The organism is Carboxylicivirga linearis (genome assembly GCF_018271995.1).
Lineage (GTDB): Bacteria > Bacteroidota > Bacteroidia > Bacteroidales > Marinilabiliaceae > Carboxylicivirga > Carboxylicivirga linearis.
In genome coordinates this window covers 519,043-562,246 of record NZ_JAGUCO010000002.1, presented here as the reverse complement: position 1 = coordinate 562,246, position 43,204 = coordinate 519,043, and the positions used below count along the sequence as shown (strand labels likewise).

The 43,204-nt window shown below is 35.5% G+C and carries 39 protein-coding genes (1 of these 39 cut by a window edge); 22 read left to right on the top strand and 17 right to left on the bottom strand.

What is annotated here, in order from left to right:
• Positions 1-154: 154 nt before the first annotated feature.
• A complete protein-coding gene (locus KEM10_RS05630; protein WP_212214551.1) occupies positions 155-1,426 on the bottom strand; it encodes a DEAD/DEAH box helicase in 1,272 nt (423 codons plus the stop codon).
• A gap of 276 nt (positions 1,427-1,702) precedes the next feature.
• Entirely contained in the window at positions 1,703-2,719 is a 1,017-nt protein-coding gene (locus tag KEM10_RS05625; RefSeq protein WP_212214550.1) for a pirin family protein, read from the bottom strand.
• Between the two features lie 107 nt (positions 2,720-2,826).
• Here KEM10_RS05625 and KEM10_RS05620 point away from each other — a divergent pair, with 107 nt between their 5' ends.
• On the top strand, positions 2,827-3,276 hold the full coding sequence (locus tag KEM10_RS05620; protein ID WP_212214549.1) for a GNAT family N-acetyltransferase: 450 nt from the start codon (positions 2,827-2,829) through the stop codon (positions 3,274-3,276).
• Between the two features lie 79 nt (positions 3,277-3,355).
• On the opposite strand, the gene KEM10_RS05615 is transcribed toward KEM10_RS05620, so the two are convergent.
• Both KEM10_RS05615 and KEM10_RS05610 read right to left on the bottom strand, forming a co-directional pair.
• Positions 3,356-3,949, bottom strand: a complete 594-nt coding sequence (locus KEM10_RS05615; RefSeq protein WP_212214548.1) for an ester cyclase — start codon at positions 3,947-3,949, stop codon at positions 3,356-3,358.
• A gap of 268 nt (positions 3,950-4,217) precedes the next feature.
• The gene (locus KEM10_RS05610; protein WP_212214547.1) at positions 4,218-5,504 is read right to left on the bottom strand and encodes an acetylxylan esterase; all 1,287 of its coding nucleotides are present in this window, start codon (positions 5,502-5,504) and stop codon (positions 4,218-4,220) included.
• A 318-nt stretch (positions 5,505-5,822) separates the two neighbouring features.
• On the opposite strand from KEM10_RS05610, the gene tdh reads away from it, so the two are divergent.
• The gene (gene tdh, locus KEM10_RS05605; protein WP_244825568.1) at positions 5,823-6,854 is read left to right on the top strand and encodes an L-threonine 3-dehydrogenase; all 1,032 of its coding nucleotides are present in this window, start codon (positions 5,823-5,825) and stop codon (positions 6,852-6,854) included.
• A 40-nt stretch (positions 6,855-6,894) separates the two neighbouring features.
• On the opposite strand, the gene KEM10_RS05600 is transcribed toward tdh, so the two are convergent.
• Positions 6,895-7,086 carry a DUF6132 family protein gene (locus tag KEM10_RS05600; protein WP_212214546.1) on the bottom strand — a complete coding sequence of 64 codons (192 nt, stop codon included), beginning with the start codon at positions 7,084-7,086 and terminating at the stop codon, positions 6,895-6,897.
• Positions 7,087-7,135: 49 nt separating this feature from the next.
• On the opposite strand from KEM10_RS05600, the gene KEM10_RS05595 reads away from it, so the two are divergent.
• From KEM10_RS05595 to KEM10_RS05580, 4 genes are all read left to right on the top strand, one after another.
• Positions 7,136-8,356 carry a hypothetical protein gene (locus KEM10_RS05595; RefSeq protein ID WP_212214544.1) on the top strand — a complete coding sequence of 407 codons (1,221 nt, stop codon included), beginning with the start codon at positions 7,136-7,138 and terminating at the stop codon, positions 8,354-8,356.
• 170 nt (positions 8,357-8,526) lie between these two features.
• Complete coding sequence (htpG, locus tag KEM10_RS05590; protein WP_212214541.1) at positions 8,527-10,581, top strand: molecular chaperone HtpG; 2,055 nt, start codon at positions 8,527-8,529, stop codon at positions 10,579-10,581.
• A 162-nt stretch (positions 10,582-10,743) separates the two neighbouring features.
• On the top strand, positions 10,744-11,319 hold the full coding sequence (locus KEM10_RS05585) for an acetate uptake transporter (protein ID WP_212214539.1): 576 nt from the start codon (positions 10,744-10,746) through the stop codon (positions 11,317-11,319).
• Between the two features lie 170 nt (positions 11,320-11,489).
• A complete protein-coding gene (locus tag KEM10_RS05580) occupies positions 11,490-12,410 on the top strand; it encodes a CPBP family intramembrane glutamic endopeptidase (protein ID WP_212214536.1) in 921 nt (306 codons plus the stop codon).
• A 74-nt stretch (positions 12,411-12,484) separates the two neighbouring features.
• Here KEM10_RS05580 and KEM10_RS05575 read toward each other — a convergent pair whose 3' ends face one another.
• From KEM10_RS05575 to KEM10_RS05565, 3 genes are read right to left on the bottom strand one after another with little or no spacing between them, the layout of a single operon-like run.
• Positions 12,485-13,111, bottom strand: a complete 627-nt coding sequence (locus KEM10_RS05575) for a DUF4097 family beta strand repeat-containing protein (RefSeq protein ID WP_212214534.1) — start codon at positions 13,109-13,111, stop codon at positions 12,485-12,487.
• A gap of 52 nt (positions 13,112-13,163) precedes the next feature.
• Entirely contained in the window at positions 13,164-13,862 is a 699-nt protein-coding gene (locus KEM10_RS05570; protein WP_212214532.1) for a response regulator transcription factor, read from the bottom strand.
• Between the two features lie 5 nt (positions 13,863-13,867).
• A complete protein-coding gene (locus KEM10_RS05565) occupies positions 13,868-15,472 on the bottom strand; it encodes a sensor histidine kinase (protein WP_212214530.1) in 1,605 nt (534 codons plus the stop codon).
• A gap of 159 nt (positions 15,473-15,631) precedes the next feature.
• Here KEM10_RS05565 and KEM10_RS05560 point away from each other — a divergent pair, with 159 nt between their 5' ends.
• On the top strand, positions 15,632-16,594 hold the full coding sequence (locus KEM10_RS05560; protein ID WP_212214528.1) for a hypothetical protein: 963 nt from the start codon (positions 15,632-15,634) through the stop codon (positions 16,592-16,594).
• Between the two features lie 63 nt (positions 16,595-16,657).
• The gene (locus KEM10_RS05555; protein WP_212214526.1) at positions 16,658-17,311 is read left to right on the top strand and encodes a DUF3298 and DUF4163 domain-containing protein; all 654 of its coding nucleotides are present in this window, start codon (positions 16,658-16,660) and stop codon (positions 17,309-17,311) included.
• 460 nt (positions 17,312-17,771) lie between these two features.
• Here KEM10_RS05555 and KEM10_RS05550 read toward each other — a convergent pair whose 3' ends face one another.
• From KEM10_RS05550 to KEM10_RS05515, 8 genes are all read right to left on the bottom strand, one after another.
• A complete protein-coding gene (locus KEM10_RS05550; RefSeq protein WP_212214524.1) occupies positions 17,772-18,518 on the bottom strand; it encodes a tetratricopeptide repeat protein in 747 nt (248 codons plus the stop codon).
• On the bottom strand, positions 18,518-20,338 hold the full coding sequence (locus tag KEM10_RS05545; RefSeq protein WP_212214522.1) for a BatD family protein: 1,821 nt from the start codon (positions 20,336-20,338) through the stop codon (positions 18,518-18,520). The genes KEM10_RS05550 and KEM10_RS05545 overlap by 1 nt, the downstream gene beginning before the upstream one ends.
• Before the next feature lie 32 nt (positions 20,339-20,370).
• Positions 20,371-21,132, bottom strand: coding sequence for a tetratricopeptide repeat protein (locus KEM10_RS05540; RefSeq protein WP_212214519.1), 762 nt, complete (start codon positions 21,130-21,132; stop codon positions 20,371-20,373).
• Positions 21,133-21,156: 24 nt separating this feature from the next.
• Entirely contained in the window at positions 21,157-22,212 is a 1,056-nt protein-coding gene (locus KEM10_RS05535; RefSeq protein ID WP_244825567.1) for a vWA domain-containing protein, read from the bottom strand.
• A gap of 25 nt (positions 22,213-22,237) precedes the next feature.
• Positions 22,238-23,230 carry a vWA domain-containing protein gene (locus KEM10_RS05530; protein WP_212214516.1) on the bottom strand — a complete coding sequence of 331 codons (993 nt, stop codon included), beginning with the start codon at positions 23,228-23,230 and terminating at the stop codon, positions 22,238-22,240.
• 11 nt (positions 23,231-23,241) lie between these two features.
• A complete protein-coding gene (locus tag KEM10_RS05525) occupies positions 23,242-24,288 on the bottom strand; it encodes a hypothetical protein (RefSeq protein WP_212214513.1) in 1,047 nt (348 codons plus the stop codon).
• The gene (locus KEM10_RS05520; protein ID WP_212214509.1) at positions 24,288-25,154 is read right to left on the bottom strand and encodes a DUF58 domain-containing protein; all 867 of its coding nucleotides are present in this window, start codon (positions 25,152-25,154) and stop codon (positions 24,288-24,290) included. Before KEM10_RS05520 ends, KEM10_RS05525 begins: the two co-directional genes overlap by 1 nt.
• A 124-nt stretch (positions 25,155-25,278) precedes the next feature.
• Positions 25,279-26,274 carry an AAA family ATPase gene (locus KEM10_RS05515; protein WP_212214506.1) on the bottom strand — a complete coding sequence of 332 codons (996 nt, stop codon included), beginning with the start codon at positions 26,272-26,274 and terminating at the stop codon, positions 25,279-25,281.
• Positions 26,275-26,637: 363 nt separating this feature from the next.
• Between KEM10_RS05515 and KEM10_RS05510 the strand changes: the two genes are divergently transcribed.
• Both KEM10_RS05510 and KEM10_RS05505 read left to right on the top strand, forming a co-directional pair.
• On the top strand, positions 26,638-27,492 hold the full coding sequence (locus tag KEM10_RS05510; protein ID WP_212214503.1) for a histidinol-phosphatase: 855 nt from the start codon (positions 26,638-26,640) through the stop codon (positions 27,490-27,492).
• Between the two features lie 25 nt (positions 27,493-27,517).
• Positions 27,518-27,712, top strand: a complete 195-nt coding sequence (locus KEM10_RS05505; protein WP_212214500.1) for a (2Fe-2S)-binding protein — start codon at positions 27,518-27,520, stop codon at positions 27,710-27,712.
• A gap of 78 nt (positions 27,713-27,790) precedes the next feature.
• Here KEM10_RS05505 and KEM10_RS05500 read toward each other — a convergent pair whose 3' ends face one another.
• Positions 27,791-28,999 (bottom strand): S-adenosylmethionine:tRNA ribosyltransferase-isomerase, encoded by a 1,209-nt coding sequence (locus tag KEM10_RS05500; RefSeq protein WP_212214497.1) that lies wholly within the window; start codon positions 28,997-28,999, stop codon positions 27,791-27,793.
• 272 nt (positions 29,000-29,271) lie between these two features.
• Between KEM10_RS05500 and KEM10_RS05495 the strand changes: the two genes are divergently transcribed.
• The 12 genes from KEM10_RS05495 to rlmB form a co-directional block, all read left to right on the top strand.
• Positions 29,272-30,288, top strand: coding sequence for a DUF2027 domain-containing protein (locus KEM10_RS05495; protein WP_212214494.1), 1,017 nt, complete (start codon positions 29,272-29,274; stop codon positions 30,286-30,288).
• A 378-nt stretch (positions 30,289-30,666) separates the two neighbouring features.
• Positions 30,667-34,149 carry a sensor histidine kinase gene (locus tag KEM10_RS05490; protein ID WP_212214491.1) on the top strand — a complete coding sequence of 1,161 codons (3,483 nt, stop codon included), beginning with the start codon at positions 30,667-30,669 and terminating at the stop codon, positions 34,147-34,149.
• A gap of 72 nt (positions 34,150-34,221) precedes the next feature.
• On the top strand, positions 34,222-35,283 hold the full coding sequence (locus tag KEM10_RS05485; protein WP_212214488.1) for a hypothetical protein: 1,062 nt from the start codon (positions 34,222-34,224) through the stop codon (positions 35,281-35,283).
• Positions 35,284-35,543: 260 nt separating this feature from the next.
• On the top strand, positions 35,544-37,826 hold the full coding sequence (mbhE, locus tag KEM10_RS05480; RefSeq protein WP_212214485.1) for a hydrogen gas-evolving membrane-bound hydrogenase subunit E: 2,283 nt from the start codon (positions 35,544-35,546) through the stop codon (positions 37,824-37,826).
• 10 nt (positions 37,827-37,836) lie between these two features.
• A complete protein-coding gene (locus tag KEM10_RS05475) occupies positions 37,837-38,262 on the top strand; it encodes an MnhB domain-containing protein (RefSeq protein ID WP_212214483.1) in 426 nt (141 codons plus the stop codon).
• Positions 38,253-38,591: an NADH-quinone oxidoreductase subunit K gene (locus KEM10_RS05470; protein ID WP_212214480.1), complete on the top strand. Its 339-nt coding sequence runs from the start codon at positions 38,253-38,255 to the stop codon at positions 38,589-38,591. The genes KEM10_RS05475 and KEM10_RS05470 overlap by 10 nt, the downstream gene beginning before the upstream one ends.
• Positions 38,592-38,616: 25 nt before the next feature.
• The gene (locus KEM10_RS05465) at positions 38,617-40,107 is read left to right on the top strand and encodes a complex I subunit 5 family protein (RefSeq protein WP_212214478.1); all 1,491 of its coding nucleotides are present in this window, start codon (positions 38,617-38,619) and stop codon (positions 40,105-40,107) included.
• 3 nt (positions 40,108-40,110) lie between these two features.
• Positions 40,111-40,437, top strand: coding sequence for a Na+/H+ antiporter subunit E (locus KEM10_RS05460; RefSeq protein WP_212214476.1), 327 nt, complete (start codon positions 40,111-40,113; stop codon positions 40,435-40,437).
• Positions 40,434-40,736 (top strand): monovalent cation/H+ antiporter complex subunit F, encoded by a 303-nt coding sequence (locus tag KEM10_RS05455; protein WP_212214474.1) that lies wholly within the window; start codon positions 40,434-40,436, stop codon positions 40,734-40,736. Before KEM10_RS05460 ends, KEM10_RS05455 begins: the two co-directional genes overlap by 4 nt.
• A complete protein-coding gene (gene mnhG / locus KEM10_RS05450) occupies positions 40,696-41,025 on the top strand; it encodes a monovalent cation/H(+) antiporter subunit G (RefSeq protein ID WP_212214471.1) in 330 nt (109 codons plus the stop codon). Before KEM10_RS05455 ends, mnhG begins: the two co-directional genes overlap by 41 nt.
• Before the next feature lie 87 nt (positions 41,026-41,112).
• Entirely contained in the window at positions 41,113-43,062 is a 1,950-nt protein-coding gene (locus tag KEM10_RS05445; protein WP_212214469.1) for an ABC-F family ATP-binding cassette domain-containing protein, read from the top strand.
• A gap of 3 nt (positions 43,063-43,065) precedes the next feature.
• On the top strand, positions 43,066-43,204 hold the start of the coding sequence (gene rlmB, locus KEM10_RS05440; protein WP_212214467.1) for a 23S rRNA (guanosine(2251)-2'-O)-methyltransferase RlmB. It continues 596 nt past the right edge of the window; only the first 139 of its 735 coding nucleotides appear in the window; the start codon lies at positions 43,066-43,068; its stop codon lies off the right edge, out of view.

The following is a 43,204-nucleotide window of genomic DNA, read 5'->3' as shown; positions in this document are numbered from 1 at the left end:
GCGCAGCCTTGATTTTCTTTTGCTTCTGTTTTCTTGTATCAAGGCAAGAAAATGAAGTGGGGATTGGGGCAAAGCCCCATTTTAATGATTACCCAATATAAACCATACAGAGCCAAAAAAAGGATGTTCTAAAGAACATCCTCCTGTAAAGTACTTACTTACCTCTTTTTCGTCGGAATTTAGGATTTTGATCGCCGCGTTTTTTATTACGATTGGCAAAAAATTCCTGCTTCTTACGTTGTTTCTCTTTTTCAAATTCCTTCTTTTCCTCGCTGTTCATAGGTTTATCGGTCTGAGGAAAAGGATTATCGCTGACAACTTCAATTTTTTGCTTAATCAACTTCTCAATATCCTTAACATATGCGTTTTCTTCCGGCTCGCACATGGAGATGGCTATTCCCTCTTCGCCTGCACGTCCACAACGTCCGATGCGGTGTACATACGTTTCGGGTTCGTTGGGGATATCATAGTTAATAACAAAACGCAACTTGTCAATATCAATACCTCTTGCTGCAATATCTGTAGCAACCAGCACTCTAATTCTACCTTCTTTAAATTGCTTTAAAGCCTTTTGTCGCTGATTCTGACTTTTATCTCCATGAATGGCTGCACTCTCAATTTTTTTATTGCGAAGATTACGCACAATTCGGTCGGCTCCATGTTTGGTTCTGGAAAACATCAATACCTGCTCCAATTCATCGTTTTCAAGAATATGAAACAGCAGATTCTTCTTTGAACTTTTGTTGGTGGTGTATAACTGTTGTTGTATAGTTTCTGCAGTTGACGATACCGGATTAACCGTAACAGTCTTGGGGTTGACAAGAATCTGTTGCGAAAGATTTTTAATTTTTGGCGGCATAGTTGCAGAAAAGAATAACGACTGACGCTCTTTAGGCAACTTAAGCAATAGTTTTTTTATATCATGGATAAATCCCATATCCAACATACGGTCTGCCTCGTCTAATACAAAATATTTGATGTCGCGTAACGAAATATGTCCCTGATCCATCAGGTCGAGCAAACGGCCGGGTGTTGCAATTAAAATATCAGTTCCTTTTCGTAGTTGTCGTACCTGAGGGTTTTGCGGCACTCCACCAAAGATGACCGTGTTCTGCAAGTGACTGTATTTTCCATATGCTTTAAAGCTGTCACCAATTTGAATAGCCAACTCGCGCGTAGGAGTAACCACCAAAGAAGTGATTTTTCTTTTTCCTTTGGTTTGGCCAATTTCTTTTATCAAATGTTGAATGATTGGAATGGCAAAGGCTGCTGTTTTACCGGTTCCGGTTTGAGCATTACCTAATATATCTGCTTTTTCAAGTGCAAGAGGAATAGCTTTAGCCTGAATGGAAGTGGGCTCTGAATAGTTTTCATCCTTCAATGCTTTTAAAATGGCAGGATGTAATTTTAAATCTTCGAATTTCATTTATTGTTTTCTATGGATAACAAGGGCTCACAAAATAATAGTGGTGAATTAAGAGCACATTGCTACCATAGCGATGCCTTGTTGTTTTATTATAATGGGGCAAAGATACTACAATTAATGACTACAGCATTATAAAGTAGTTTTAGCTTTAAACAGACGTGTAGCTGTTAACTATGCTGATTAACTAAAAAGTAAAAACCGGGTGTGCATACTTTTTTAGTTAAGTATGATATACCACCCGACTTTTAATTAGTTTAAAGAGGTATCATTATTTTCTTATTTTACTTCTTCTCTGCCATCAGCATAAATGGCAAAACGTCCTTTCTCTCTGGGTTGAACCACTTCACCATTAGGCCAGGGCCATCCTCCAAACTGAGTTTTCTGATAATCCATAAAAGCCTGCCTGATACCAGCTTCATCATTCATAACAAACGGACCGTGTTGAACTACCGGCTCATTAATTGGTTTTCCTTGAAGAATCAACAAAAATGCCTCATCATCTCCATTAATTATTTCAATATCTTGCATTGCATCCAAGTCGGCTGAATGATATTTTTTTAAAGTGGTTTCGGCAATTGTTATTTCAGAACCTTTATAGAAATAAACTGATCTTTTAATCCCTTCAGCACCTTTAGGAAGATTAAGCTTTGCATTTGCTTCCATTTTTATTAACCAAATACCTACATAATTTTCATGGTCTGTCGCCCATGAGTCGGGGCCTGGATCTGGTGCCTGAGTGTCATTAAACACTCCGGCTATTACGGTAATTTCACTTGATTTTCCTTGATCATCAGTAATTTTTTCTTTGGGTATATCTTCAGACCAAAGCATATTATAATAAGGAGTAACCTGTTTTTTAGCTTTAGGTAGATTCAACCAAATCTGAAAAAGCTCCAGAGGATTGGGTTTGTCTTTATAAACCAATGGAAACATCTCCGCGTGTTGCAAACCCGATCCTGCCGTCATCCATTGAACATCTCCATTACCATATCTTCCGGTTGATCCGTTAGAATCGGAATGATCTACAAAACCTTCCAAAACAACTGTTACTGTTTCGAAACCACGATGGGGGTGAGCAGGAAATCCCGGAACCGTTTGTCCGTGATACATGCGCCAATCATTCTCCTGAGCAAAATCCTGACCAATACTTCGGCCATTTAATGATGCATTGGGTCCGAGTTGATCATTACCTTTGGGGTATTGATCGTTATGATGTACACAAAATAAAAAAGGATCGTTGGTAACCCAGGTAAATCCTAATGGCTTTATATTACTGACTATTGAATTATTCATGATTGCAATTTTTAAGTAAATAAGGAGAGAGGCATTCTGTTTGTTCATTCGATTTACTTATTTTAGTAATCATTAACTAAGACTGAAATCCAAGTAATTAATTACATATGCAAATTAAAAGAACGCACGCAGAAGATCCTGATTTTATTGAGCTGGTAAGGTTATTAGATGCAGATCTGGCCAAACGCGATGGAGATGAACATGCTTTTTATGCACAGTATAATAAGATTGACAATTTAAAGTATGTGGTTGTTATAGTTGATAAGGATAAGCCCATATCCTGCGGTGCCATAAAACATTATGATGAGATATCGATGGAATTAAAGCGTATGTTCACTTTGCCTACTGTACGAGGAAAAGGAGTTGCTTCATTGGTTCTGCAAGAATTAGAAATATGGACAACTCAGTTGGGATATTCACGGTGTATACTAGAAACCGGTATTCGTCAGCCTGAAGCCATAGCCTTATACAATAAGAATGGGTATAGCTTAATCCCTAATTACGGACCTTATATCAATGTGGAAGATAGTCGTTGTTTTATGAAAGAGGTAAAGTAAGAGAGGGTAAACGGCCTATGTAATTATTTAGTTAAAATAGCCGCTTACCTGCTCGGAGAAAAATCTGTTAATGATTCAATTATTCAGCTAAACCTAACTGGCGCATATAGGTAAGATTATCCCAATATAGATATTCTTCATACATCACACCTTCCTCATTCCAAAGACCAATAGTCACCATTGAAATCTTATAGGAGTTGCCGTTAGGTTCAATAAATTGACCGTCACCAATAGGCATAGGTTCTGTAAATGTGCCTTCCATTACACCCATAACTGCTGTAATGTTACCCGAACCAATAGCAATTGGATGTTGCTCAATGCGGGTATCGGGAGCGTATACAAACATAGCTGCTAAATCTTCAATATGTCTGTCTAAACCGGTAGTTGTACTTCCATCAGGCCAGTGTACTAAAATGTCTTCAGCATGGCTTTCGTGTAATCGCGTCCACTCCTGGTTAGTAAATACTTCGAAGTCCAGATCATCGAATTTAGCCAGCAACTCCTCAATGTTTGCGTTTTCGGCTGTATACTTTGCAAGTTCAGCTTGTAGTGCTTCAATTTGAGCTTTGTAATCGTCTTCTTTTTCTTTGTCTAAGTCATCTTTACAACTTACTGCAAATACTGATACAAATAATAATAAGCTCAATGTTCTGAAAATCCAATTTGTTTTCATGATTTAAATATTTAATGATTAATAATTATTGTTCATTCTTTTGTTTTAACTGAACATTGCAAAGATAGATGGAGACTGTGCCTCATGAACTTGACATTGGATAAGAAATAATATTGATGTATGGTAAGTGTATTTAATGATGTGGGTAAAATATGATGGTATTTAATGTGAATTATAGCCAAATAAAAGCCCGACATCTCTGTCGGGCCCACTCTTGTACTTAGGTTTGTTAACCTATTAACCGTATATGAAAGTCGAGTACAAATTGTTATGGAATATTACCGTTTTTTAGTGCCGGAAACCAAACCTTATCGCGCATGTGATTAAAAGGTTCTTGCGATTTATTTACATTTTGATGAGGTGAATCCACCAGTATCATAACTTCCTTGTTTTTCTTTTTTAATTGATTAAGCCCGGCAATAACCCCTTCTAAGGGACATACTTCATCAATTAATCCAACGCCTACATAAACAGGACATTTAATATTAGATACAAAGTTTGCCACATCGTAATATTTGCTGGTTTCTCTGACTTTCTCTGCATCACGTCCTCCCCAGGTGCAGTTGTACCATTGTGGCCAACCTCCTTTACGATTAACACTTGGCCCCATCATATCAAAACCAGCTGGTACCAATGCAACGCAGCTGGTAATATCAGGATGTAACCCTGCAGTCATCAGAGCCTGCATTCCACCCTGACTGGTGCCGGTAACCACCAAGGTTTCGCCATTCCAGTCTTCTCGTTGTGTTAAATATTCTGCTGCCTGATAGCAAGAAAGATACATTCTCAGAAAATAACTCTCGTCTTTATCCTCATTGCCAATCATCCAATAATCCTTTAATTCGTTTTTAAACTGATTGTCGTAAAACTCTTTTTCATTGTCAATTGGTAAGTCATGGGCAAGAATATTTAAAACCAACCATCCATCTTTGGCGTAGTATTGCACCCAATCTTTTTCGAGCGGATAAACACCAGCCCATTGGACAACCAACATGGCAGGAAGTTTTTTTCCATTGGTGGGTTTTACTAACTGACCTTGAATATGAGCTCCGCGAATGTTGTCCATTGTTATTTTATAATAATCGACTCCATCAACGTCAGAAGTTCCTTTCTTTAGTTTGGCATTATTAGGTGTTTTTTCAAGTTCTTTCACCTTCGATTCCCAAAACGCATCAAAGTCTTTGGGTTTCTTATCCGATAGTTTTATTTTGTTGGGATCGGCAATGGCACCTCCTTTGGCGTATTTAATTTCATTTTCTGCATTTTTCCAACCTATTTTAAGTAATACACTACCAGGAGAATCAAATGTGTATGAAATAATAGTGTCGTTGGGTTTAAGCAAACCTTCAGAAATTGAATTCAATGCTCCTGGAAGAATCGAATAATGCAATGAATCGAATCGGGCATCGCTGGCGAAATGAACATTCCATTCAACAGTTTCGCCTTTTTTATAGATTCCATCTGAATGATTAGGCTGTATTTTAACCTGTGCTTTGAGGGGATTGTTAGATAAAATTGCTATTAAAAAAATAGCTACATAAAGAGATTTTTTCATTTACTATCTGTTTGATTCCCGAATTTAAGGCAGGTTTTACTAATCAACAAAAACATAAGCTATTTTTAATTGTAGAAATAAGGCATTGTTCAATACTTTTTTATCATTAGGGAAAAAGTACATCAATGTTATATCTCAATTAGATGTGGAAATAGAATATTGAGATTATTGATTTTTTATTGTAGGTTAAGAAGGCATATTTTATCGAAAATAAATAAAAGAAGTGATAATAATCATAAACACTTCTCAAAACCCTTTTGCAACTTTGTTTTTTAATAATGCTGTAAGATAATTTTAACAAGTTAGAAAACATCAGTAATGGCAACAATGAAAGCGCTTGTAAAATCAAAAGCCGAAAAAGGCATTTGGTTAGAAGAGGTTAAAGTTCCGGAAATAGGACCCAATGATGTATTGATCAAAGTGAAAAAATCAGCCATCTGCGGCACTGACTTACACATATACAAATGGGATGAATGGGCTCAGAAAACCATCCCGATTGGAATGACAATTGGGCACGAATATGTTGGGCATGTTGCTCAGGTAGGTAGTGAAGTAAAGGAATTTAAAGAAGGAGACAGGGTAACCGGCGAAGGACATATTGCCTGTGGTCATTGCCGTAATTGTCGTAGAGGTCGTCAGCATATTTGCGAAAGAACCATTGGTATTGGTGTTAATATTGATGGATCATTTGCTGAGTACGTAAAAGTTCCTTCCAGCAATGTAATGAAGATTAACAAGCAAATACCGGATGAAATTCTAGCGATTATGGATCCATTCGGAAATGCTACTCACACAGCGTTATCCTTTCCTTTAATTGGTGAAGATGTGTTAATAACCGGAGCTGGTTTAATAGGAAGTATGGCAGTTTCAGTAGCTCGTTTTGCCGGGGCCAGATATGTTGTGGCAACTGAAACAAACAAATTCAGAGCAGAACTAGCTAAGAAAATGGGAGCTACTCGTGTGGTGAATCCGATCAAAGAAGATTTAAACCAAGTGATGAATGAATTAGGTATGATTGGTTTCGATATTGGTTTGGAGTGCTCCGGGTCACCCGTTGCTTTTAATCAACTAGTAGCTAGTATGTATAATTCCGGTAAAATTTCACTTTTGGGTATTTTACCTCCAAAAACAGAAGTGGATTGGAATAACATTATCTTTAAAGGTTTGACATTAAAAGGAATCTATGGCCGTGAGATGTTCGAAACCTGGTATCACATGGAGCAGATGCTAATGTCAGGTTTAGATTTATCACCTATTATTACACATCGATTTGCAATTGATGATTTCCAAAAAGGATTTGATGTGATGGAAGAGGGGAACTGTGGTAAAGTTTTATTAAACTGGGATTAGATAAATACATAAAAAAAGCTTAGCTGAATGCTAAGCTTTTTTATTTAATAGTCCAAACCAAACCTATTATACTACCATAAAGAACACTGTTAGTCGGATCTGAAGTAATGGGGCAAGAGCCCGAATTACAACCTATGAAATGATAATAAGCATATCCGCCAGCTGCTCCAATAAGCACTCCAATTAGGTTTCGGAGTTTTAAGTTTCTTTTTATTTTCTCCCAAATCTTCATTACTTTCGATTATCATATTTAACACATGCAAATATATAAAAATCTATATATGTACAAGCGTTTTTGGCTTTTCTTAACTTTATTAATATCAATTAATGCTGTAGCACAGGAAAAAACTCAATGGGTTACATTGCTTGATAGCATGCAAAATGAAAAGGATTTTAATAAAAAGAAATTTCAATTAAATCAGATTGCCGATGAAATTATTCAGCAGTGGAAACAAAGTAGTATTGATGAAATAAAGTCGTTAAGTAATAAATTATCGATTGCTAAAAGTGAAGATGGAAAGATTGGTGTTATTGTTTATTGGGCAATTACATATGCTAATACTTTGCAAATTGACTGGTTGGTAAAGGAAGATTTTACCGGAAACGGTAAGATATGGCATTTTAAAAAAGAAGTGAAGGTTAAACCATCAAAAACGTACCCCAAACTGTTTGCTACAATAGTGGATGATAATATCAATCAATTTTATAATCTGACAATATCCAATCATGCTGGAAGAGTGTATGTAACTACTGAAGATTTGCTAACCAATTGCTGGTTCGAAAATCTGTTTATTCAAGAGTCAGATGCAGCCAAAGATTCAATTAATAGCATCTTATTAGGTCGATTAAATAAGTTATGGAAAAATCCGGGTTTATTTGAGTCGGAACTTACCGGACTGAATCGAATGAAGACCATTCTTTCAGATGATAAAAAGGTTAAGATATCAACTTACAATATCGAAAAAGAAGGATTTAAGCATGAATTTTATGGTGCTGTACTCACCAAAACACAAGGTGTTGTTAAAGTTTATAACCTTACAGATGCATCGGATGATATTCGATCGCCTGAGCGGGCATCATTAAATGAGAAAAAATGGTATGGTGCCATATATCTTGATATTATCGAAGCTAAGTATAAGGATAAGACCTACTATACTTTAATTGGGTATAAAGGGCATGATGAATTTGTAAAAACAAGATTGTTGGATGTATTGATAATTCAGAATAACCGACTACGTTTTGGTGTTCCTGTTTTTAAAGAAGATCGATTAACCCGAAATCGCATGATATATCAATATTCGGCAGGTGCTACTATGATGATGCGATACGATGATAAAATGAAAATGATTGTAATGGATAATCTAGTGCCTACAGAGTCTTTCTATAAAGGTGTTTACCGATTTTACGGACCCGATTTTTCTTATAATGGGTTTAAATTTCAAAAAGGGCATTGGGAGTTTATTGAAGAAATAGACTTGCGTAATCCTAAAATCAATCATTAATATTCCATATTTCCGGCTTTTAATATTGACAAAAGGTCAAAACAATCTGTCATTTGTTCTAGTGTAGAAATGTCAAAACTGTCGCTTTGGCATGTTTTGGTATTTGGCATATGCTTTGAGTAGCTTGATGCGTTAAAATGATTTATTAAAAAATTTAAATATTAGTAACGATGCAAAAAGGACATATTGGGGTTACTACCGAGAACATTTTTCCCATCATTAAAAAGTACCTTTATTCAGATCACGAAATTTTCTTGCGTGAGTTGGTTTCTAACGCTGTTGATGCCACACAGAAACTAAAAACATTATCTTCTGTAGGTGAGTTTAAAGGTGAGATAGGAGAAACTCCTGTAAGAGTAATACTTGACGAGAAGAAAAAAACAATTACCATTTCCGACCGAGGAGTGGGAATGACTGCCGAAGAGATTGATAAATATATTAATCAAGTGGCTTTTTCAGGTGCCAATGAGTTTCTTGAAAAATATAAGAAAGATGCCAATGCTATTATTGGGCATTTTGGTTTAGGTTTCTATTCTTCGTTTATGGTTTCGAAAAAGGTTGAAATTATTACGAAATCATTTAAAGAAGATTCACAAGCAGTAAAATGGAGTTGTGATGGAAGTCCTGAATACACTTTAGAAGATGCCAAAAAAGAAGACAGAGGAACAGATATTGTTTTATACATCGATGATGAAAATAAGCAATATGCTACTAAAGCTGAGATCGACAATCTTCTGAAAAAATACTGTCGTTTCCTACCGGTAGAAGTAGTCTTTGGTAAAGAAACAGAGTGGAAAGATGGCAAAGAAGTAGAAACAGGCAACGATAATGTTGTTAACGAAACTAAGCCTTTATGGACTCGCACTCCATCTGAATTAAAGGATGAGGATTACAACAAATTCTACCGCGATTTGTATCCAATGTCTGAGGATCCGTTATTCAACATTCACTTAAATGTTGATTATCCTTTTAACCTGACAGGTGTTTTGTATTTCCCTAAGTTGAAAAACAATGTGGAGGTTCAAAAGAATAAAATTCAGTTGTATTGTAACCAGGTTTACGTAACCGATTCGGTTGAAGGAATTGTACCTGAATTTTTGACCTTGTTGCATGGTGTTCTTGACTCACCTGATATTCCATTGAACGTTTCTCGTTCTTACCTACAGAGTGATGGTAACGTTAAAAAGATTTCAAGCCATATCACCAAAAAAGTGGCAGATCGTTTAGAGGAAATCTATAAGAAAGATCGTGAAAACTTTGAGGCAAAATGGGATGATCTTAAGATTTTTGTTGAGTACGGTATGCTTACTGAAGAAAAATTTTTCGATAGAGCTAAGAAATTCTCACTACTAAAAAATACTGAAGGTAAGTGCTTTACTTTTGATGAATACAAAGATATTATTAAAGGTAGCCAAACCGATAAGAACAAACAGTTGATTTATTTATATACAACTGACATTCAGGGACAGCATAGCTTTATTGAAGCGGCTAAAAATAAAGGTTACGATGTATTGGTAATGGATGGTCAGTTAGATAGCCACTTCATTAACCACCTTGAAAGTAAATTTGAAAACTCAAGCTTTGTTCGTGTTGATGGTGACGTAGTTGATAAACTAATCCAAAAAGAAGACGAGGCTAAGTTGGATTTAACAGAACCTCAAAAAGCTGATTTAACAACTATTTTCAGCTCACAAGTACCAAATGTTGATAAGGCAAACTTTATTGTGACTTTTGAAGCATTGAGCGAGAATGACGCACCGGTAATGATTACTCAACAAGAGTTTATGCGACGCATGAAGGAAATGAGTGCCATGGGTGGCGGAGGAATGAATTTCTACGGCGAAATGCCTGATAGCTACAATTTGGTGGTTAACGGAAATCATACTTTGGTAAAACAAGTGTTGGATGCTGAGGAAAAAGAAGTGGGTGAGAAAGTATCTTCAACTCGCAGTAAAGTTGAAAGCTTAGAGAAGAAAAAAGCTGAACTTGAAAAAGCCAAAGAAGGTAAAAAAGAAGAAGAAATACCTCAGGCAGATAAAGATGAGTTAGAAGATTTGACTAAAAAGATTACTGACTTAAATGCGAAGAAGGATGAAGAACTATCTAAATTTGCTTCTAAAAATAAAGTAGTATCTCAATTAATCGACTTAGCTTTATTATCAAATAATATGCTTAAAGGTGAAGCATTAACCAAGTTTGTTAAGCGTAGTATTGATTTGATCTGATAATAGAAGAAATAACAGAATAATTAGCCTGGCAGCATTGTTGTCAGGCTTTTTTTTGTTGGGATATAAAGCATTAAAATATTTACTGAATACTTATGTTGGAATGAGTTTTTAATTATAATAATTATCTAATTTTGCGCCTTCAAAAAATAATAGGACAAAATGGAACAGAACGTTTTTATTGCAAAGGATGTAACCAATAATCCTGCGCCTCTTGGTTTAACAGGATTTGGCTTGACTACAATGCTTTTAAACTTGCACAATGCTGGATTGTTTGGGTTAGATACCATGATAATGGGAATGGGAATCATGATGGGTGGTTTGATTCAAATTATTGTAGGTATCATGGAATGGAAAAAAAATAACATGTTTGGTCAGATGGCTTTTACTTCTTATGGTGCTTTCTGGATTTCACTTGTGTTTGTATGGATACTTCCGAAAATGGGATTAGGAGATGCTCCATCATCAACTGCTATGGGTTATTACCTTGGCGTTTGGGGAGTATTTACTTTAGGATTATGGATTGCAACTTTAAAAATGTCAAAAACAATGATTTGGCTTTTTGGTACAGTTGTCGTTTTGTTTGCTTTACTGTCATTAGCTAGTTTCACAGGTAGTCATCTGATTCATACTATTGCCGGTATTGAAGGGGTTATTTGTGGTGCAAGTGCATTATATATTGCCATTGCAACCTTATTGTTGGAAACGTATGGTAGAAAGGTTTTGCCTTTACCCTAATCTGAAACAAGATATTTAGAACGCCCTAATATTCTTAGGGCGTTTTTATTTGACGTTAATCCTAAAATATTGATAACTGATCAATAAGTATATAACGAAAGATTAGACTGTATTAACTTTATCCGACATTCGTAATCTTTAGTACCAGAAAAAAATAGTCAAATAATTTTATGAAACATTTAGAGAGTGCCCTGAAGACTAAAAATGATTGGTGGGCTTATCTGGTAATTATTGTTGTATCTTTTTTTATAGCGCAGGTTGTTGGTGGAATACCTTTAGGTATAGTTCTGGCAACAGCTGATGGTGGGATGCAAGCCTTAAGTGAGGGAAATGTAATTGATTTTACTAGTTTAGGAATTAATTCATCTTTTGGTTTGGCTTTAATAGTCATTCCTTTTATAGTTTCCTTTTTTACGTTAAAAGCTTTAGTAAAACCTCTTCATCAAAGATCATTTACTCAAGTTATAAACGGTAGAGGTAAAGTTCGTTATCGTCGTATTTTTTATGGCTTTTTAATTTGGGGCATCATTACAGTATTTTCAATTCTGGTTGATTATTATATGAATATTGGTAATTATCAGGTACGATTTGATCCTAAAGCATTAATAGTATTAACACTGGTAGCTTTCTTAATGCTTCCATTTCAAACTTTTTTTGAAGAGATATTTGTTAGAGGGTATTTAGCACAAGGGGTAGGTGCTTTAACCAAAAACAGGATAGCCGTTTTAATTATCCCTTCCATGGCATTTGCCTTGTTGCATGCCGTTAATCCAGAGGTTGTGAAGCACGGGTTCTGGTTAATGATGTCGCAATATTTTGCCATTGGGTTAATTTTTGCACTTACGTCTGTGTTAGACGATGGTATTGAATTAGCAATGGGTGCACATGCAGCAAATAATATCTTTGTAAGTATTTTGGTTACTAGTAAAAGTAGTGCTCTTCAAACTGATTCGTTGTTGCGAGATATGAATGATGTTGTTAGTTGGGATGATTTATATTCGGTATTATTATTGGGGCTTGTTTTTATTGGTCTATTTGGGTTTAAATACAAATGGAAGTGGAAAACCTTAACGAAGAAAATAGAGCTCTGATTGAGTAATAAAATACAAAACCGACATTGAAGAATCGAATGTCGGTTTTTTTTATGTTTTGACTTATGGTTGATTTATCTTACACTACCTGAAATTGTTGAGATGTTGCGATTGCCTTTGAGGTTATTAATTCGGAAATCACCTGAAATAGAAGAACCATCAAAATTACCATCTACATCAGAAATAGACTGATCGCCAGAGATGGAACTTAGCTTTAAATTTCCTTTAATATCTTTTACCTCAATATCACCAGATACAGTGTTTCCTTTTAAATTACTGCCAATCTTTTCTGCTAAAACATCACCCGAAACAGTGTTGAATTTTACAAACTTCTGACCTACCCCTTGGATAATTACATTACCACTAACAGTATTTAAACTAACATCTGTCATGGCCGGCATTGTCAATTTAAATTTCCCCGAAGCATTGCCTTTTGATCGTTTAGGGTGTTCAACAGAAACATATAAAGTTGTACCCTTTTTTATTGCCTTAATTTCGTATTCCTGGTTGGAGTTCGAGTAGCGGACATAACCATCAACTGTTACCTTATTTCCTTCGCTTTCATAGATTTCAATATCGCTAAAAATAGTGTTGATTTCTACAGTTGTTATGTTTTCAAACGACTCATTAATGGTTACCTCCTGAGCGGATGTATACCTACCAACTGATAAAAGAATTAGAATGAATAAAAATTTTTGCATCTGTCTTTAAATTTTTGTTACCAGTTATACGACGCTTACAGTTGTTTAATAGTTACAGTTGTATGGTACTTAGTTGATAACCACTTCCATGAATATTTATTATTTCCACATTAGGAACGTCTTTTAGGTATTTTCTTAATTTGGTAATATAAACATCCATACTCCTGGTTGTAAAATATCCGGTTTCACCCCATACTTGTTTTAAGGCAGTATCTCTGGCCAATACTTTGTTTTCAGTCTGGCATAATAACATTAGTAAATCTGCTTCTTTGGGCGATAATTTATGCTTCTGGTCGCGGAATTCTATGTAACGAAGCGAGTGGTTAAACTTAGCTTCACCAATGTCATAAAACTCCTTGGTTTCCTTACTTTCGCTTGATTTTTTACGGTTAAGGATGGCATTTAACTTGTAAATTAAAATTTCAGAATCAAAAGGCTTGGTGATATAATCATCTGCTCCGGTTCTAAATCCTTCCAGTACATCTTCCTTCATTACTTTTGCGGTTAGAAAAACAATAGGAATATCTGCGTTGGTTTCCTTTATCTGGCGGGCAATAGTAAATCCATCAACATTGGGTAGCATAACATCAAGTACGCAAATGTCATATTCCGATTCTTTGAATTTTTGATAGGCTAACATTCCATCTTTCACCCAGGTAACTAAAAATCCATTTATTTCGAGGTAAGCTTTCATGACCGTACCAAAATTACGATCATCTTCAACCATAAAAACCTTCTTAACTTCTGCCATGTGTGTTATTCGTTATAAGGAAGAAAAATACTAAATTCTGTTCCCTGATTGATTTTACTTTTTACTGATATTGTTCCGTCATGAGCTTCCACAACAGCTTTTACATAGCTTAAGCCCAAACCAAAACCTTTGATATTATGAATATTTCCACCTGTAGCGCGGTAGAATTTTTCAAATATTTTATTTTGCTGTTCTTTGCTCATTCCTATACCTTTATCCTTCACTTTAAGTACCAACCCATTATTGGTGTTTTGCGTTGATACATGTACTTCTGGTGTCTTATCGGAATATTTTAAAGCATTTTCAAGCAAATTCACAACTAAGTTACCAAAATGTACCTGATCCACTTTAAAAACCGATAATTCGGCCTTGAGCTGATGAGTGATTGTTCCTCCAGTTTCATTCATCAGTAATTGTATACTATCGATGGCCTGAAGAATGATTTCGTGAATATCCTGCGGACTCTTAACCACACTAAAGTCTTTCTTTTCTATCAGCGACATTTGCAATACCCTCTCCACATGGCTGTTCATTCTACTGTTTTCTTCCTTTATAATTTTAAGAAAGTTTTTCATTTGGTTCTCGTTTCCTAAAATCATTGGATTTAAAATGCTATCGGTGGCCAGACTTATGGTTGCAATAGGAGTTTTAAACTCATGGGTCATGTTATTGATAAAGTCGGTTTTTATCTGCGAAACCTTTTTCTGATTTAATATCATTCGAATGGTTAAGAAAAAGGTGATCAAGATAAAAATGGTAAAGATGGTTGACAGAAATAACATCCATCCTTGTGTTTTGTATAAGTAGGTTGCCATATCAGGAAAATAAACAACCAACTCATATGGCGAAATGCTTCTGAAAATATCACGGGGAAAAAGGTTAACAGCAATAGCTGAATTTTTTTTGGCTGTTTCAAGATCAAAATCCGAGGAATGGTATTGAAGTAGTTTTCTCGAATATTGATCAAATACACCGTATTCAAAATCGGTATCTATACCATTCTGATTAAGTTCGTCGTTAATTACATCTGATATATTCTTCAGATTCAATCTGTTTTGTAGTGGATTATGACGGTTTTTTATTTCATACTGCATTTGATTAAATATCTCTATCAATGCATTGTCTTTCTTGCTTACACCTTCCAATACATCGTTAATAGAGTCTTCAATTTGGTTCATTTGAACCTCCAGGTCCTGAAGGTTGATAGAGGGACCGCCTGCGCTTATCCATACTTTTTGTTCTCTGCTGTTAGGACCAATTTCAACATGCGCCTCTATGCGAGCTCCATTCTTAGTAATAACAGTATCTTGCTTAAATTTATAGGTGCCGTTCGAAAGTTTTTGTTGTATCACCACTTTGCTTGAATCAATAGTCCTCTTAGAGGGGCGAATTGTATTCATGTTAGGAAAGAAGCTGTTATAAAGAAACTGTGCATTGTACTCCTTTTCCAGCCTTTTAACTGTATTATCAAGAGCTTCGTAGGCACTAACATGAAATTTTTCGCGTTGAACTTTAATTGACTGCTTGATCCAAAGATATTGAGCAGCAATAATTCCCAACAGCGAGAGACTCATTAATAATATTAATCCAAGTATTGACTTACGTTTCATAGGCATTGCTTTCAGGTGTAAAGATAATAGATTACCTTATGCATCAGAAAGAACTTAACTTTTCATTAACTCTTTTTAACCGAAGCTTAACCGTATTGAAATCAGGGTGTTTGTAGCTTTGTAAACAGTAAGGAATGGTTTTAATTAATACTCCAAATTATGGCAAAAAACTACAAAAAAAGAAATCCTTTGTCGATATTGATATTGGCATTGATGATGATAAGTTGTTTTTCAACTTTTGCTCAACAAAAAGTAGTAAAGGTGAAGGTGGTGACGGATGGTGACTCAGCTACTGTTAAAATTGATTCAACATTTACAGAAGAGGTGATGGTCTTTGATTTTGATGAAGACGCAATGCATATGAATATTGATAGTATTGTAGAAGCACATACAAAAGGTTTGGATAAGAAAATGCAAGTGCTAGCCTTTAAAATGGACTCTTTGACTGATATGGATTTCAATTTCAATTTTGAAGGCAATATGGAAGAGATGCATAAGGAAATTGAGAGAATAATGAAGGAGAAGGGTATTGAAATGGAAGATTTGGAAGGTTTTGATATTGCTGAACCTCATAAAATGATTTTTATTGGAGAAGGAGTTGGTGAAAATACTGTTGATGTAGAAAGTTTTGTGGATGAAGAAGGTAATCATGTAAAGGTGATAAAGAAAACTATTCAGGTTAGAGATGGGGAAGAAGGAGATGATAAAACCTCCTATGTAATTAAATCGGTTAGGGATGGAGCACCTGTTAAATGGCACACAAAAACTACTGTTTCAATTGAGCCCATTCCTATGGACGAAGTAGCTTTTTTGAAAAAGATAGGTGTATCGACAAAAAAATTATTAAATGAACCACTTGATGTAAGGGAATTTCAAGTGAAGGTGGAGAAAAAGATAGAAAATGAGTTGAAACAAACTTTACTGCATATTGAGTGTATTTTACCCGAAGGTGGAAAATATGATGTAGAAATGATTAAAAAGGATGGTGAGATTGCCAGTAAAGAAGAAAAAGTACCATCGGGTGAAATGAAAAAGGAATTTGAAGTAACAGATGAGGAGTCTCCTTATTATCTCATCTTATCGAAAAATAATAAAATCTTCGGAAGAAAGATTACTTTATAGGTTTTAGGTTTAAGTTTAGGAAGAACGTTTGTAAATTGATGACATAATTTACAAACGTTTTTTATGAAATTTACTTTAATTCTGGCGGCTTCATTACTTCTGTTAGCATCATGTAATTGTACAAGAACTTCAAATGATGAATGGAGATATGAAGTCAAGCAAGTATCTGAAGAGACAGATAATTTTAAGCAGTTATTTAATTACCCTGTTTTTAACAATGAGTTTATTGATGGTATTGTGTTAACTGAAATTGAAAAAGAAAGTAAACAATTTAAATCGGATATAGGGGTAGAGCGTATTTCCGAAAATTGGAAAAATGAACAAGTGGTTAATGTAGAGGTTTTTACGTCAAATGATGGAAAGGTGTCTTTGCTGTTTTATAATTATCTGTTTACTGGAGGTGCGCATGGAAATACATTGTTGAAATCCTACGTAATTGATGCTAATACTAAGGAGTTGATTGATTTAGCAGATGTTCTTAAAGGTTCATATTTTGAAAATCTTCAAGCACAAAGCCGGAAACAGCTGAAGAAGAAGTTAGGTTATGAAGGATTTGTGGATGAAGGTACAGAAACCTTAAGCGATTTTTCTCATTTTGTTCTGTCAAATGATTCAATACAATTTTACTTTCCTCAATATCAGGTGGCATCCTATGCCGACGGTATACAAGAAATATCTTTTTCTCTTCAAGAATTACTAAAAGAAGGAAATAAATAGTTTTTAAAAACTGTAATTATTCCATAGAACGAACAAATTTCCAAATAATGGAATGAGTGGAGGCGGGTGATTTTATTAAATATCAGTATATCAATGTTATATAATTTTTGGCAAGGGTATTGAAATACTACTCGCAAAGATTAATGATATGGTTTCAATAACAATAGTTGGTATAGTCTTAGGAATGTTCATGTGTTGGTACATTATAGACGAACTGGTTATTAATAAAGATAAGTAGATTGATGCAGACCACGCCCGTGGTCCATCAATCGGTAGTTTGGGTGTTTTATGAAAAACCTCTTCATCAACGGATGAAAGAGGTTTTTTGCTTTTTACTAGGTATCTTTTAAATCTTACTTATGATATACTATTAAAAAGAAAAGACCTGTCAAAATGTATCCACATTCCAACAGGTCTTTCATATTCTAAATAATCAAAGATCTATCGATTCTTCTAGATGTTAGATGATAGTTATAGCCTCTTCTTTAATCCATCCAATATTGCCATTACCCATTTCAATTTCCTTCCAGGAGCCAAGGGTACTTAATATTTTTATTTTTGTTCCTTCATGTAGAATAAATATTTCTGTTCCACTTTCATCTGGTGAACTTTTAACCGTAACCGTTGGACTAAATACAATGGCATGATCACGGTTAATGAGTTTATCTCTTTGTTTGTACGCAAATGATAGCGTTACAATTACATGAATTAGAAATATTATTCCGAAGTAAAAACCAATCTTTTTTAATACTACTGAACGTGAATAAATGAAAAAAGCAGCTCCAATTAAGGTTAATATAAAGCAGCCTATTCCCACATAAGCCCAAAAGTCTGATGTTGCTTTGTTACGAAATGAGGTGATCCATTTAGTAATAAAAATCTCCCCTACGTCTTCAATTTTATCAGCTGTTTGGCTGTATGCTAATTCAAGGTTGTACTGTATATCTTTATCGTGAGGCTTAAGGAGTAATGCCCGTTCATAATTTAATATAGCATTGGCCAACTCACCGTTTTTATAATAGGCATTACCCAGGTTATAATACAGGTTACCACTTTCCATGCCGGTTTGAAGGATCTCGTTATAGCTTGAAATAGCCTCCTCAAATTCACCATTAATATAATGATTATTGGCTTTTTCAAATCTTCCGTCTTGAGCAGATAAAGCAAGCGGAATAAATAATAGTATGGATAAAATATATCGTTTCATTATTTTCTTTTTATTTGATTTTCCAACTTACTTATAGTATTAATTGTTTTTTGATACAATTTGTCCATTTCACTGGTGCCTGAAGCTGGAGCATAACGGGCAAATTCACATGTATCCATAATATCAATAATTTCAGTAATTACATCTCTTTGTACATTTGAATTACTAAGCTCATCACTAATATTATCTTTTGAAAGTTTAGCCAATGGAATGGTTAATTTATCACTCATATAGCCCCATAAAGCTCTTAGTAACTCTTCATAAAATGCTTCTTTTTGTCCCGCTTTAAGGAAATGAGCCGATTGTTTCAAGCGTTTTTTCGCTACTTTATTAGCTCGCTTGGTTTTGGTTAATTGAATATTGGCATTTTCCTTTATTTTCTTACGGTAAACAATAAAAAGTAAAATAAACAGGAAGAATGGCGCTAATAATAATGAGAAGAAACTTAAACTACCCAATATAAAGGTGCCTATTGGTTTTAACCTGGCATTACCTGTTTTAATAAAACGGATGTCTTTACCAATAAACTTTACATTTTCTTTGGTAACGGTTGATCTAACAACAGTACTGTTTCCGGTTTCGCCACCTTCACCTTTTGCTACATTAATGGTAATATCTTGCGAGTTACTTGTTTTGTAAGTTCCGCTTGATGGATCAAAATAGCTAAACTTGATTGATGGAATGGTGAATGTTCCGGCATGTCGAGGAATAAGCAAATACTCATATGTTTTGCTTCCTTTCATACCTGCAATCGAATTGGTAGTGTTGTTGGCAATTTTTGGGTCAAAATCATCAAAATCAGCCGGGAATTTTATTTCCGGATCTTCAATAAATTTATGGTTCCCGGTTCCATCAACTGTTATTTTTAATGTAATACCATCGTTTATTTCTGCTTCTGTTTTGTTCACTGAAGCTGTCATGTTTAAACGGCCTACACCTCCTGAGAATCCTTCAGGTCTGCCTGCAGGAAGCGGCTTTACATTAATGGTAATTGGTTTTGACTTAACTGATTTTTTAACGCTTCGGTAATTTGATTCAAAGAAATCATCAAAAATGCTTCTTGATCGACGAGCAGTTCGCTGACGAACCAAAAATTCAATTTCAGTAGGTTCAATGGTTAATTTACCAGACTTCTGAGGGAACAACAACTTCTGCTGATAAGTACCAACATTGTATGTCCGACCATTTATGTTTTCAATTGACCAATTGATTCCCTCTGGTTGTTTTAATTCCTGAGTAATGAACGAACTTAAATTGGGTTGTTTGATATCTGATAATCCATCTAACTGAACTTTGGTATAAATTTTTGTTGTTAGTACCAATGACTCATTCTGATATACTGATTTCTTAGAAGGTGTTACGGTAATAAACAAATCATCACTGGAAGCTGCACTTGAAGGTGCACTTTGTCCCTGACTTGGTTGTTGACTTTGAGTGCCGGCTTTTACAACTTCTATATCAATTGCATTAGATTCAATCTTTTCCCCATCAACTTTAATGGAAGCTGGAGGAATATTGTAGTTTCCTTCCTTTTCTGCCTTTAAAACATAGGTAAACGAATACGTTGTTTCGCGTGTAACTTTACCATTAATTATGGAAGTGCTTTGTGAGTAGGAAGTACTTGGACCCATTAAAATCTGAAAATTATCAGTGTTTCCAAGTCTTATATCCGATCCTTCAGCATTTAATGTGTATACCAACTGAAACTTGTCTCCGGCAACCACTGCCTGAGGAGCACGAGCTGTAAATTTAGCATCTTGTGCGCTCAAGGGTTTGGCTATCCCTGCAATCATCAGTGTTAAGAGGAAGATTATTCTCATTTTTTCATTTCTTTTGTGCAAAAATAGTACTTCTACCAGTTTTTCTCAGTATTTGTTTGCTGAGCTGCCTTTGCTTTTTCTAATTTCTTACGTAAAGCATCCTCATCTTGCTGAATAGCATTCAACAAGCGTTGCGCATCTTCTTTCGACATTTGTTCTTGCGGCTGCTGTTGTTGCTGCTGTTTTTGTTTCTGCTGTTGATCTTGCTGATCTTGATTTTGATCCTGATTCTGCTGTTGATCTTGATTTTGCTGGTCCTGGTTCTGCTGCTGATCCTGGTTTTGATCTTGATTTTGGTCCTGTTCCTGATCCTTATTTTGATCTTGCTGATCTTGATTCTGGTCTTGGTTTTGATCTTGGTTTTGTTGATCATCCAGCATTTTTTGTGCCGCAATCAGATTATATCGTGTATCATTATCCAGTGGATTGTTACGCAATGCATTTTTATAGGCACCTATGGCTTCTTCAATTTTTTGTGTTGCCATATACGTATTACCAATGTTATGATATAATTCCGATAAGCGTTTTGGATCTTTCTCAGTACCTGCCAATGCTTGATACTGGTTTAACGCTTCATCGTACTTCTCTTGTTTAAATAGAGCATCTCCCAGGTTAAACTGACCTTCGTATGAGGCCTGTTTTTTGTCCAAAGCCTTGCGATACTCAATCTCCGATTCCAGATAATTCTCATTATTAAACTCTGCATTACCGCTACGAATAAGTTTTCTTTCTTGCTGTGCCTGAAGGGTAGCAAAAGAAAGTACCAGTAATATTGTAACTATAAAATATCTCATGTCTTTATCGTTATTGAAGATACATCAGTTTTCTTTGTTCTCTTTCTTCACCTCAAAAATATTGATGTGTTTCAATTTTCTGTTTTTGCGTTCCAAGATCAAAAATTCACCAATTACTAATAATAAAACAAAGCCTACAAACCATTGAAACTGGTCTTCGTAATCAGCATATACTTTTGCTTCAAACTCTGTTTTCTCTAATCCTCCCAACTCATCCATCAGGTTATTAATGCCATTGCGGATGTTGTTAGCAGGAATATAAGCTCCGTTACCTGTGATGGCTACCTGTTGCAAAGTAGCTTCATCTAATTTGGTGATAACTACGTTACCGTCTTTATCTTTCATAAAGTCGTTACTGCGTCCGTTGTTCGACGGGATAGGAGCACCTTTGGGTAATCCCATTCCTACGGTATACACCTTAATGCCTTTTTCAGCTGCCGCTGCTGCCGCTGCCACCGGATCATCTTCGTGGTTTTCACCATCGGTAATAACTATAATGGCACGGTTTACATTTTCGTCCGATGTAAATGATTGGATGCCTTTGTTGATAGCTGATCCAATTGCTGTACCTTGTTTTGAAACAGCATCGGTAGTAATGGTATTTAAAAACATTTTAGCCGATGCATAATCGGTGGTGATGGGCAATTGTACATACGAATCACCGGCAAATACAATAAAACCAACACGGTCGTTTTGTAATTTATCCACTAATCTTGAAATGGCTCTTTTAGATCTGTCCAAACGATTAGGTTGAATGTCTTCAGCCATCATACTATTTGAAACGTCAAGAGCAATCATTAATTCGATTCCTTTACGTTTTACTGTTTGAAGTTTGGAACCGAATTGAGGTCCTGCAATGGCAAAGATTAAAACAATTAATGCCAATAACAGAAAGTAGAACTTAATACCCGGACGCTTGAAGCTGACATTAGGCATTAAATCTTCTAAAAGTTCCATGTTTCCAAACTCTTCTAATGCTTTTTTACGTCGGTTGGTCAGCAATAAATGTATAAAGGCCAACACGGGTATCAGTACCAAAAGATAAAGAAATATGGGATGTTCAAACCGAAATATATCCATTTTTAATTCTTTAATTCATTAACAATTAAGGCAGATTACGGAAAACTGTATTGCGAAGGAATACCTCCAGTAGAAGGAATAAGCCAGCCAAAAGGGCAAACAGCAAATATTCTTCTTTGCGTTTAGTGTATTCTTTAACTTCTATACGCGTTTTCTCCATTTTGTCAATCTCGGCGTATATTTCTTTCAACTTCTCTTTGTTAGTTGCTCTGAAATATTGCCCACCTGTCATATCTGCTATATCCTGCAGAAGTTCTTCATCAATTTTAACTTCTACGTTCTGATATTTGGTTCCAAAAACCGTTTGCATAGGCATAGGTGCCATTCCTATGGTTCCAACACCTACTGTATATACACGAACACCAAATGTTTTTGCAATTTCGGCGGCGGTACGAGGAGCAATTTCTCCCCGGTTATTTTCACCATCCGACAAGAGTATGATCACCTTACTTTTGGCGTCACTGTCTTTAATACGCTGAACGGCGGTTGCCAGCCCCATGCCAATAGCCGTACCATCTTCCAACATACCAAATGTAATATCCTGCATTAGGTTATGTAGTACGGTATGATCGGTTGTTAAGGGACATTGGGTAAAACTTTCAGCAGCATAAATTACCATCCCTATTTTATCATTGGGTCTTCCCTTGATAAAATCAGTTGCTACATCTTTGGCTGCTTCCAAACGATTGGGTTTGAAGTCTTCAGCCATCATACTTCCCGAAATATCTAAGGCCATCATAATATCAATACCTTCAGTAATTTCGTTCCGGAAACTATTGCTCGATTGTGGACGAGCCAAAACAACAATTAATAAAATGATAGTGAGCATGCGGAAAGCAAACAGTGAATGGCGGAAATACACCTTTTTAGAGATTGGGGCCTTTGCAAATGCTTTGATACTTGATATTTGCAACGAGGCTTGCAATCCTTTTTGTTTCCATACATACCACGCTATATAAATTGGCACTATTAGCAGTAACCAGAAAAAATAGGGATGTAAAAATGTTATATCACTCATGATCCTGTTTTCTATTTATTAGTTACAGCTTCTTCGTTCTCTTCCTCTTCCTTCTGCAACATGGCTTCTTTCTCTTCTTCCAGCGACTTAACTTCTTCTCTTTTTGTTTGATTGATGAAGAAGTATGCATTAATCATATTTAAGTCGTTTTCATCAGGTAAAGGTTCGTACTTTGCAAATTTTACCAAATCGGCTGTTTTTAATATGGTATTCAGTTTCTCCAACGATTTTTTATCGATATCTTCAATTTCTTTGAATGAATCCAGTATCTCGTCGGAAGTTTGTTCCATGGTACTGAACTCATACCGATCTTCAATATAATGGCGTAAAGTATCTGTAACTCTCGAATAATAAGATTTTACCAAGTTACGTTGCCATAACTTTTCCTCCTTGATCTTATCCAACTCCTTAATGGCGATTTCATGCGGTGGTAATTGAGGCTCTTCTTTTTTGAAGATATTGGTTGGTACTTTTTTACCTGTCAGCTTCATTACTACAAGTGTGATGATTCCACCCAATACTATTATACCTAAAAACCATGGCCAGAATTTTAATAACTCCGAAATATGAAAAGGAGTATTCAAAGGCATTTTAATATCGGTAATACCTTTTTGAGGATCTACTTCTTCAAACGGATTTACCACCATTAACGAAAGATGATTGGTTTCGATCTTCTGTCCGAGCTTTTGACTAGCTTCCTCAAAAACAATAGGAGGAATGTAATGTAAACCACTATCGAAAGAAGTAATTGTAAAAGTCTGCTGAAGAAGCAAACGCTGATTCTCACGACTCAGTGTGTCTAGTTTACTGGCTTTTACAATTTCAATCTCTTTGATGATGGTGTCAGTCAACAGGGGGAAATCAACTTCCATATCGGCTGGTTGACTCATTTGTAATCGCAAATCAATCTGACCTCCAATAAAAATCAAAGTCGAATCCATTTCGGCTGATACCGTAATATTCTGAGCATTGTTAGTTTGAACAAAAGCTGTCAATCCAATTACCGCCAGTAGTATTCGGTATTTAATATTGAAAAATGTCAATTTAGCATTAACCATTATATTCTCTTTTTAAATAAAGCAATCAGTGCTTTAACATAGTCCTCGTCGGTTCTTACTGAAACATTGTCAACACCACATTTACTAAATAATGTTTTGGTTGATGCATCTGTATCGCGCCACCACTTAGAGTAGGCATCTCTAACCGCTCTGTTTGATGTATCGGCCCATTGATATTGGCCCGATTCAGCATCTTTTAGTTTAATTAAACCAATCGATGGAATTTCGGTTTCGCGTTTATCGTAAACTTTTAACGCCACTACATCGTGTTTTTGATTAGCAATTTTCAGAGCATCTTCAAAATTCTCATCCATAAAATCGGAGATGATAAATGCCGTACAACGTTTTTTAATGGCGTTGGTAAGGTATTTCAGTGCTTCTGATAAATTGGTTTCGCGATGTTCGGGAGTAAACGAAATCAGTTCACGAATAATATGCAGAATGTGCTTACGGCCTTTTTTAGGAGGGATGAACTTTTCAATTCGATCACTAAAAAAAACCACACCAATCTTATCGTTATTTTGAATAGCTGAAAAGGCTAAAACAGCAGCCATTTCGGTTATCACATTCTTTTTGTATTTATATGAAGTACCAAACTCGCGCGAACCCGAAACGTCAATCATCAATAGTACAGTTAACTCTCTTTCTTCTTCAAAAACCTTGATATAAGGGTGATTGAAACGAGCGGTAACATTCCAGTCGATATTTCTAATGTCGTCGCCATACTGATATTCGCGCACCTCACTAAAAGTCATACCACGACCTTTAAACGCCGAGTGGTACTCTCCGGCAAATATATTGCTGGATAAACCGCGCGTCTTTATCTCTATCTGACGAACTTTTTTTATGATATCCGTTGCTTCCAAGTTTCTTTTTTTTAACTGCTAGCCGCTAGCTGATAGCTATTAGCCAGGTAGGTTGTTGAAAATAAGCTATTACATAAATAGTCATTTGAGCTAGTAGCCAGAAGCTAGTAGCTAATGGCTAAACCTACGGTACTTCAACCTGGTTAAGGATTTCGCTGATAATCTCCACAGAAGTAATATTATTGGCTTCCGCTTCGTACGATAATCCTATACGGTGACGCATTACATCGTGACAAACAGCACGTACATCCTCTGGAATTACATAACCGCGACGTTTGATGAATGCATATGCTTTAGCAGCCATTGATAAGCTGATACTTGCACGAGGAGAGGCTCCGTAAGAGATCATATCTTTGAATTTCTCCATTCCGTATTGTTCAGGGAAACGAGTCGCAAAAATAATATCAACAATATATTTCTCGATCTTCTCGTCCATATATACTTCTTTCACCACGTTACGCGCACGGATGATGTCCTCTGGTTTAAGTATTGATGATGCAGTTGGGAATGTTTTCGCCAGATTATGACGAATAATCATTTGCTCTTCCTCTTTTTTAGGATAATCCAAAACAAGTTTCAGCATAAAACGGTCAACCTGAGCTTCAGGAAGTGGATAGGTACCTTCTTGTTCAATTGGGTTTTGAGTTGCCATTACCAGGAAAGGTTCCTCTAGCTTGAAAGTATTTTCACCGATGGTAACCTGACGTTCCTGCATTGCTTCTAGCAAGGCACTTTGTACTTTTGCAGGGGCACGGTTAATCTCATCGGCCAATACAAAGTTGGTGAAGATAGGACCTTGTTTTACAATGAATTCTTCTTTCTTCTGACTGTAAATCATTGTACCTAGTAAATCGGCAGGTAACAAGTCGGGTGTAAACTGTATACGAGAGAATTTAGCATCAACAATGGTTGCCAAAGTGTTGATGGCTAATGTTTTTGCCAATCCAGGAACACCTTCTAGCAAAATGTGCCCGTCGGACAATAAACCAATCAATAAACCTTCAACCAGGTGTTTCTGACCAACAATAACTTTGTTCATTTCAATGGTTAGCATGTCAACAAACGAACTCTCTTGTTGTATCTTCTCATTGATAGCTCTTATATCTACGTTTTGATCCATGATAAAATGGTTTTATTCTTAATTTTTTATTAATGTATGCTTCTTTTTGCGTTCTTCTTCAAAATAACAATATGTCAAGTGATTTCAGTATTCGAAAGTCGTTAAAATTTGTTAATATCAGAGGACTTTAACCTATTGTTAACGATTCTTATTTTTAGTGATACTGTTGGATTTTAACTTTTCAAACGTTCGAATTCGAACAAAAGTACTAGGTTTTTAAGATAGTTCACATAAAAAGTGATTTATAAATAATTAGTTTGAGATTGATTCAGGCTCTTAATTGGTCCTTTAAGGAAATATTAACACTTTTGTTGCGAATACTACTGTCACCTAATTATCCTTAGAAATTCAATAAAGTACCAAATGAAATATTTTAGTTTTCATACTCATTCTCATTTTTGTGATGGAAAAGCACATATGTCAGAAGTATGCAAAAAAGCAGCAGAACTTGGATTAAGCGCATTGGGCTTTTCCAGTCATGCCCCGGTTCCTTTTTCAACAAAATGGGCGATGAAGTTTGAAGATGCTATAGAATACCGAAAAGCTATTGCTCATTACAAGGATGAATATAAAAATCAGTTGGACATTTATGCAGCATTAGAAGCTGATTATATTCCATTGGGTAAATCAATTAACTATGATATATGGCGTCAAATGCTCGAACTCGATTATATTATTGGTTCGGTTCATTTAGTAATGAATCCAGAATTTCCTGATGATTTGTGGTTTTTAGACGGGCCATCGGAGAATTATGAAATAGGCATTAATGAGTGTTTTGGAGGAGATGTAAAAAAAGCTGTCAGGCAGTATTATCATCAGATACAGGAAATGGTAAGAACTCAGAAGCCGGATGTAATTGCTCATATGGATAAGGTGATAATGAATAATAAAGGGCGTTTTTTTAGGGAAGAGGATAAGTGGTATCAGGAATTGGTGGAGCAGACGCTACAGGTAATTGCCGATAGTAATACCATTATAGAGGTTAATACGAGAGGTATTTATCGAGGTAAGTATCATACTTTTTTTCCCAACGAGAAAATTATCAAACGATGTGTAGAATTGGATATTCCATTAACCATTTCGGTAGATGCTCATCATCCGGATGAGTTGAAGAAGGAGTTTGACCATGCAGTTAATGTTATAAAAGATCAGGGTGGTAATTCAATTTTGTATTTTAATCAAGGGCAGTGGGAACAATTACCAATTGATGGTGTTTAATAGCAAACTAAATAATTTAAGGCCAATGTTTGAAGAAAATGATTTTGTATGTCGCCATATGCGCATGACTAAAGCTGAAATAATTAAGGTAATCCGCGAAAAAAATATTACCTCGTTTGATGATTTACAGGATGAAACAGATGTGGCTACTATTTGTGGAAGCTGTGTGGCTGATATTGAGGAAATTCTGGAAGAAGAAATTGCGAAGCGAGACGCTTAAATATCCAATAACTACTAGCTTCTAGTAAACTTGCTAATAAAAAAGCTAATTACTAGAAGCTAATAGCTGGTAGCTTTATTAATCAATCATCAACAATGAGCTATCTCCATAACTCAAAAAGCGAAAATCATTATCGAGAGCGTATTGATATATATCTTTCCACTTCTGACCAACAATAGCACTTATTAATAGTAGTAAGGTACTTTGTGGTTGATGAAAGTTGGTTACCAAACCGTTAATCATTTTAAATTGATAGCCAGTTACAATAATAATTGATGTACGACCCGACAAGGTGTTGATTTTGTTATCGGTCATAAAACCCAGTAGGGCTTTTAATGCCTCAATACGACTATAAGTATTTTTTAGATTGTATGGATCCCATTGTTGTACACCTTTATCAATTGGAAGTTTTTCTAGAATTCTTACTCCATACCAATATAAACTTTCCAATGTGCGTACCGAAGTGGTTCCCACAGCAATAGTTGGGTTCGCATTATTAATAAGTGTTGTTAAGGACTGTTGAGTAATAACAAAATGCTCGGTATGCATGTCATGTTCGGCAATCTTCTCTGATTTTACCGGTTTGAAGGTGCCGGCTCCCACATGCAAAGTAATATTTAGCAACTTATGACCTTCATCCTGAAGATTGCTCAATATTTCATTAGTAAAATGTAAACCAGCAGTAGGGGCCGCTACTGAACCTTTGTGTTCGGAATATACGGTTTGGTATCGATCCAGATCAATCTCTTCTGTTTCACGATTTAAGTATGGAGGGATAGGGGTTAGACCAATGTTTTCGATGATCTCAGCAAAAGAATAAATAGAATTATCCCAGCTAAATACGATCGAATAGGCATCAGTGAGTTGTTCGCCTTTTTCAACAGTTATATTTATTTCTTCTCCATCAATGCTGATGGTCTTGGTTAAAGGATCGTTTTTCCATTTACGAGCGTTGCCCACTATGCATTTCCAGGTAGTTGTTTCACGACTATCGAATGCCATTTGTACTTCAATCGGACTAAGTGGCTCTAAACAAAAAATTTCAATTTCGGCGCCAGTAGCTTTCTTAAACTTTAGTCTGGCCTGAATAACTTTGGTGTTATTAAAAACCAACATAGCGTTGTCTGGCAATACCGATTTGATATTTGGAAATTGCTTCTGATTTATTGTGCCATTCCTGAAAACTAACAGTTTTGATAAATCACGGTTTTTAAGTGGGTATTTGGCAATGCGTTCATCAGGAAGGTTATAAGTGAATTCTTCAATAGCAATATCCGGCTTAATCATTTTTTCTTGTTTTTGAGGCCGCAAATTTAGTTAACTTTATGCGATTTTTAGAAACGATAATTGTAAAATACAGAGAATTGACTTTGAAATAAATACAACATCATCAAATTACTTAGATAAAAGTAATATTTAGTGTTTTTTGAAATTTAACAGAGAATCATCTTTCAATGAAACCAAAAGCCTCCGGGGCTTGAACGATATAAGTTAAGTTACAGTGGAAAGATTATTATTGTGAATTGTTTCAAATGTTCTCTCTCATTAAAAAATAGATCATGAAAGTAAAAGCAGGAGATATAGTACGTTTTTTAAATATTAGTGGAGGAGGAACAGTTTCTCGAGTAGAAGGCAAGCTGGCTTTTGTGGAGGATGAAGATGGTTTTGAAGTACCTGTAATGGTAAATGAGTTGGTGGTAATAAAAGACGAAAAGCCTTCAACACCGCAAGCTTCAGAACAAAGCGAGGAAGAAGTGGAAGAAGAATCCTATGAATATACCGAAGAGGAAGGTGGAGATGATGATCCAAAGTTTTACGTGGCTTTTCTTCCGGGAGAGAAGAAAGGAGTTGAATCGGGGCATTTGAGAATTCAATTGGTTAATGATAGTAATTACTTTGCCTATTACACCATTTCGAAGAAACAAAAAGACGAAACTTTGGAATTGCAATTCAATGGTTTAATTGAACCTAATACTAAGATAAGTCTGGATAAAAGGACGGTATTACAGCTTGATGATCGTATCTGGAAAGTATCCATCTTGATGTTTAAGAAAGGGAAAGCTTATAAAGAGTTACCAGCTGTTTCAACAGAGATAAAGATTAAAGCGGCTCGCTTTTTCAAAGAGAATAGCTTTGCAGATAACGATTATTATCACGAAAAAGCAGTGCTGTTACCTGTTATAAAAGGCGATTTTGAGAAAAAGTTAGAGCAATTAACTCAGAATGAGGTTGATCAGGTGCTTCGCGAAAAGGAGGCAAAACCAGTGCGAAAAAAATATGCCAAAAGAGATGAACCCGGTATTCTGGAAGTGGATTTGCATATTGATGAGTTGATTGATACGACAGCTGGATTGAGTAAAGGTGAGATATTGAATATACAAGTTGATAAGTTCAAGCAGGTTATGAAGGATAATGCTAAGTTTAAAGGTAAAAAGTTGGTGTTTATTCATGGTGTTGGAACAGGAACTTTAAAGAATGAAATTCGTCGTTTATTGGAGCGACAGTATAAACAACATAACTATCAGGATGCTTCTTTCCGTGAGTACGGCTATGGAGCCACCATGGTAATTATATAAAAGAACCCTAATAATAGGAGTTTTATTGAATTATGGATAAGTAATTAACGTACTTATCCATTTTTTGTATACTGCTAATTATGGAAAGTTATAGGAAATATTGTCGGATTTATTGTTGATGATTTATAATCTGCAAGCCTTTTCGTAGAAGGAATAATGGTAGTAGGTGAGTTTATTTACGCAGGGCCAGAATTAGCTGTTGTTAAATAAGAAACGATTAAAATACCTATTAACTTTATGATTGTTAAATCATACGTAGTGTATAGAATACTCTCTTTGCATTTTAGATTAATGGAAATATTTGATTATTTACATGTTTTACTTTAAACTTATATAGGATTTTGCTAGTTTTATTTAATCCTGTAACAGTTTTAGTTTATGAAAATCAATCCGGCTATTGTTTTATACAAACACTATTTCCTTTGTGTATTGGTGCTCTTGTATGCCGGAATAAGTAAGTTACATGCTAACGAATTTAATAATAGTATACATCAGCAATGGCACTTTAATCATTTATCAGCAGATGATGGTCTTTCAAATAACTATGTAAAAGCTATTAATCAGGATAAGTACGGATACATTTGGATTGCCACAACATTTGGGTTAAATAGGTTTAACGGATTAACTATTGATTGTTTTTATCATTCCGAAACAGATTCAACTTCTTTGGTTTCCAATTATATTTCTTCTCTTTTTATCGATTCAGATCAAACTCTTTGGATTGGAACGGATAAAGGACTTCAGCGCTTTAATTATCGATTACAGAATTTTATTTCGGAAACAATTCCTGACGGTCAAACAAAGCGTGAAGTATTTTGTGTTGCAGAGGATCATGATAAACAATTATTGGTTGGAACATCCAGCGGGCTGTATGCGAGGTCGTCTGATTCGAAAAAATTTCATAAAATTGAATTGAAGGATCATGGACTTCCCAATGATTCTATTTATCGTTTGCTTGTTGATGAAAATAATAATCTCTGGATTACTACCTATCAGACAGGATTATATTATTATAACAGACAAAAAAACATAATTACAGCTTATACACATCAAGCGTTGGATACAAATAGTTTGCCTGATGACTGGATTCATTATTTATATTTAGATAGAAATAATAATTTATGGATTGGAACATATAATACAGGATTTTGCCGGTTTAATAAGGTAGATAGCACTTTTACCCACTTCTTGATTGATCCCCAAGAGGAGTTTACAAAGCGTATTCGTACAATTTTTGAAGATAATAAAGGTCAGATGTATTTAGGTAGCCGGCGAGGCTTGTTTCTTTTTGATAAGGAATCTGGAATTTCAGAATTGTATGCTTTAGATGATCATGCTATCTCAAAATTAAGCCAAAACTCTGTCACTTGCAGTTTTGTTGATAAATATCAGAATGTTTGGTTGGGAACCCATTCAGGAGGAGTTACCTACTTTAATACACTACAAAATAAATTTAATCATATTAAATATGTAAAGAATGATTCTCGCTTTTTAAATACATTACTAGTTCATTGTTTTGCTAAATCCGGAAACAGGCTTTACATAGGGACTGAAAATGGAATTAATGTATTTGATAAAGAAAAAAAGAGATTTACGTATTGGCAAAATGATTTTTCAGATCCATTATCACTAAGTTATGATGATGTAAAAGATATTGCTATTGAATCGAAGGATTCGATATGGGTAGCAACTAACCGGGGAGGTTTGAATTTGTTAGATAGCAAAGGACGTTTAATAAAGCTTTACAAACACGTCTCAAATGATCCTAACTCATTGCCTTCTGATAAGATTTACAATGTGTTCATTGATTCCAGCAATACTTTATGGGTTGTATCTAATGAGGATTGGGATAGATCGAAATCGGTAGTCAGTAGATTTGATAGGGAAACCGGAAAGTTTATTCACTATCAAAGACCTTTCTTTATGGGGGTTGCTGAGTCTCCTTCCGGAGATTTATATGTTGGTGGATATTATGGCTTTTACCTATACGATAAGGCATCGGATAATTTCATCTCTTTTAATAGTGATACAAGTATATTTAGAACCGATGCTTTGTATATCGATTCAGAAAAGAATGTTTGGGTGGGAAGCTATAAAGGCTTAACGAAGTATGATGTTGATAAAAGGAAGTTTATCGATGTTTCAAAAGAGCTTAATCTCGGTGTTAAAGAAATTTATGGTATTACTGGGAATAAGAATACATTATGGGTTTCGTCAAATAATGGATTAATAAGATTGAAGGATATTAATCATCTTTCAGAAGATAAGGTGAGTATATTTATTGCTGAAGACGGTTTGCAAAGTCGTGATTTCAATTATAATGCCTGCTATCAGGATAGTAATGGTTATTGCTATTTTGGTGGTGATAATGGTTTTAATGTTTTCCATTCAGATAGTATATTATCCAATCCTTATCCACCAGAAATTTATTTAGCTTCAATTAATGTTGAAGGAAAAAAAGTTGTGTCTGGTTCTAAAATTTACGGTAGGATAGTGTTAAATCAATCTGTATATGAAACAAAAAATATTGATTTAAGCTATCGGGTACGTTCTTTTACATTGTTTTTTAATGTATTGCATTTTGCCAATGCCAAATCAAACCGGTATAAATATAAGTTCGATGGGAATAAGGATTGGAATTATGCCGACGCCACTAATAATTACATCACTTTTTGGAACCTTAAACCCGGATCACATAATTTAACAGTGTACGGTGTTAATTCTGATGGGAAAGAAAGTTTGCAACCTATTGATTTAACAATTACTGTGCATCCTCCGTTTTGGTATAGTACATGGTTCATAATTGTTGCTATTATATTCATTGCTCTGATGGTACTATTGTTAATCTATTTAAAAAATAGAAGGCTAATTCAGAAAAAGAATAAATTAGAAAAAGTAGTTGCCATAAAAACTAAGGAACTAATGTTGCGAAACGAGGAACTTAGCAAGCAAAAGGAGGAGATTGAAGAGCAAAAAGAAGAAATAATTAATCAAAGAGATGTCATTTTCGAGAATAATAAATTATTGGAGAAATATGCTAATGATTTAGAAAGAAGTGTAGCAGAGAGAACTGCTGAGCTCAATAAAGCAAAAGTTAAAGCAGAGGAAAGTGATCGATTAAAAACTTCTTTTCTTAAAAATATAAGTCACGAAGTACGTACTCCACTAAATGCAATTATGGGCTTTATTAATGTAATCGGTGATGATTTAACCAATCCTGATAATCGAAAATTCTTTGAGGTAATTAAATCAAGCGGATATACGTTAATGAAGACTGTTGAAGATGTAATTGATTACGCTAAAATTGAAACAGATGCCATCAATGTATTTATTGAAAAAACATCCATTGAACAAATATTGAATGAGCTATTTGAATATTACCAGGTTGAAATATCCCGAAATAATGTTGAATACAATCAAACAGTTGAGTTGAAAATTGAGCATCTTGTTGATGGTTTTAGCGATCATACCTTTACCGATAGAGATCGGTTGAAGCAAATATTGGATAACCTGCTCAATAATGCGGTTAAATTTACCCATCAGGGCCAAATTATTTTTGGTGTATCCTATTCATCAAGTTGGCATGTTGGTTTTTATGTGAAGGATACGGGTATTGGTATTGAAAAAGTGGATCAGGATAAAATTTTTGATCGGTTTCGAAAAATTGAAGAAAAATCACAAAACCTATACAGAGGTGGTGGATTAGGTTTAGCTATATCAAAATACCTTGTTGAATTATTGGGAGGAACTATAGAGGTTGAGTCTGTTGTAAATGAGGGGAGTACTTTTAGCTTTACAGTTAAAAATTTACATCGGATAAACAATAAGCAGAATTCTTTGTATTCAAAATCAGGCAAGTAGATATTAGTTATTGGTTCGTTTGGGATATCTCTCAAAAGACATTTAGTTTTAAACGGTGTTCAAAACAATCATATGAAGTTAGGACTAAGTAAAAAACAAGGGAAGTTTATTGGTGATATAATTGATCAATGGCACGAAACGGGTGTTATCAATGATGACACTAAAAAGCAATTGGAAGATAGTATAGAAGTTCGCTCGTTTGAATGGAAGAAATTAGCAGAATATTCGTTCTGGATTGCAATGATTTGTGTGGTGATTGCCTTTGCAGCCATGTTTGCCGATAAGTTTTTAATTGATTTAGTAGAAAAACTATTTTCATCGTCTAATTTCACATTAAGCATTGTTTTTGCCATTACAGCTGCAGTAGTTTATTATTGGGCTTATAAGCGTAGTCGGAAGTATCCGAATAAGATTTACAGTAACGAGTTTATTCTGATAATGGCTGTTTTATCAACAGCTACTTCCATTGGTTATTTGGGAATGGCTTTAGATAATGGAAGTGGGCATTTTTCAATTTTGCTATTGATTGCTGCCTGTATATATGGTGTTATAGGCTTATTATTTCCTTCTGTTTTAGTTTGGATTTTTGCTATTCTGTCGTTGGGCGCGTGGTTTGGAACCGAAACAGGCTATGTGTCGGGTTGGGGTGCATATTATTTGGGAATGAATTATCCACTTCGTTTTGTGCTATTTGGGCTTATACTAACTGGTATGAGCTTTCTATTCAATAACATTGTTTTTTTGAAGAAGTTTCAACAAAGCACCTACGTTCTTGGCCTTCTATATCTATTTATCTCATTGTGGATGATGTCTATCTTTGGTAATTATGGTAATTTCGATGACTGGTTTGAAACTAAGCAAATCCATTTGATTGGATATGGCATTATTTTTGGTATAGTTGCTTTGTTAGCCATCTGGTGGGGATTGAAGCAAGATGATTATACCAGTCGTAGCTTTGGTTTGACATTCTTATTTATTAATCTTTATACCAGATATTTCGAATTTTTCTGGGATGCCTTGCATAAGGCGATCTTCTTTTTGATTCTGGCAGCTACATTTTGGTTAATTGGTAACAATGCCGAAAAAATCTGGAATCTTAAGTTTTTAAACAGAAATTTCTCTGCTGACAAGTAAGAATGTATCAACTCATAAATATGTTAATGTAAATTAATCATATTATATGTAGGAGTTGTTCTTTTATCAATTTATGAGTTGCAATTGAGTGTGTAAATTAATATTAAAATACATTAAATACTTGATGTGTTAACTAGTATAAACCATAAGGATTAAAATATTGTTTATATTCGCCGTTGACCTCTCTTAAATTTTATGTAATCAAAATTGATTTTTAATTAGAAACACAGTTTCTTTTATCTTTTTAAATCTAACTGTTAATGATTCTAACTGCATTATTATTGGCCTTTTTATCAGCTTTGTTGCCATTTTTGTTTTCAAAGCTCGAAAAAGTGCAAGGATGGTTGGTCGCGTTAATTCCTGCGATATTGTTGGCTGCATTTGCTTCATTAGATGTGCTTAATCAAAGTACTATATTGGAGAGTACTTCTTGGTTGCCTGAACTTGGCTTGAATATCAATTTCTATATTGATGGATTAAGTTCACTATTCATCTATCTGGTTTTAGGTATGGGTATTTTCGTCTTCGCCTATGCTAATGGATACATGAAAAGTTACAGCGGCAAATCGAAGTTCTACAGTTTTCTGGTACTTTTTATGGCGGCCATGTTGGGTTTAGTAAGTGCTGGAAATATGATTTTGTTATTCATATTCTGGGAGCTGACCAGTATTTCATCCTTTTTATTAATTAGCTTTTTTCATGATAAGGAAAACTCGCGAAAGTCAGCTTTGCAGGCTCTATTGATCACAGGCGTAGGAGGGCTAGCACTATTAGGAGGTTTTGTTATTATTGGTTCCGTTGTTGGAAGCTACGAAATACAAGACTGGATAGATAACGCAGAGTTAATCCGTTCGAGTGGTTATTCAACGGTGGCTCTGATATTGATAATATTAGGCGCTTTTACAAAATCGGCTCAGTTTCCTTTTCACTTTTGGTTACCCAATGCTATGGCGGCACCAACGCCGGTTAGTGCTTATCTGCACTCGGCAACGATGGTAAAAGCTGGTGTGTATCTGTTAATGCGTCTGGGGCCTGTTTTTGGACCTACAGACATGTGGCAATTTACACTGCCTTTATTCGGTAGTATCACCTTTTTATTAGGAGCCTTCTTTGCAACTGTTCAAACCGACTTAAAAAGAATATTTGCTTATACAACAGTTAGTTCGTTGGGTGCTTTGGTAATGTTAATTGGTATTGATACCGATTTATCAATTCTGGCAGCATTGATGTTTTTATTGGTTCACTCATTATATAAAGGGGCCTTATTTATGTTGGCGGGTATTATTGATAAAAGAGTAGGTACACGCGATATTCGATTATTGGGTGGATTATGGAGGAAAATGCCTGTTGTAACGGTTATTACTGTTCTGGTACTTACCTCAATGGCGGGCGTGCCACCTCTTATTGGTTTCCTTGGTAAGGAGATGATTTACGAAGCCAAACTGCAAGTGCCAGAAGCGGCCCCTTATATGACTACGTTTAGTGTGTTGGGTAATATATTTATGGTATTTGTATCTATTTATGTGGCCTATAGGGTTTTCTTCCGAACACAAATACAATGGCCTAAAGAACCAACCCGAGCTGGAATCTCAAAAGTATTTGGCCCATTTTTATTGGCAACCTTCAGCTTGCTTTTTGGTATTCTTCCGCAACGATATATTCAACCTTATTTACAATTGGCCATTGATTCTGTAAGACCCGAAGATATCAAGCTGTCCATTCATTTATGGCATGGTTTCAACCTTGTATTAATACTGAGCATTATTACGGTAATGGCCGGAGTATTGCTTTTTGTATTTCGTAAAAAAACAATTCTTCTTTTTACATGGGTTTATGAAAGCATATTCAGTGTTCATTTCTCAGATAAGTTTTTTAAGGGAATTGATAATTTTATGAAGGTAAATAAGAAGAAAGCTGATGTGGTTCAGCATGGTTACCAACGCTTTTATCTGGCTACCATCTTCTCTGTTGCTGCACTATTCTTATGGTATATTATTGTACAAACCTGGGGGCAGCCATCTGTAGTTGATTTCGATTCATTGTCGTGGGTGTTAGCCGTTATTAGTGCAATTATTGTGGTTCTTTCATTTATGTCATTGCCTTCAACGTTACGCAGAATATCAGTTATTACAATTATTGGTGGTGTAGGATATGGAATATCGGCAATCTATTTGATGTATGGAGCAATTGATCTGGCTATTACTCAATTCTTGGTTGATTCGTTGACAGTTGTTTTGCTGGTGCTGGTGTTACCTAAGCTTCCTAAGCTGGTGATTTATACCAAAACCAAAGGAGCCATTAAAGATTTGCTGATTGCCGGGGCATTTGGTTCGGCTATGGGGATCATTGCTTTTACAGCTGCAACCAATCCCGATGTTGATAAGATCTCAGAATATTTTAAGGAGTTTTCGTTGAGCGTGGCTCATGGAAAGAATATTGTAAATGTTATCCTGGTTGATTTCAGGGGTATTGATACAATGGGCGAAATAACAGTTTTGGTATTGGCTTCATTGGGTATTTATTCATTATTAAAAATTAAATAAGCACGATAATATGAATGCAATCTTATTACAATTAGCAGCCAGAGTTATCCGTGTGGTAATGATTATAGCTTCGGTATTTGTTTTATTCCGGGGGCACAACCAACCAGGTGGAGGTTTCATTGGCGGATTGCTAGCTGGAGGAGGAATCGTAGTGTATGTAATAGCCTTTTATAATCATCCTTTATTATCAAAAACATTGCGTGCTTTAGCACCCATGCGGGTTATTGGTTTGATTCTTGCCTTAGGTAGCGGAATTCTGGGGGTGTTGTTTGGCGAAAGCTTTCTACATGCCTTATGGTGGAAAATTGAGCTGCCATTGATTGGAGCTATTGACATTAGTACTCCGCTTATTTTTGATGTAGGAGTGTATTTTGCAGTTATTGGCGTAATGGTGATGGTAATACTTTTATTGATGGAGGACAGAAAATGGAGTTAATATTATCTATTGTAATAGGTGTTTTGTATACCGTTGGTGTATTCTTTCTGTTGCGCCGTAGTATGATTAGAATAATACTGGGGGTGTTGTTTTTAGGCAATGCCACTAACTTATTAATATTTGTAGCATCAGGAGTAACTCCCGATGCTCAACCATCGTTTTTATCATCTTCAACCGAAGCAGCTTCATCAAATATGGCTGATCCAATGCCGCAGGCTTTGATTTTAACAGCAATTGTAATCAGCTTTGGTGTTGTTGCTTATTTGCTTACACTCTTGAGAAAAACACACGAGATTACGGGTGAAGAGGATATGGATCAGTTAAAGTAAGGTTTAAAAATTGTAGCGTTTTAATATGATTGTATTTGCACCTATTATAATTCCATTATTATTTATTATTCTATCACTTTCCTTAAACAAGGCTTCTAATGCGGCTCAGCGAATCGTATTTATGGCGGGTAATATTATTACCATTGGAGTAGGAGTGACCATTTTGGCTACTGTTTTGTCTGAAGGAATGATTGTGGCTCAGGCCGGGGCCTGGGAGGCTCCTTACGGTATTACCTTGGTGGCCGATACCTTTTCGGGAATTATGCTAACACTAACATCGCTTACCGTTGGTGTGGTTAGTTTGTATTCTTTGGCTTGGAAAGAAGATAATTTGAATACATCGGTCTTTTATGCTCTGATCTTTGGACTTCAGATGGGAATGAACGGCGCCTTTGTGGCGGGTGATTTATTCAATCTGTACGTATGGTTCGAAGTAATGCTGATTTCATCTTTTGTATTAATCTCATATGGAAGTGGTAAAGTTCAGCTAAAAGGAACTTTGAAGTATGTTACCATGAATTTGGTATCATCGTTTTTCTTTGTGGCTGGTATTGCTGTGTTATATGGTGAAGTTGGTACTTTAAATATGGCAGATCTGGCTTATCGTGTCCGGGAAATGGGAAGTGAGTTAAATATCTTTGCTCCATCAGCACTTATATTAATGGGATTTGCAGTTAAATCTGCTATTTTTCCATTCTACTTTTGGTTACCCGATTCATATCATACTCCACCGTTGCCTGTTTCAGCATTATTCTCAGGTACTCTGACCAAAGTAGGAGTATATTCAATGATCCGATTCTTTTCATTGATTCATGTAGAAGGAGATGTGTTTTATAACCAACTGTTTTTGTTTGTCGCATCAGCTACCATGATATCAGGCGTATTAATGGCAACTTCGCAATTTGAAGTACGTCGTTTATTAAGCTTTCATATTGTATCGCAGATTGGATATATGATTCTGGGACTTGGGTTATTTACCAAGTTGGCCCTTACAGGTGCTGTGTTTTATATCATTGGTCATTGTGTAGTAAAAACCAATTTGTTTCTGCTGAGTGGTATAGGTTATAAATACACCGGTACCTTTGATTTAAAGAAAAGTGGTGGTTTGATCAAGAAAAGTCCGTTTGTGGCTATCTTGTTTTTTATCTCCGCAATGGCCTTGGTCGGCATTCCTCCTTTATCCGGTTTCTTTGGTAAATTTATGTTGATAAAAGCGGGGATTGAATCCAAAGAATTTATTCATGTTGCCAGTGCTTTAGCCGTGAGTTTTCTAACATTATTCTCTATGATAAAAATCTGGAACGAAGCGTATGCGAAAGATCTTCCGCAATCTGTTTTAGAGAATGGTTTTAAATGGGGCAGACCATCCAATCAATTAATTGTGAGTTCTGTTATTCTCGTGGTAGTTACACTTGGTTTAACAGTTGGAAGTAAGTTTATTATTGATGTATGTAGTACTGCCGCCGATCAGTTATTGGATATTGATGGATATGTTAAAACGGTATTAAAAAAGTAAGCTATGATGAGAGTGTTTTATTTCATATTATTTGTTCCATATTATCTTGGAATGTTGATTAAGTCAAACTTCATTATAGCGAAATCTATAGTTGGCTCATTAGATCGTTGCAATCCTCCCGGTATTATTGCAGTTGATATTGAGCTGGAATCAAAAGTGGGTATTCTGGCTTTGGTTAATGCAATAACAATGACACCTGGTACTTTATCGCTCGATATTTCTGAAGATAGAAAGAAACTTTACATACATGGGATGCACATCGAAAGTCGAGAGAGCTTTATAGCTGATATTAAGAAGTTGGAAAAACGTATAAAACGATTTTTAAAATGATAGCAACAGCTGTACCTTATATAATTGGTGTTTTACTGCTGGCTCTGATTTTAGTTGTAATCAGGCTGGTGAAAGGACCATCAACACCCGATCGCATAATTTCATTGGATATGATTGGGTCGATACTAATAGGTATAATTATTTGCCTTGGTATATTAAAAAACAACAGTATTTATCTGGATGTGGTTTTAATTATCTCACTCATCCTGTTTATGGGAACTGTGGGTATGTCGAAATATTTAACTGAAAACGATACTAATGATGGAAATAGCGATCATAATCATACTGGCTCTAGGTAGTTTATTAATGCTTTTGGGAGCAATTGGTTTAATTCGCTTCCCCGATATTTTTATGCGGATGCATGCAGCAACAAAGGCCCCTTCATTGGGTGCGATGTTGATGCTTTTAGGCTTTGTGTTGTATTTCACAACTTGGGCAATTGTTGTCAAAGCCATATTAATCATTGTATTTATTTTTATTACCACACCTGTTGCTTCGCATGCTATTGGTGCAACAGCGCATCATTTAAAAATCAAAAAGTGGGATCGAATGAAGATCGATGATTTGGAAGAGGATAAGAATAAATAATTCTTTGCCAAAGCTTATTTCTAAAATGATTAACCTTTCGCTGTGAAGTGCTTGTAAAACCACTATCTTTGCACAAATTTTTTGCGAATGGTATCGATTAATCAGTTGACAGTTGATTTTGGAGGTTTTAAGTTGTTTGAGGATGTTTCGTTCTTGATTAATCCTAAAGACCGTATTGGTTTGATTGGAAAAAACGGAGCAGGTAAATCAACTTTGCTTAAAATTATTGCGGGACATATGGAACCTTCTTCAGGATTGGTGACTAAACCGCGTGATTTTAAGATTGGTTATTTGCCTCAGCATATGAATTATACCGATACCCGTAATGTGATGGACGAGGTGGAACAAGCTTTTTCGGAGATTAAAGATCTTGAGAGAGAGATTGAATCTATTAATCAGGAAATTGCTGAACGTACCGACTACGAATCGGAATCATATATGAAATTGCTCGATCGTTTAAACGAGAAGACTGAGCGTTTTAACTTAATGGGAGGAGCGAATCATACCGGATTGATTGAATCAACTTTAAAAGGTTTAGGATTTGAACAGTCAGATTTTAGTCGTAATACGGGTGAGTTTAGTGGTGGTTGGCGTATGCGAATAGAGCTGGCTAAAATTCTTCTGGAGCAACCTGATATTTTTCTTTTGGATGAGCCTACCAACCATCTGGACATTGATTCTATTCAATGGCTGGAAGATTTTCTAAAAACCTATAGTGGAGCGGTTGTTCTTATTTCGCACGATAAGGCATTCTTAGATAATATTACCAAGCGTAGTATAGAGATATCACTGGGGCGTATTTATGATTATAAAGCCAACTATTCGCGCTTTATGGAGTTGCGTCAGGAGAGGAGAGAGCAGCAGCTGAATGCCTATAAGAATCAACAGAAAAAGATTGAAGATACAGAGAAGTTTATTGAGCGTTTTCGCTACAAAGCTACCAAATCAGTTCAGGTACAATCGCGTATTAAGCAACTCGAAAAGATTGATAGGATAGAGGTGGATGAGTTTGATAAGGCTGCCTTAAATATAAAGTTCCCTGCGGCACCACGGTCAGGTACGGTTGTTGTTAAAGCTGATAAACTTTCCAAATCGTATGGCGATTTATTGGTGTTGGATGAGATTGATATGTCTATTGAAAGAGGTGAGAAAATTGCATTTGTTGGGCGTAATGGTGAAGGTAAAACCACCATGGCACGTATCATTATGAATGAATTGGCTCATCAGGGTAAAATGGACTTGGGACATAATGTGAAGATTGGTTATTTTGCCCAGGATCAGGCGGAGCGCTTAGATGATAGTCATACCATATTCGAAACCATTGATTTGGTTGCTGTGGGCGATATACGAACTAAAATACGTGATTTGCTTGGAGCGTTCATGTTTAGTGGTGAAACGGTTGATAAAAAAGTAAGTGTTTTATCCGGAGGTGAACGTACGCGTTTAGCAATGGTTAAGTTGTTGTTAGAACCTGTTAACTTACTAATCCTCGATGAGCCAACAAACCACTTGGATATGCGCTCTAAAGATATATTAAAAGATGCATTGCGCGACTTTGAAGGAACGGTAATTCTGGTATCTCACGATCGCGAATTTTTAGATGGTTTGGTCGATAAGGTATTTGAGTTTCGTCATCATAAGGTTAAAGAATACCTGGGAGGTATATATTATTTCCTTGAAAAGAAAAAGCTGGAAAATCTGAATGATTTAAATATAAAATCTGCTGATGTATCACCAAAGGAAGAAGTTAAAGCTGCATCAACATCTAAACTTTCTTATGAAGAACGAAAAGAGTTAAGTAAGAAGGTTAAAAAAGCAGAACGAATGGTGGCTGATTTTGAGTCGGGAATTGCTAAAATGGAAGCTACGTTAGAAGAACTGACAGAAGCCATCAGTAAGCCTGAAAATGCGGGTGATGAACAGATGTTTAAAGATTATCATCAGGCAGAAAAAGAGCTTGAAAAGCAAATGGAAGACTGGGAAAATGCTCAACTTGAATTAGAAGAATTACAGGAACAAAAGAATAAACTGGATTAAATTATGGCAAAAGATCAAATGGTGTTTGGTATACGTGCGGTTATTGAGGCAATTGCTGCAGGTAAGGAAGTAGATAAGGTTTTTATTAAAAAAGGATTGCAGGGTGATCTTTTTCAGGAATTTTTAGATGAAGTAAAAGCTA

Coding starts and splice junctions, on each gene's coding strand:
- KEM10_RS05630 (WP_212214551.1), bottom strand. CDS start 1,426: ATGAAATTCGAAGATTTAAAATTACATCCTGCCATTTTAAAAGCATTG.
- KEM10_RS05625 (WP_212214550.1), bottom strand. CDS start 2,719: ATGAATAATTCAATAGTCAGTAATATAAAGCCATTAGGATTTACCTGG.
- KEM10_RS05620 (WP_212214549.1), top strand. CDS start 2,827: ATGCAAATTAAAAGAACGCACGCAGAAGATCCTGATTTTATTGAGCTG.
- KEM10_RS05615 (WP_212214548.1), bottom strand. CDS start 3,949: ATGAAAACAAATTGGATTTTCAGAACATTGAGCTTATTATTATTTGTA.
- KEM10_RS05610 (WP_212214547.1), bottom strand. CDS start 5,504: ATGAAAAAATCTCTTTATGTAGCTATTTTTTTAATAGCAATTTTATCT.
- tdh (WP_244825568.1), top strand. CDS start 5,823: ATGGCAACAATGAAAGCGCTTGTAAAATCAAAAGCCGAAAAAGGCATT.
- KEM10_RS05600 (WP_212214546.1), bottom strand. CDS start 7,086: ATGAAGATTTGGGAGAAAATAAAAAGAAACTTAAAACTCCGAAACCTA.
- KEM10_RS05595 (WP_212214544.1), top strand. CDS start 7,136: ATGTACAAGCGTTTTTGGCTTTTCTTAACTTTATTAATATCAATTAAT.
- htpG (WP_212214541.1), top strand. CDS start 8,527: ATGCAAAAAGGACATATTGGGGTTACTACCGAGAACATTTTTCCCATC.
- KEM10_RS05585 (WP_212214539.1), top strand. CDS start 10,744: ATGGAACAGAACGTTTTTATTGCAAAGGATGTAACCAATAATCCTGCG.
- KEM10_RS05580 (WP_212214536.1), top strand. CDS start 11,490: ATGAAACATTTAGAGAGTGCCCTGAAGACTAAAAATGATTGGTGGGCT.
- KEM10_RS05575 (WP_212214534.1), bottom strand. CDS start 13,111: ATGCAAAAATTTTTATTCATTCTAATTCTTTTATCAGTTGGTAGGTAT.
- KEM10_RS05570 (WP_212214532.1), bottom strand. CDS start 13,862: ATGGCAGAAGTTAAGAAGGTTTTTATGGTTGAAGATGATCGTAATTTT.
- KEM10_RS05565 (WP_212214530.1), bottom strand. CDS start 15,472: ATGAAACGTAAGTCAATACTTGGATTAATATTATTAATGAGTCTCTCG.
- KEM10_RS05560 (WP_212214528.1), top strand. CDS start 15,632: ATGGCAAAAAACTACAAAAAAAGAAATCCTTTGTCGATATTGATATTG.
- KEM10_RS05555 (WP_212214526.1), top strand. CDS start 16,658: ATGAAATTTACTTTAATTCTGGCGGCTTCATTACTTCTGTTAGCATCA.
- KEM10_RS05550 (WP_212214524.1), bottom strand. CDS start 18,518: ATGAAACGATATATTTTATCCATACTATTATTTATTCCGCTTGCTTTA.
- KEM10_RS05545 (WP_212214522.1), bottom strand. CDS start 20,338: ATGAGAATAATCTTCCTCTTAACACTGATGATTGCAGGGATAGCCAAA.
- KEM10_RS05540 (WP_212214519.1), bottom strand. CDS start 21,132: ATGAGATATTTTATAGTTACAATATTACTGGTACTTTCTTTTGCTACC.
- KEM10_RS05535 (WP_244825567.1), bottom strand. CDS start 22,212: ATGGATATATTTCGGTTTGAACATCCCATATTTCTTTATCTTTTGGTA.
- KEM10_RS05530 (WP_212214516.1), bottom strand. CDS start 23,230: ATGAGTGATATAACATTTTTACATCCCTATTTTTTCTGGTTACTGCTA.
- KEM10_RS05525 (WP_212214513.1), bottom strand. CDS start 24,288: ATGGTTAATGCTAAATTGACATTTTTCAATATTAAATACCGAATACTA.
- KEM10_RS05515 (WP_212214506.1), bottom strand. CDS start 26,274: ATGGATCAAAACGTAGATATAAGAGCTATCAATGAGAAGATACAACAA.
- KEM10_RS05510 (WP_212214503.1), top strand. CDS start 26,638: ATGAAATATTTTAGTTTTCATACTCATTCTCATTTTTGTGATGGAAAA.
- KEM10_RS05505 (WP_212214500.1), top strand. CDS start 27,518: ATGTTTGAAGAAAATGATTTTGTATGTCGCCATATGCGCATGACTAAA.
- KEM10_RS05500 (WP_212214497.1), bottom strand. CDS start 28,999: ATGATTAAGCCGGATATTGCTATTGAAGAATTCACTTATAACCTTCCT.
- KEM10_RS05495 (WP_212214494.1), top strand. CDS start 29,272: ATGAAAGTAAAAGCAGGAGATATAGTACGTTTTTTAAATATTAGTGGA.
- KEM10_RS05490 (WP_212214491.1), top strand. CDS start 30,667: ATGAAAATCAATCCGGCTATTGTTTTATACAAACACTATTTCCTTTGT.
- KEM10_RS05485 (WP_212214488.1), top strand. CDS start 34,222: ATGAAGTTAGGACTAAGTAAAAAACAAGGGAAGTTTATTGGTGATATA.
- mbhE (WP_212214485.1), top strand. CDS start 35,544: ATGATTCTAACTGCATTATTATTGGCCTTTTTATCAGCTTTGTTGCCA.
- KEM10_RS05475 (WP_212214483.1), top strand. CDS start 37,837: ATGAATGCAATCTTATTACAATTAGCAGCCAGAGTTATCCGTGTGGTA.
- KEM10_RS05470 (WP_212214480.1), top strand. CDS start 38,253: ATGGAGTTAATATTATCTATTGTAATAGGTGTTTTGTATACCGTTGGT.
- KEM10_RS05465 (WP_212214478.1), top strand. CDS start 38,617: ATGATTGTATTTGCACCTATTATAATTCCATTATTATTTATTATTCTA.
- KEM10_RS05460 (WP_212214476.1), top strand. CDS start 40,111: ATGATGAGAGTGTTTTATTTCATATTATTTGTTCCATATTATCTTGGA.
- KEM10_RS05455 (WP_212214474.1), top strand. CDS start 40,434: ATGATAGCAACAGCTGTACCTTATATAATTGGTGTTTTACTGCTGGCT.
- mnhG (WP_212214471.1), top strand. CDS start 40,696: ATGATGGAAATAGCGATCATAATCATACTGGCTCTAGGTAGTTTATTA.
- KEM10_RS05445 (WP_212214469.1), top strand. CDS start 41,113: ATGGTATCGATTAATCAGTTGACAGTTGATTTTGGAGGTTTTAAGTTG.